The sequence below is a fragment of the Paracoccus sp. SSK6 genome (assembly GCF_039770665.1).
Taxonomy (GTDB): Bacteria; Pseudomonadota; Alphaproteobacteria; order Rhodobacterales; family Rhodobacteraceae; genus Paracoccus.
On the sequence record NZ_JBDPNJ010000018.1, the window covers coordinates 1 to 55,494 of the forward strand.

The 55,494-nt window shown below is 66.5% G+C and carries 49 protein-coding genes; 19 read left to right on the forward strand and 30 right to left on the reverse strand.

The window, feature by feature from the left end; translation table 11 throughout:
- A partial coding sequence (locus AAIL68_RS12190; RefSeq protein ID WP_347140051.1) for a hypothetical protein occupies positions 1–190 on the reverse strand: 190 nt, incomplete at its 3' end.
- A 35-nt stretch (positions 191–225) separates the two neighbouring features.
- Between AAIL68_RS12190 and AAIL68_RS12195 the strand changes: the two genes are divergently transcribed.
- Positions 226–813 (forward strand): porin family protein, encoded by a 588-nt coding sequence (locus tag AAIL68_RS12195; protein WP_347140052.1) that lies wholly within the window; start codon positions 226–228, stop codon positions 811–813.
- A gap of 51 nt (positions 814–864) precedes the next feature.
- Here AAIL68_RS12195 and AAIL68_RS12200 read toward each other — a convergent pair whose 3' ends face one another.
- A complete protein-coding gene (locus tag AAIL68_RS12200) occupies positions 865–1,323 on the reverse strand; it encodes an Rrf2 family transcriptional regulator (protein ID WP_347140053.1) in 459 nt (152 codons plus the stop codon).
- A gap of 162 nt (positions 1,324–1,485) precedes the next feature.
- Between AAIL68_RS12200 and AAIL68_RS12205 the strand changes: the two genes are divergently transcribed.
- Both AAIL68_RS12205 and AAIL68_RS12210 read left to right on the forward strand, forming a co-directional pair.
- On the forward strand, positions 1,486–2,148 hold the full coding sequence (locus AAIL68_RS12205; RefSeq protein ID WP_347140054.1) for an alpha/beta hydrolase: 663 nt from the start codon (positions 1,486–1,488) through the stop codon (positions 2,146–2,148).
- A 6-nt stretch (positions 2,149–2,154) separates the two neighbouring features.
- Positions 2,155–3,282, forward strand: a complete 1,128-nt coding sequence (locus AAIL68_RS12210; protein WP_347140055.1) for an HD domain-containing protein — start codon at positions 2,155–2,157, stop codon at positions 3,280–3,282.
- Here AAIL68_RS12210 and AAIL68_RS12215 read toward each other — a convergent pair whose 3' ends face one another.
- Positions 3,283–4,431 carry a Hint domain-containing protein gene (locus AAIL68_RS12215; RefSeq protein WP_347140056.1) on the reverse strand — a complete coding sequence of 383 codons (1,149 nt, stop codon included), beginning with the start codon at positions 4,429–4,431 and terminating at the stop codon, positions 3,283–3,285.
- A 216-nt stretch (positions 4,432–4,647) separates the two neighbouring features.
- Here AAIL68_RS12215 and AAIL68_RS12220 point away from each other — a divergent pair, with 216 nt between their 5' ends.
- From AAIL68_RS12220 to folE2, 7 genes are all read left to right on the forward strand, one after another.
- Positions 4,648–5,859, forward strand: a complete 1,212-nt coding sequence (locus tag AAIL68_RS12220; RefSeq protein ID WP_347140057.1) for an NADP-dependent isocitrate dehydrogenase — start codon at positions 4,648–4,650, stop codon at positions 5,857–5,859.
- Between the two features lie 48 nt (positions 5,860–5,907).
- Entirely contained in the window at positions 5,908–6,333 is a 426-nt protein-coding gene (locus AAIL68_RS12225; RefSeq protein WP_347140058.1) for an EamA family transporter, read from the forward strand.
- 68 nt (positions 6,334–6,401) lie between these two features.
- Positions 6,402–7,070, forward strand: a complete 669-nt coding sequence (purQ, locus tag AAIL68_RS12230; protein WP_347140059.1) for a phosphoribosylformylglycinamidine synthase subunit PurQ — start codon at positions 6,402–6,404, stop codon at positions 7,068–7,070.
- Positions 7,071–7,133: 63 nt separating this feature from the next.
- Positions 7,134–8,915: an ATP-binding protein gene (locus AAIL68_RS12235; protein ID WP_347140060.1), complete on the forward strand. Its 1,782-nt coding sequence runs from the start codon at positions 7,134–7,136 to the stop codon at positions 8,913–8,915.
- Positions 8,916–8,931: 16 nt separating this feature from the next.
- Complete coding sequence (locus tag AAIL68_RS12240) at positions 8,932–10,257, forward strand: sigma-54 dependent transcriptional regulator (protein WP_347140061.1); 1,326 nt, start codon at positions 8,932–8,934, stop codon at positions 10,255–10,257.
- Positions 10,258–10,893: 636 nt separating this feature from the next.
- Positions 10,894–12,081: an O-succinylhomoserine sulfhydrylase gene (gene metZ, locus AAIL68_RS12245; protein WP_347140062.1), complete on the forward strand. Its 1,188-nt coding sequence runs from the start codon at positions 10,894–10,896 to the stop codon at positions 12,079–12,081.
- A 101-nt stretch (positions 12,082–12,182) separates the two neighbouring features.
- Entirely contained in the window at positions 12,183–13,145 is a 963-nt protein-coding gene (folE2, locus tag AAIL68_RS12250) for a GTP cyclohydrolase FolE2 (protein ID WP_347140063.1), read from the forward strand.
- Here folE2 and AAIL68_RS12255 read toward each other — a convergent pair.
- The 9 genes from AAIL68_RS12255 to AAIL68_RS12295 form a co-directional block, all read right to left on the reverse strand.
- Positions 13,142–15,469: an aldehyde dehydrogenase family protein gene (locus AAIL68_RS12255; RefSeq protein ID WP_347140064.1), complete on the reverse strand. Its 2,328-nt coding sequence runs from the start codon at positions 15,467–15,469 to the stop codon at positions 13,142–13,144. The two genes, folE2 and AAIL68_RS12255, sit on opposite strands and share 4 nt — an antisense overlap.
- Positions 15,470–15,477: 8 nt before the next feature.
- Positions 15,478–16,419, reverse strand: a complete 942-nt coding sequence (gene deoC / locus AAIL68_RS12260; protein WP_347140065.1) for a deoxyribose-phosphate aldolase — start codon at positions 16,417–16,419, stop codon at positions 15,478–15,480.
- Complete coding sequence (locus tag AAIL68_RS12265; RefSeq protein ID WP_347140066.1) at positions 16,416–16,979, reverse strand: DUF1523 family protein; 564 nt, start codon at positions 16,977–16,979, stop codon at positions 16,416–16,418. Before AAIL68_RS12265 ends, deoC begins: the two co-directional genes overlap by 4 nt.
- A 12-nt stretch (positions 16,980–16,991) precedes the next feature.
- Complete coding sequence (locus tag AAIL68_RS12270; protein WP_347140067.1) at positions 16,992–17,264, reverse strand: hypothetical protein; 273 nt, start codon at positions 17,262–17,264, stop codon at positions 16,992–16,994.
- A 70-nt stretch (positions 17,265–17,334) separates the two neighbouring features.
- The gene (locus AAIL68_RS12275; protein WP_347140098.1) at positions 17,335–19,710 is read right to left on the reverse strand and encodes a UvrD-helicase domain-containing protein; all 2,376 of its coding nucleotides are present in this window, start codon (positions 19,708–19,710) and stop codon (positions 17,335–17,337) included.
- Positions 19,711–19,780: 70 nt separating this feature from the next.
- Positions 19,781–20,776 (reverse strand): ABC transporter permease, encoded by a 996-nt coding sequence (locus AAIL68_RS12280; RefSeq protein ID WP_347140068.1) that lies wholly within the window; start codon positions 20,774–20,776, stop codon positions 19,781–19,783.
- The gene (locus AAIL68_RS12285) at positions 20,769–21,776 is read right to left on the reverse strand and encodes an ABC transporter permease (RefSeq protein ID WP_347140069.1); all 1,008 of its coding nucleotides are present in this window, start codon (positions 21,774–21,776) and stop codon (positions 20,769–20,771) included. Before AAIL68_RS12285 ends, AAIL68_RS12280 begins: the two co-directional genes overlap by 8 nt.
- 22 nt (positions 21,777–21,798) lie before the next feature.
- Positions 21,799–23,487, reverse strand: a complete 1,689-nt coding sequence (locus AAIL68_RS12290; RefSeq protein ID WP_347140070.1) for a peptide ABC transporter substrate-binding protein — start codon at positions 23,485–23,487, stop codon at positions 21,799–21,801.
- Positions 23,488–23,542: 55 nt separating this feature from the next.
- On the reverse strand, positions 23,543–25,246 hold the full coding sequence (locus tag AAIL68_RS12295; RefSeq protein WP_347140071.1) for a peptide ABC transporter substrate-binding protein: 1,704 nt from the start codon (positions 25,244–25,246) through the stop codon (positions 23,543–23,545).
- 260 nt (positions 25,247–25,506) lie between these two features.
- Between AAIL68_RS12295 and AAIL68_RS12300 the strand changes: the two genes are divergently transcribed.
- The 4 genes from AAIL68_RS12300 to purU all read left to right on the forward strand — a co-directional run bounded on the left by AAIL68_RS12300 (position 25,507) and on the right by purU (position 30,904).
- Positions 25,507–27,339 (forward strand): ABC transporter ATP-binding protein, encoded by a 1,833-nt coding sequence (locus AAIL68_RS12300; RefSeq protein WP_347140072.1) that lies wholly within the window; start codon positions 25,507–25,509, stop codon positions 27,337–27,339.
- Complete coding sequence (locus tag AAIL68_RS12305) at positions 27,339–28,679, forward strand: FAD-binding oxidoreductase (RefSeq protein ID WP_347140073.1); 1,341 nt, start codon at positions 27,339–27,341, stop codon at positions 28,677–28,679. Before AAIL68_RS12300 ends, AAIL68_RS12305 begins: the two co-directional genes overlap by 1 nt.
- 58 nt (positions 28,680–28,737) lie before the next feature.
- Positions 28,738–29,904 carry a M20 aminoacylase family protein gene (locus tag AAIL68_RS12310; protein ID WP_347140074.1) on the forward strand — a complete coding sequence of 389 codons (1,167 nt, stop codon included), beginning with the start codon at positions 28,738–28,740 and terminating at the stop codon, positions 29,902–29,904.
- Between the two features lie 115 nt (positions 29,905–30,019).
- Positions 30,020–30,904 carry a formyltetrahydrofolate deformylase gene (gene purU, locus AAIL68_RS12315; RefSeq protein ID WP_347140075.1) on the forward strand — a complete coding sequence of 295 codons (885 nt, stop codon included), beginning with the start codon at positions 30,020–30,022 and terminating at the stop codon, positions 30,902–30,904.
- A gap of 33 nt (positions 30,905–30,937) precedes the next feature.
- Here the strand turns inward: purU and AAIL68_RS12320 are convergent, their stop codons facing one another.
- From AAIL68_RS12320 to AAIL68_RS12345, 6 genes are all read right to left on the reverse strand, one after another.
- The gene (locus AAIL68_RS12320) at positions 30,938–31,570 is read right to left on the reverse strand and encodes a glycosyltransferase (RefSeq protein WP_347140076.1); all 633 of its coding nucleotides are present in this window, start codon (positions 31,568–31,570) and stop codon (positions 30,938–30,940) included.
- Between the two features lie 116 nt (positions 31,571–31,686).
- Positions 31,687–31,959, reverse strand: a complete 273-nt coding sequence (locus AAIL68_RS12325; protein ID WP_347140077.1) for a hypothetical protein — start codon at positions 31,957–31,959, stop codon at positions 31,687–31,689.
- Positions 31,960–32,103: 144 nt separating this feature from the next.
- Complete coding sequence (locus AAIL68_RS12330) at positions 32,104–33,183, reverse strand: BMP family ABC transporter substrate-binding protein (RefSeq protein WP_347140078.1); 1,080 nt, start codon at positions 33,181–33,183, stop codon at positions 32,104–32,106.
- Between the two features lie 30 nt (positions 33,184–33,213).
- Entirely contained in the window at positions 33,214–34,101 is an 888-nt protein-coding gene (locus AAIL68_RS12335) for an ABC transporter permease (protein ID WP_347140079.1), read from the reverse strand.
- Positions 34,098–35,174, reverse strand: a complete 1,077-nt coding sequence (locus tag AAIL68_RS12340; RefSeq protein WP_347140080.1) for an ABC transporter permease — start codon at positions 35,172–35,174, stop codon at positions 34,098–34,100. Before AAIL68_RS12340 ends, AAIL68_RS12335 begins: the two co-directional genes overlap by 4 nt.
- Complete coding sequence (locus AAIL68_RS12345) at positions 35,171–36,691, reverse strand: ABC transporter ATP-binding protein (protein WP_347140081.1); 1,521 nt, start codon at positions 36,689–36,691, stop codon at positions 35,171–35,173. The genes AAIL68_RS12340 and AAIL68_RS12345 overlap by 4 nt, the downstream gene beginning before the upstream one ends.
- A 96-nt stretch (positions 36,692–36,787) precedes the next feature.
- Between AAIL68_RS12345 and dnaE the strand changes: the two genes are divergently transcribed.
- The 5 genes from dnaE to ruvB all read left to right on the forward strand — a co-directional run bounded on the left by dnaE (position 36,788) and on the right by ruvB (position 43,471).
- On the forward strand, positions 36,788–40,273 hold the full coding sequence (gene dnaE / locus AAIL68_RS12350; protein ID WP_347140082.1) for a DNA polymerase III subunit alpha: 3,486 nt from the start codon (positions 36,788–36,790) through the stop codon (positions 40,271–40,273).
- Positions 40,274–40,337: 64 nt separating this feature from the next.
- Positions 40,338–40,835, forward strand: coding sequence for a crossover junction endodeoxyribonuclease RuvC (gene ruvC / locus AAIL68_RS12355; RefSeq protein ID WP_347140083.1), 498 nt, complete (start codon positions 40,338–40,340; stop codon positions 40,833–40,835).
- Complete coding sequence (gene ruvA / locus AAIL68_RS12360) at positions 40,832–41,521, forward strand: Holliday junction branch migration protein RuvA (protein ID WP_347140084.1); 690 nt, start codon at positions 40,832–40,834, stop codon at positions 41,519–41,521. Before ruvC ends, ruvA begins: the two co-directional genes overlap by 4 nt.
- Positions 41,522–41,531: 10 nt before the next feature.
- Positions 41,532–42,443: a zinc metalloprotease HtpX gene (gene htpX, locus AAIL68_RS12365; RefSeq protein ID WP_347140085.1), complete on the forward strand. Its 912-nt coding sequence runs from the start codon at positions 41,532–41,534 to the stop codon at positions 42,441–42,443.
- Positions 42,440–43,471 carry a Holliday junction branch migration DNA helicase RuvB gene (gene ruvB / locus AAIL68_RS12370; RefSeq protein ID WP_347140086.1) on the forward strand — a complete coding sequence of 344 codons (1,032 nt, stop codon included), beginning with the start codon at positions 42,440–42,442 and terminating at the stop codon, positions 43,469–43,471. The genes htpX and ruvB overlap by 4 nt, the downstream gene beginning before the upstream one ends.
- A gap of 355 nt (positions 43,472–43,826) precedes the next feature.
- Here the strand turns inward: ruvB and folD are convergent, their stop codons facing one another.
- From folD to AAIL68_RS12430, 12 genes are all read right to left on the reverse strand, one after another.
- Positions 43,827–44,702, reverse strand: coding sequence for a bifunctional methylenetetrahydrofolate dehydrogenase/methenyltetrahydrofolate cyclohydrolase FolD (gene folD / locus AAIL68_RS12375; protein ID WP_347140087.1), 876 nt, complete (start codon positions 44,700–44,702; stop codon positions 43,827–43,829).
- A gap of 14 nt (positions 44,703–44,716) precedes the next feature.
- Complete coding sequence (locus tag AAIL68_RS12380; protein WP_347140088.1) at positions 44,717–45,016, reverse strand: chorismate mutase; 300 nt, start codon at positions 45,014–45,016, stop codon at positions 44,717–44,719.
- Positions 45,017–45,112: 96 nt separating this feature from the next.
- Positions 45,113–47,002 carry an ATP-dependent zinc metalloprotease FtsH gene (ftsH, locus tag AAIL68_RS12385; RefSeq protein WP_347140089.1) on the reverse strand — a complete coding sequence of 630 codons (1,890 nt, stop codon included), beginning with the start codon at positions 47,000–47,002 and terminating at the stop codon, positions 45,113–45,115.
- Between the two features lie 57 nt (positions 47,003–47,059).
- Positions 47,060–48,295, reverse strand: a complete 1,236-nt coding sequence (tilS, locus tag AAIL68_RS12390) for a tRNA lysidine(34) synthetase TilS (RefSeq protein ID WP_347140090.1) — start codon at positions 48,293–48,295, stop codon at positions 47,060–47,062.
- 4 nt (positions 48,296–48,299) lie between these two features.
- Positions 48,300–49,190 carry a tetratricopeptide repeat protein gene (locus AAIL68_RS12395; protein ID WP_347140091.1) on the reverse strand — a complete coding sequence of 297 codons (891 nt, stop codon included), beginning with the start codon at positions 49,188–49,190 and terminating at the stop codon, positions 48,300–48,302.
- Positions 49,187–49,726 carry a peptidoglycan-associated lipoprotein Pal gene (gene pal, locus AAIL68_RS12400; RefSeq protein ID WP_347140092.1) on the reverse strand — a complete coding sequence of 180 codons (540 nt, stop codon included), beginning with the start codon at positions 49,724–49,726 and terminating at the stop codon, positions 49,187–49,189. The genes AAIL68_RS12395 and pal overlap by 4 nt, the downstream gene beginning before the upstream one ends.
- A gap of 26 nt (positions 49,727–49,752) precedes the next feature.
- Positions 49,753–51,069 carry a Tol-Pal system beta propeller repeat protein TolB gene (tolB, locus tag AAIL68_RS12405; RefSeq protein ID WP_347140099.1) on the reverse strand — a complete coding sequence of 439 codons (1,317 nt, stop codon included), beginning with the start codon at positions 51,067–51,069 and terminating at the stop codon, positions 49,753–49,755.
- Between the two features lie 44 nt (positions 51,070–51,113).
- Positions 51,114–53,087, reverse strand: coding sequence for a hypothetical protein (locus AAIL68_RS12410; RefSeq protein WP_347140093.1), 1,974 nt, complete (start codon positions 53,085–53,087; stop codon positions 51,114–51,116).
- Between the two features lie 4 nt (positions 53,088–53,091).
- Positions 53,092–53,547, reverse strand: coding sequence for an ExbD/TolR family protein (locus AAIL68_RS12415; RefSeq protein ID WP_347140094.1), 456 nt, complete (start codon positions 53,545–53,547; stop codon positions 53,092–53,094).
- Between the two features lie 3 nt (positions 53,548–53,550).
- Complete coding sequence (gene tolQ, locus AAIL68_RS12420; protein ID WP_347140095.1) at positions 53,551–54,243, reverse strand: protein TolQ; 693 nt, start codon at positions 54,241–54,243, stop codon at positions 53,551–53,553.
- A 144-nt stretch (positions 54,244–54,387) separates the two neighbouring features.
- Positions 54,388–54,783 (reverse strand): tol-pal system-associated acyl-CoA thioesterase, encoded by a 396-nt coding sequence (gene ybgC, locus AAIL68_RS12425; protein WP_347140096.1) that lies wholly within the window; start codon positions 54,781–54,783, stop codon positions 54,388–54,390.
- Complete coding sequence (locus AAIL68_RS12430) at positions 54,780–55,355, reverse strand: hypothetical protein (RefSeq protein WP_347140097.1); 576 nt, start codon at positions 55,353–55,355, stop codon at positions 54,780–54,782. Before AAIL68_RS12430 ends, ybgC begins: the two co-directional genes overlap by 4 nt.
- Positions 55,356–55,494 lie beyond the last annotated feature (139 nt).

Below are 55,494 nucleotides of genomic sequence, written 5' to 3' on the forward strand. Positions count from 1 at the left end.
AATGCCCCACAGAATGGGGGGGATCGCCGAAGAACGCTCCTCCGCTACCACTTTCCTTGGAAAGAATCACAAGCGCCCTTTCGGGGCGCTTTTGTTTTTCGCACCCATCACATTCGCGGCAGGGTCGCATTTTTGCAACAGTTATTGCAGTCTGTGCAAGGTTTCTATGGAATTGCCCGTCTTCGGCCATATCTAAGCCTCACAAGACGAAGAAGGAGACTACCCATGAAATTCGTTGCCCTTACGGTTGCTGCCTCGCTGGCCGCTTCGGCTTCTTTCGCAGGCGGCTATGTCGCCCCCGTGGTCGAGACCGCCCCCGTCGTGGCCCCCGTTGTCCCGGTCGAGGCTGGCACCGACTGGACCGGGTTCTATGCCGGTCTTCAGTACGGCCAGGGCAATGCCGAACTGTCCGACGACTCGTTTGACAGGGATTATGACGCCTATGGTCTCCACGCGGGTTACCTGTTCGACTTCGGCAAGATGATTGCCGGCGCCGAACTGGACTACAACAAGGTTGACCTGGACGAGAACGACGGCGACGGCGATCTGTGGCGCCTGCGGGGCCGTGTCGGTTATGACATGGGCAAGTTCCAGCCCTATGCGACCCTGGGCGCTGCCCGCATCTCGACCAATGATGCCGCTGACGACATTTCGGAAACCGGGATCACCTATGGCCTGGGCGCCGAATACCTTGTCACCGACAAGTTCTCGGTCGGCGCGGAATACAGCCGCAACGATTTCTCGGATGTCGTGGTTGACGGGCTGGATCTGGACACCGACCTGGTGCAGGTCCGCGCGTCCTATCGCTTCTAAGACACCGATCCAGAACCGAAACGCGGCCCCGATGGGCCGCGTTTTTCGTTGTCAGTCGTCCACCACGCTGAGGATCTGCGGCAGCGCGGGGCAGGGCAGCAGCTGGTTCCGGGCCACGTCGGCCAGCGAATGGTTGTGCAGGAAGACATAGACATGCGCCGACAGGCTTTCCCACAGCCGGTTCGACAGGGTCTGCGCCCGCGACCCCGACACGCCCCCCGATGCGCCGGCGCCCACATGCATGGCGCTGACGGTTTCGTCCACGGCCTCCAGGATCTCGGCGATGCGGATCGTTTCGGGGGCGCGGGCCAGCCTGTAGCCGCCGCCGGGGCCGCGCACGGAGGCGACAAGGCTCGCGCGGCGCAGCCGGACGAACAACTGTTCCAGATAGGGCAGCGAGATGTCCTGGCGCGCCGAAATCTCGGCCAGCGAGGTCAGGTCGTTGCCCTTGGCGGTGGCCAGATCGACAAGGGCGATGATCGCGTAGCGACCCTTGGTGGACAGTTTCATCGGCTGGCTCCTTCCATTCAGGCCGCGTCGGTTGACGACGCGCGCACTGCCGCGCTATGCCGCCAGGGTTCGTTTCTTGCGCAACCCGCACCGGCATCCCAGATAGCGGTCTAAAAGCGCCGCGCAGGTGCGTCAAGAAACCCGTAGCTTCGAAGGAAGACGATGCCAGAGTTGATTTTCCCCGGCCCCGAAGGGCGGCTCGAGGGCCGCTATCACCCGCAACCGGGCAAGCCCGACGCCCCCCTTGCCATCGTCCTGCACCCGCATCCCCAATACGGCGGGACGATGAACAACCGCGTCGTCTATAACCTGCACTATGCCTTCCACAAGCTGGGCTTCACCGTGATGCGGTTCAACTTCCGGGGCGTGGGGCGCAGCCAGGGCGAATTCGACCAGGGCATCGGAGAGCTGTCGGACGCGGCCTCTGCGCTGGACTACCTGCAGGCGATGAACCCCAACAGCAAGCATTGCTGGGTCGCGGGCTTCAGCTTCGGTGCCTGGATCGGGATGCAACTGTTGATGCGCCGCCCGGAGATCACCGGCTTCGTCAGCGTGGCCCCGCCCGCCAACATGTACGACTTCAGCTTCCTGGCGCCTTGCCCGTCGTCTGGTCTGATCGTGAACGGCACGGCCGACCGCGTGGCCCCGCCCAAGGACACCAACGCCCTTGTCGGCAAGCTGCGCGAGCAGAAGGGCATCACCATCACCCACAAGGAAATTGAGGGCGCCGACCACTTCTTCCGCGATGATGAGTTGCACATGAAGCCGATGATCGACCTGGTCCAGGGCTATGTGCGTCAGCGGTTGACCGAAACCACTCGATAAGCCCGGATGTCGGACCGCATCGCCCGCCAGTTCGCCTTTCTGGCCGAGGCCGACCGGCTGAAATCGGTGGACCGGGCGAATGTGCTGCTGGATCTGTCCCGGCCGGAAAACAGCGCCGAACACAGCTGGCACGTCGCACTGCAGGCGATGGTCTTCGGCGCCTCGGACTGGGCGATCCGCATGCTGCTGGTCCATGACCTGGTGGAAATCGACACGGGCGACCAGCCGATCCACCTGGATCATGACGCGGATGCCTTGGCGCGTTCCGAACTGCAGGCCGCCGACCGCATCTTCGGCCTGTCCCCCGACCGCGATGCCCTGATGGATCTGTGGCTGGAGTTCGAGGCGGGCGCATCCCCTGATGCGGTCATGGCCCGGCGGATGGACCACAGCCAGCCCTTGTTCCAGGTGCTGCTGGCCCCGCAGCCCTTGGCCGATCACGTTGCCATCGTCCGGGACAACATGACCGGCGGGCGGGCCGCGCGGCTTGACGCCGAATGGCCCGAGGCGATGGCATGGGCGCGGGCCGTGCTGGCGGGCGATGTGCCCCCCGACAGCGACCTTGCCCGCCGCCTGCGCTTCCTGGCCGAGGCCGACGCGCTGAAATCGGTCTTTCGCGCCAACCTGCTGATCGACGGATCGCGGCGGGAAAACAGCGCCGAGCATAGCTGGCATCTGGCCCTTTACGCCCTGGCCTTCGCCGGTCTGGCAGGACCGGGGGTGGATCCCGACCGCGTCATCAGGATGCTGCTGATCCACGATCTGGTGGAAATCGACGTGGGCGACGTGCCGCTGCATTCCGCCGCAGGCCAGGCGCATGGCTCGGCCGAGATCCAGGCGGCCGAGGCCGCCGCCGCCGCGCGCATCTTCGGCCTGCTGCCCCCGGATCAGGGTGCCGACCTTCTGTCGCTGTGGCAGGAGTTCGAGGCCGCTGCCACCCCTGATGCCGTCTTTGCCAAGTCGCTGGACCGCTGCCAGCCGGTGATCCAGAACCTGCGGTCGGGCGGGGCGGGCTGGGTCGATTACGGGGTGACCTTTGACGACATCGAGGCCCGCGTGGGCCGCAAGATCACCCTGGGCGCGCCTGCCCTGTGGCACTGGCTGCGCGCCGAGGTGCAGGCCTTCTTCGCCTGATCAGCTTGCCAGGGCCTTGCCGTTGGCCGCGTGCCGCGAGGCCAGTTGCCGCGCCTTCTTGCCCGCGACAAAGGGGCGCGCACCGGGAAAGACCCCGCCCGCGTCGCGCAGCTGCGGGAACAGTGTGAAGATCTCCTCGGCGGCATCGCCAAGCGCCAGCAGAGCCTGGGGTCCGGGATAGAGCGATTCGCTTTCCGCCCCGTTCGACAGGACGACCTCGTGCGCGTCGAACATCAGGTGGACATAGGTGACGCCATCGGCACCGGCCAGGATGTCGATTCCCTCGACCTCGGTCAGGTGCTTGGCGGCGATCAGCAGTTCCCGCGCCCCGAACATCCGGGCGGCGATGGCCGACCTGACCAGGACGCGATGCTGCTGGGATACCAGCAGATCCTGGGCGGGCACGCCCCGGCCAAGCGCCCCCGCCGCGATGCGCACCGGGGCAAGGGCGGGATTGGCCGCGATCTCGGCCCCGGTGACATGGCGGCTGCCCACCCAGCGGACGGGCTGCAATCCGTTGTCGCGGGTCATCACCAGATCGCCGGGCCGGATCTCCTGAACCGGCCTTTCCCCGGAGGCGGTGGCGATCAGCGTGCCGCTGCCAAAGCAGGTGATCGGCAGGTCGTGGATCGTCGGCTTGAACGAGACGACCGCGACATAGGTGTTCTGGGGCATCGGATCCGCCGACAGGATCTTGACCGCCCGCAGTTCCTTGATCCCGTCCCATTGCGGCAAGGCGTCCTTGGAGGGGCGGAAGAACATGTCGCCGTTCTTCATCTGGATCAACACGCCCGTCTGTTCCGCGGTGCCGCCATTTGGGAAGGTCAGTTGATAGCGGACCGACAGAAAGCCGGTGATCGTGGTGCTGACCGTCTGCCCCGTCTGCGGCGAGGCATAGGTCATCCGCGAATCTGCGACATCGCGCCCATAGGGATCGGTGTTGTAGCTTGTCGCGAAAACCTCGGCCCGATGCCCATCCACGGTGATCATGCGCGTGTCTCCGCGAAGCGTCACGGCTTTCATCTGCGCGGTGCCGGAGGCATTGTATCCGGCTATCCGATCAGCCTCGGCAGCGGTGGACGGCGATCCACTGGTTGCATTGACCTGCGCCGCGTTGCCAAGCCACATCCAATCGACCGAAGCCGTCATTTTAGCACCACAATAATCGTTACATCACGGGATCACCCTTAGCGGATCGGCATGAAAAATAAACGTTCTGATTACATAGACTTTTCGCAAAACTTGCGGATGTTGCCGGCAAGACCCGCCTCTGCACAGACTGCATACCGCTGCATACAATCTTTCCTTTGCCGTGCTTCCCGGCTATAGCGGCACGCGACCCATCAACGCCGAAAGGGACTGCCCATGTCTAAGATCAAGGTCGCCAACCCCGTCGTGGAGCTTGACGGCGATGAAATGACCCGGATCATCTGGGACTTCATCAAGCAGAAGCTGATCCTGCCCTATCTGGACGTGGATCTGAAATACTATGACCTGGGCATCGAGGAGCGCGACCGCACCAACGACCAGATCACCATCGACGCGGCCAACGCCATCAAGCAATACGGCGTCGGCGTCAAATGCGCGACCATCACCCCCGACGAACAGCGGGTCGAGGAATTCGGCCTGAAGAAGATGTGGAAATCGCCCAACGGCACCATCCGCAACATCCTGGGCGGCGTGATCTTCCGCGAGCCGATCATCTGCCAGAACGTGCCGCGCCTGGTGCCGCACTGGACCAAGCCCGTGATCGTCGGCCGCCACGCCTTCGGGGACCAGTACAAGGCCACCGATTTCCGCTTCCCCGGCAAGGGCAAGCTGACCATCCGCTTCGTCGGCGAGGATGGCGAGACCATCGAGCACGAGGTCTTCCAGGCCCCGTCGTCCGGCGTGGCGATGGCCATGTACAACCTGGACGAATCGATCCGCGATTTTGCCCGCGCGTCCTTCAATTATGGTCTGCAGCGCGGCTATCCGGTTTATCTTTCCACCAAGAACACCATCCTGAAAGCCTATGACGGCCGCTTCAAGGATCTGTTCCAGGAGGTCTTCGACGCCGAGTTCGAAGGCGAGTTCAAGAAGGCGGGCATCACCTATGAGCACCGCCTGATCGACGACATGGTGGCATCGAACCTGAAATGGTCGGGCGGTTATGTCTGGGCCTGCAAGAACTATGACGGCGACGTGCAGTCCGACACCGTGGCCCAAGGCTTCGGCAGCCTGGGCCTGATGACCAGCGTGCTGATGACGCCCGATGGAAAGACGGTCGAGGCCGAGGCCGCCCACGGCACCGTGACGCGCCATTACCGTGAACACCAGAAGGGCAACCAGACCTCGACCAACTCGATCGCGTCGATCTTTGCCTGGACGGGCGGGCTGAAGCACCGCGCGAAACTGGACGACAACGCGGCGCTGCTGAACTTTGCGCAGACGCTGGAAAAGGTCACGGTGCAGGCGGTCGAGGACGGGTACATGACCAAGGATCTGGCGCTGCTGGTCGGGCCGGACCAGAAATGGCTGACCACCATGGGCTATCTGGAAAAGGTGGACGAATACCTGAACAAGGCGCTGAACTGACAAAAGGGGGCCGGGCAAATGCCCGGCCCTTTGCCTGAAGGGGAAGCAATGGCCGGGAACTGGATTTTCTGGGCGGTCCTGTCCGCCGTCTTCGCCGCGCTGACGGCGATCTTCGGCAAGGTGGGCGTGACGGGTGTGGGCGCCGATTTCGCCACCTTCATCCGAACGGTCGTCATCATCGCGGCACTGACCCTGATCCTGACCGCGCGCCGCGAATGGCAGGGACTGGACGGGATCTCCGGGCGGAGCTGGCTGTTTCTGGTGCTGTCGGGGCTGGCGACGGGCGCAAGCTGGATCTGCTATTATCGCGCCCTGAAGCTGGGCGATGCCGCGCGCGTCGCGCCCATCGACAAGCTGAGCGTGGTGCTGGTGGCGATCTTCGGCGTGGCCTTCCTGGGCGAACGGCTGAGCGCCGTGAACTGGGGCGGCGTGGCACTGATCGCCGCAGGTGCGGTCATGGTCGCCTGGCGCTGAGGCGTTTGCGGCTTAACAGGCAGGCGCATTTGCGCTATAGCCTGCCGGCATCTTGCCGGAGCCATGCCATGAAAGCCGCCGTCATCACCTTCCCCGGATCGAACTGCGACCGCGACCTGGCGGTGGCGCTGGAACAGGCGGGCGCGCAGGTGACGCGCGTCTGGCACAAGGACGACGCGCTGCCCGAAGGCACCGACCTGGTGGCGGTGCCGGGCGGCTTTTCCTTTGGCGACTACCTGCGCTGCGGGGCCATTGCCGCGCAGTCGCCGATCGCCGGCGCGCTGCGCCGCCATGCCAATCGGGGCGGCTATGTCCTGGGCATCTGCAACGGCTTCCAGGTCCTGACCGAACTGGGCCTGCTGCCCGGCGCCCTGATGCGCAACACGGGGCTGACCTTCCTGTGCAGGGCCGCCGTCCTGAACGTCGTGACGACGGACAGCGACTTCACCGCAGGCTATGCGCAGGACCAGCAGATCACCATTCCGGTCGCCCATCACGACGGCAACTACCAGATCACGCCCGAAGGTCTGGCCGCGCTGCGGGACGGGGACCGCATCGCCTTTACCTATGCGCCGGCGATCAACGGATCGGTGGGCGACATCGCGGGCGTCCTGTCCGAAAACCGCCGTGTGCTGGGCATGATGCCTCATCCCGAACGCGCGGCCGATCCGGCGCTTGGCGGCACCGACGGGGCGGCGCTGTTCCGCGCGCTTGTGAACGGAGTTGTCAACGCCTGACTTGAGCACCGGGGCGTCTGCGCCTAGAGTGCGGCAGTTGTGCAACATGGCCGGGCTTCATAGGTGATCGAGGAAAGCGAGTCAGAGCGTATCCGGCCCCGGCTGGCGCAGCCCGGCAATTCATGGTGGCTGCGCATCGCCGTGGCGCTGATCTTCGGCGTGGCCATTGCCTCGATCTGGACGACCAATGCCTGGCTGACGACGCGGTTTTCCGAAAACACCCGCGTCCGGTCGGAACTGCGGCTGGCGCTTTATACCGGCAACCTGCTGTCGGAACTGCAGCGCACGGCGGTGGTGCCGCTGCTGCTGGCGCGCGATCCGGCGCTGATCGGATCACTGAACAGCAACGATTTTTCCACCACTTCGGCCCGCCTGATCGCCGCGCAAAAGGAAATCGGCGCGGCCTCGATCCGGCTCCTGGATGCCTCGGGGCGGACGGTCGGATCGACGGATCGCTATCAACTGGGCACGAACAACGTCCTGTCGCCCTTCTATGTCGAGGCGCTGCGGTCCAGCGACACGGTCTTCACGGTGACCAACCATGGCAGCGGCGCCTATGAATTCACCTATTCCCGCGCGGTGATCGCCGATGGCAGGACGCTGGGCGTGATCGTCGTGGGCGCCGACCTGTCGCGGCTGGAACGGTCCTGGGCGGGCATTTCCGACGCCGTGGCCGTCACCGACAGCGGCGGCACCATCATCCTGGCGACGGAACCCCGCTGGCGCGGCCTGACCATGCCCGAGGCCCTGGCGGTCCGCGACGCTCCGTCTGCCATCCAGCGGGCCTTCCAGGTCACCGCCGACTGGACTGCGATGCCCATCGACGCCTATGTCCAGGGCCGCGCCGTCATGCAGGCCGAGGCGCGCATCCCCTTTCGCGGCTGGCGGATGACCAGCTTCACCACCTATGCGTCGGTGCGCGAACAGGTGAACGCGGTCCTGGCGCTGGAGATCATGGGATTCGCGATCCTGCTGGCCGGGGCCTTCTATGTCCTGTCGCGCCGGGCGCGCAGCCAGTCGGTCGCCTATATGCGCGAATCGGCCGACCTGCGGGCGCTGAACCTGCGCCTGACGCGAGAGATCGCCGAACGCGAGCGGATGCAGAAGGAGTTGCGCGTCGCCGAACAGACCGTGCAGCAAAGCTCCAAGCTGGCAGCTTTGGGCGAGATGTCCGCAGGCGTCAGCCACGAGTTGAACCAGCCGCTGGCCGCGATGAAGACCTATCTGGCGGGCGCGCGGCTGCTGTTGCAACGCGGCCGGGCCGAAGAGGCCTTGTCCAGCTTCCAGCGGATCGACGACCTGATCGAGCGCATGGGCGCGATCACCCGGCAACTGAAATCCTATGCCCGCAAGGGCGGCGAGGCGGTGGAACCCGTGGACCTGCGCGCCGCCGTCAGCAGCGCGCTCACCATGATGGAGCCGCAGTTGCGGTCCCGCACGATCCGCGTCATCCGCAACCTGCCGCGCGGCACGGTGATGGTGATGGCCGATCGCATCCGGCTGGAACAGGTCATCATCAACCTTCTGCGCAACGCCGTCGATGCCGTGCGCGACAAGCGTGATGCCCGGATCGAGATCACGGTGGAAACCGGCGCCCATGCCCATGTGCTGGTGCGCGACAACGGGCCGGGGATCTCGGATCTGGAAAACCTGTTCGAGCCCTTCTGGACAACCAAGAAACCGGGCGAGGGGACGGGGCTTGGCCTTGCCATATCCTCGTCCATCGTGGCCGATTTCGGCGGTCGCCTGACCGCCCATAACGAAGATCAGGGCGGCGCTGTCTTTGCCGTGGAACTGCCCCTGCACAAGCCGGGTCAGGCCCAGCAGACGCTGGCCGCCGAATGAAGAAAGGAAGACCCTCATGTCCCGCAAGCTGAAGATCGCCATTGTGGACGACGAACCCGACATGCGGGAATCGATCAGCCAGTGGCTGGTCCTGTCGGGCTTCGACACCGAAACCTATCCCAGCGCCGAGGACGCGCTGAAGGTCATCGGGCCTGACTGGCCCGGCATCGTGGTCAGCGACATCCGCATGCCTGGCATGGACGGGATCGCCTTCCTGAAACGCCTGATGGGGCTGGATTCGGGCCTGCCCGTGATCCTGATCACCGGCCATGGCGACGTGCCCATGGCGGTCGAGGCGATGCGGATCGGCGCCATGGACTTCATGGAAAAGCCCTTCAACCCCGACAAGATGACGGCGCTTGCCAAGAAGGCCACGCAGATGCGCCGCATGACGCTGGACAACCGCGCCCTGCGCCGGGATCTGTCCGAAGGCCAACAGGTGATGTCCAAGCTGATCGGGTCAAGCCCGGTGATGGAACGCCTGCGCGAGGATATCCTGGATCTGGGCCAGGCCGACGGCCATGTCCTGATCGACGGGGAAACGGGAACCGGCAAGACGCTGGTGGCCCATGCCCTGCACGCTGTCGGCCCGCGCGCGTCCAAGAAATTCGTGCCCGTGTCCTGCGCCGCCTATAACGACGAGGCCCTGTCGGCCCGCCTGTTCGGCCCGCTGGAGGACGGCATCCCCGCCGTCGAGGAAGCGCGCGGCGGCACCCTCTGCCTGGAAGACATTGAGGCGCTGTCCGAACCCTTGCAGGCGCGCCTTCTGGCCTTCATCAGCGACCAGGGCACGCCCGCCGAAACCCGCATCATCGCCATCTCCAACGCGCGCGGCGAGGGCCGCCGGGCCGAGGATTCGCTGCGTCCCGACCTGTTCTATCGCCTGACGGCGCTGAAGATCACCCTGCCGCCGCTGCGCGCGCGGGGCGAGGATATCCTGTCGCTGTTCACCCGCATGACCGAACAGTTCTCCGAGGAATACGGCTGCGAACCCCCGCAGGTCAGCGCCCAGGAAGCCGCGCAACTGCTGCAGGCGCCCTGGCCCGGCAATATCCGTCAGCTGATCAACGTGGCCGAACGCGCCGTGCTGCAGAACCGGCGCGGCTCGGGGTCCATCGCGTCCCTGCTGATGGCGGACGGCGAGGACAACCAGCAGGCCACCACGACCGAGGGCAAGCCGCTGAAGGAATATGTCGAAAGCTTCGAGAAGATGCTGATCGACAACACCATGCGCCGCCACAAGGGCAGCATCGCCAGCGTGATGGAGGAATTGTGCCTGCCGCGCCGGACGCTGAACGAAAAGATGGCCAAATACGGGTTGCAGCGCGGCGACTATCTTTGAACGAAACAGGGGGCGGATTTCTCCGCCCCCGATGCTTTCGGGCCAATACAAGAAACAAAACTGAAAACTGGGCCCATGCTTGCCGATCAAGAAAGCGATCGGTCAGACCAGCGGATCGTCAACACTCACACTCTGCCAGGCAATCCGTCCGCGGGTTTTCGACCCGAACCGCAGGGGATGCCAAGCCACACACACCTTCGGACCCGCCATTCTGGTCCATCCCCGCCTCCCGTTCTGGAAGGCGACCGGAAAGGCTTGCCCCACCGAATGGACGCAACAGAACGTCGGGATATTCGTTGACAAAATCCAGCGTCATGTCTGTCCCTTCGGCTGCGCGGGGCCGATCCTTTCCTGCGCAGCCCGATCTTCTTGACTGCCTGGTCAACTTACCTGCGGGTCAGCGGTTGCTCAACCTGTCCATTTGGACAATAAGACCAAATTTTTCTCTAATATTCTGATTTAATATGGTTTTTCTGAATGCTGCAGGCTCCCGCCGCAGCGCGCGTTGCATGTTTTTCAATTGCAACGGGAACCTGCCTGCCGCCGTTCCCCGCCGATCTGAACCGCGCCCGTCCTTGGCCCTTGCGCCAGCGATCCTGGGGCGCTAACCCCCTTGCGTCAAGCGGAGGCATCGACATGAGCGACAGTTCGGCCAAGGGGCTTCACCCGCGCACGCAAGCCGTCCATCACGGCATCCGCCGCAGCCAGTATGGCGAGATGGCCGAGGCGCTCTTCCTGACCCAGGGCTTCGTCTATGACAGCGCCGAACAGGCCGAGGCGCGGTTCAAGGGCACGGGCCCCGACGAATTCATCTATGCCCGTTACGGCAACCCCACCAGCCGCATGTTCGAGGACCGCATCGCCGCGCTGGAAGGGACCGAGGATGCCTTCGCCACGGCCAGCGGCATGGCCGCCGTGAACGGCGCGCTGTTTTCCATGTGCAAGCCGGGCGACCACATCGTCGCTGCCCGCGCGCTGTTCGGATCCTGCCTTTATGTGCTGGACCTGCTGAAGAAATTCGGGGTCGAGGTCAGCTATGTCGATGGCACCGACATCGACCAGTGGCGCGGGGCCCTGCGTCCCGGCACCAAGGCCGCCTTCTTCGAGACCATGTCGAACCCCATGCTTGAGGTGATCGACATCGCCGCCGTCGCCGATCTGGCCCACAAGGCGGGCGCCATGGTGGTGGCCGACAATGTCTTTGCCACGCCGGTCTTTTCCCGTGCCGTCGAACTGGGCGCCGATGTGGTGGTCTATTCCGCGACCAAGCATATCGACGGGGGCGGCCGGGCGCTTGCGGGCGTCATCTGCGGCACCCGCCAGTTCGTGCGAGAGGTCGCCGAACCCTATCTGAAGCACACCGGCGGCGCGATCAGCCCCTTCCACAGCTGGATCATGCTGAACGGGCTGACCACCATGGATCTGCGGGTTCGCGCCCAGGCCGACAGCGCGTTGAAGATCGCGCAATCGCTGCAGGGCCATCCCGCGCTGTCGCGCGTGATCTATCCGGGCCTTGCCGATCATCCCCAGCACGATCTGGCGATGCGCCAGATGGGATCGGGCGGCACGATGATCTCGCTGGAGGTCGCGGCCGGGAAAGAGGCTGCCTTTGTCGCGCTGGACCGGCTGGAAATCGTCAGGATCTCGAACAACCTGGGCGACGCGAAATCCATCGTCACCCATCCCGCCACGACCACCCATCAGCGCCTGTCGGAGGAGGATCGCGCCTATCTGGGCATCACGCCCGGCTTGCTGCGCCTGTCGGTGGGGCTGGAGGATGCGGGGGATCTGATCGGCGATCTGCACCAGGCCCTGGCCGCCTGAATCGTCCGGGGTCGCGAAAGCGGCCCGTCCCGCCCGATTTGTTCTTTGGATTCCGGTGCCCGGCCCCCATATTGGGCCGCGATCCCACAAAGGATGTCGCCATGACCGAAGCCCGCCCGATGATCCCCGCCTATCCGGCCCTTGTGCGCAGCTATGACGCAGGCTTCCGCGTGGACGAAGCCTACAGGGCGGGGCTGCCCGACCTGCAGAATGGCCCGGCCAGCCTGATCGTGGGCGCGCGCGCCCCGATCCAGCATGTCGGGATCTCGAACTTCCGCCTGCCGATCCGCTATCAAAGGCGGGACGGCGGGGAAATCACCCTGGAGACCAGCGTGACCGGCACCGTCAGCCTGGAGGCCGACCGCAAGGGCATCAACATGTCCCGGATCATGCGGTCCTTCTACGCCCATTCCGAACACGCCTTCAGCCTCAAGGTGCTGGAAGCCGCGCTTGATGATTACCAGGCCGACCTGGATGCCTATGACGCGCGGATCCAGATGAAGTTTTCCTATCCGATCCGCGTCGATTCGCTGCGGTCGGGCCTGTCGGGCTGGCAGTATTACGACATCGCGATGGAAATCCTGGATTTTCACGGCCAGCGGCTGCGGATCATGCATTTCGACTATGTCTATTCCTCGACCTGTCCCTGTTCGCTGGAACTGTCGGAACATGCGCGCGAAACCCGGTCGCGGCTGGCCACCCCCCATTCGCAGCGATCAATCGCGCGCATATCGGCAGTCATGGCAGGCCCGGACAAAATCTGGTTCGAGGACATGGTGGAACTCTGCCGCCGCGCCGTGCCGACCGAGACGCAGGTGATGGTCAAGCGCGAGGACGAGCAGGCCTTCGCCGAACTCAACGCCGCAAACCCGATCTTTGTCGAGGATGCGGTGCGGGCATTCGCCCAGGAACTGCTTGACGATCCGCGCTTTGGCGATTTCCGGGTTGTCGCCAGCCACCAGGAATCGCTGCATTCGCATGACGCGGTCAGCCTGATGACCAGCGGCCCGACCTTTGCGCAGGCCTCGCTGGACCCGATGACCTTCGCGGGCCTGCGGGCCTAATAGGCCGCGGACCCTGTGCCCTCGGGCAGGGCGCCATAAGGCAGCCAGATCGTCTTGACCTGCGTGGCATGGCGCAGGAAAACCTCGCCCTGCGCTTGCGGGCCACACCAATCCCGATGCGCCGGCGCCCAGACGGGCTTGAGGTTGCCGCCCGCCGCCTTTTCGGCCGCCGCCAGATTGCCGCCGACCATCCACATCGCCGCAACCTCGTCATGCGCGGCGAGGGTCTTTGCCAGATCGTCGCGCGGGCCGGTGACGATATTGACCACGCCGCCCGGCAGATCGGAGGTATCGAAGACCTGATACAGATCCGTCACCGCCAGCGGATCGTCCTGCGCAGCGATGGCGACGACCCGGTTGCCCATGGCGATGGCGGGCATGACCAGCGACATGAAGCCCGCCAAGGGCTGCGCGTTCGGACAGGCGATGCCCATGACGCCGTAAGGTTCGTTGACCACGTTCAGCAGGTGTCCCGGCTTGGCCTGGACATTGGCACCGTCGAACTTGTCGGCCCAGGCGGCATAATGGAAGGCGCGGGCGATGGCCGCCTCGACCTCGGCCGCACTGGTACGGGCGGCGAATTCCTCGGCGCGGGCCGACAGGTTCTCGGCGATGTAATACAGCACCTGCGCGCGGGCATGGCTACCCATCGCTGCCCATTTCCCGGCCTTGGCGGCGGCTTCGACCGCGTTTCGGATGTCCTTGCGGTTGCCCAGGGGCGCAAGGCCCCCCGGCACGGCATAGGACGCCCCGCCATCCGGCCGCTTCTGCGCCCCGCCGATATAGAGCTTGGCCGTGCGATCCAGTCCCGCCGCCTGTCCCACCCCAGTGGTCGCGGCGACCGGGGCTGCGGGGGCGGGTTCATCAGCCGCATCGACCGGTACTTCCTCCAGATAATCCAGCATCCCGACGCGCCCGCCTTCGCGGCCAAAGCCGCTTTCGCGATAGCCGCCAAAGGGCGCGGCCCCGTCGAACAGGTTGGCGCAGTTGATCCAGACCACGCCCGCCTTGATCTTCGCGGCAATATCCGTCGCCACCGCAGCGCTTTCCGACCAGACCGAGGCGGCAAGGCCATAGCGGGTGTTGTTCGCCAGTTCGACCGCCTCATCCGCCGTGCGGAAGGTGGACAGGGTGGCAATAGGCCCGAAGATTTCCTGCTCGAAGCCCGGATTGGCGGGGCTGATGTTGCGCAGGTAGCCGGGCGCGATGAAGCAGCCATCCTGCGCCGCGCCCCCAACCAGTTCCGCCCCTGCATCGACGGCTGCGGCACAGATCGACAGGATCCGGTCCTTCTGGATTGGATCGACGATAGCGCCGACATCGGTGGACTTGTCCAGGGGCGATCCGACCCGCAGCCGCTTCATGCGGGCCGACAGCAGCGTCTCGAACCGATCCGCCACCGCCTCGGCCACCAGGATGCGCGATCCGGCGCAGCAGACCTGGCCCTGGTTGAACCAGATCGAATCCACCACGCCCTCGACCGCCGCATCCAGGTCGGCATCGGGCATGACCAAGAAGGGAGACTTGCCGCCCAGTTCCAGCGTCAGCCGCTTGCCCGTCCCGGCAAGCTGGCCCGCAATCGCGCGTCCCACCTCGGTCGAGCCGGTAAAGGCGATCTTGTCCACCTCGGCTGCGACAAGTGCCGCGCCTGTCTCGCCGTCGCCGGTGACAATGTTGACGACCCCGGCCGGCAAGCCGATTTCCTGGCAGATCTCGGCGAATGCCAGGGCGGTCAGGGGCGTGTATTCGGCGGGCTTCAGCACGACCGTATTGCCAGCCGCAAGCGCTGGCGCGATCTTCCAAGCCAACATCAGCAGCGGAAAGTTCCAGGGGATGATCTGGCCGCAGGCGCCAATGGGGGCATGGCCGGGAAAGGCCGTATCGCGCAGTTCCGCCCAGCCAGCATGGTGGTAGAAATGCCGCGCAACCAGCGGCACGTCGATGTCGCGTGCTTCCCGGATCGGCTTGCCATTGTCCAGCGTCTCCAGCACCGACAGGAAGCGTTCGCGTTTCTGCACATGCCGGGCCAAGGCATAGAGATACCGCGCCCGCTGCGTGCCCGACAGCGCCGCCCATGCGGGCTGCGCCTGCCGCGCCGCTGCGACCGCAGCCGCCACGTCATCGGTCGTGCCTTGCGTGACCTGCGCCAGAATCTCGCCGGTCGCCGGGTCGCGCGTCTCGAACAGCGCACCGGGTTCGGTGAAGGCCCCGCCGATGAAATGCCCGAAGGCCCCCTGCCGCGCCAGCCAGTCGCGCACGGCAGCGCTGTCCTCGACCGAGGGGCCGTATTCCAGTGTTTCCATCAACTCGCTCACGCTGGTCATGCGGTTCCTCAGGCAATCGCTTGGCGATGGGCGGCCCCGTAGCGGCCCGTCACATGGTGGCTGATCTGGCGCTCGATATCGCCCAGCAGGGACGACGCGCCGATGCGGAACAGGTCGGGGCGCAGCCAGTCGCGGCCCAGTTCCTCGGCCATCAGCACCTGCCAGTTCAGCGCGTCCTTGGCGGTGCGCAACCCGCCCGCAGGCTTGAAGCCCACGACATGCCCCGTCTGGTCGCGATAATCGCGGATCGCCCGGCACATGACCAAGGACACGGGCAGGGTGGCGTTCACCCCCTCTTTCCCGGTCGAGGTCTTGATCCAGTCCGCCCCCGCCTGCATCGCCACATGGCTAGCCTTTGCCACATTCTCCAGCGATTTCAGATCGCCCGTTGCCAGGATCGCCTTCATTTTCGCATCGCCGCAAGCCTCGCGCATGGCGCGGAGTTCGTCATAAAGCGCGGTCCAGTCGCCGCGCAGGACATGGGCGCGGGTGATGACGATGTCGATCTCGTCCGCGCCATGCTCGACGGCATAAAGGATCTCGGCAAGCCGCAGGTTGAGGGGCATCAGGCCAGCCGGAAAACCCGTGGCGACGCTGGCGACCGGAATGCCGGAATTGCCAAGGGCGCGTTTCGCGGGCGCGACCATCGTCGGATAGACGCAGACCGCGCCGGTGGTCAGGCCGGTGACACCCATGGCTTCCAGCAACTCGGGCGCGATCGGCTGGCGCGCCTTGGCGCACAGCCGCGCCACGCGGTCGGGCGTGTCGTCGCCCGCAAGCGTCGTCAGATCGATGCAGCGCACCGCGTTCAGCAGCCAGGCCGCCTGGTTATCCTTCTTCAGGCTGCGCCGGGCGGGCAGGGTAGCTGCACGGCGTTCGACGGCGGGGGTGTTGATGCGGATATCCGCGAACCAGTCGGTACGCAGGTCGGTGCCGGGGTTGCGGCTCATGCCTTCCTCCGCCAACGAAGACCGCGCTCCTGGAACTGCGCCCACATCCGCCACAGCAAGGCCAGCAACGCCAGAAGCACGATGCAGACGATGGAGGCCGCCCAGTTGCGCGGCCGTTCGTCCGGCCCCGAAAGCGTATCGATGCTGACGGCATTGGGATAGGTGGAGAGCCACGCCATCCGCCAGCCATAGGCGGTCACGCTGACCCATTGCGGATTGTCGCGGCCCGATTGCAGGTTCGTCGCCTCGGCCTGCAGGTTGGCGCTGTCGTATTTGAAATAGGGCGGCCAGATCCAGCCGGTATCCTCGTTGCGGTAAACGAAGACCTTGCCGTTCGGCCGCACCGTCTCGATGAAGCGCACGTCGCGCTGGCCTGCCGCGTTTTCCACCGTGCCGGTGTTGTCCGAGGCATAGAAGATCGCGTTCGACGCCGTGACCGATGTCAGCCGGTTATAAGTATTGGTGATGCGAACCGTGTTCTTGGACGGCAGCGCATAGTCGAGGAACAAGAACACCACGATGCCGAACAGCACGCCGACCGCGACCTTGAAGTAATGCATGGAAAGCGGTCCTTACTGCCAGTTGATCCAATAGATGATGCCCATGACCGCCAGATTGGGCAGAACGAAGACCAGAAGCAACAGCCGCGATTTCAGCGTCTTGTCAAACCCGATCATGGACCTGCGGACGAACGCGCGCCGCGCGGGGGTGTTCCCCGGCATCAGAGGGTGGCGTTCGTCCCAGATCTCCTCCAGCCGCTCGGTCCGAAGGGATCGCAGGTAGGTCCGCAGCAGCAGATAGAACGCCATCTCGGCGATCAGCAGGAACAGGATCAGGCGGAACAAGGCGGCCAAGAGACGGTCCCAATGCGGTTCTGCGTCAGGCTAGCACCCTGCCGGGCAAGGGGCCAGCGGATCAGAAGGGCACGTCGTCCCCGCCCAGGGGCTGGACATAGGCCGCCTTGATGTTCTTGAAGCCTGCCGCGAACTGGACGGTCAGCGTGTCCTCGGCGATGCCCATGACCGTGCCCTCGCCGAACTTGGCATGGCTCACGCGCTCGCCCACGGTGAACTTGGCCGCAGGCTCCGCGTCGATGATGATGGGCGCGCGGTGGACCGGCGCCTTCCGTTCGCCCGCCCGCGCCTGCATCCGCTTCCATCCGGGCGAGTTGTAGACATCGGCCTTGGCCGCGCGTTCATGCAGCGCGTTGACCGGCCCGCCGGCGGCAAAGGCCATCGCCGCGCCATAGCCGCCGCCGTAGAGGCCGGGCGGGGTCAGCACCTCGACATGCTCGGGCGGCAGTTCGTCCACGAAGCGCGAGGGCATACTGCTTTGCCATTGCCCGTAAAGCCGCCGGTTGCCCGCGAAGCTGATCGTCGCCAGCCGTTCCGCGCGGGTGATGCCGACATAGGCCAGGCGGCGTTCCTCCTCCAAACCCTTGGTGCCGTTCTCGTCCATGGCCCGCTGGCTGGGGAACAGCCCGTCTTCCCATCCCGGCAGGAAGACGATGGGGAATTCCAGCCCCTTGGCGGCATGCAGGGTCATGATGCTGACCTGTTCGGCCGCGTCCCCATCGTCGCGGTCCATGACAAGGGCGACGTGCTCCAGAAATCCTTGGAGGTTGTCGAACTCCTCCAGCGCCTTGACCAGTTCCTTGAGGTTGTCGAGCCGCCCCGGCGCATCGGGCGACTTGTCGTTCTGCCACATGGCGGTATAGCCGGATTCGTCCAGGATCCGCTCCGCCAGTTCGACATGGTTCACGCGGTCGTCGAGCGCATCGGCATGCCAGCGGCCCACGGCCTCGGTGAACTGGCGCATGCTGGCGGCGGCCTTGCCGGACAGATCGCCCGCCGTCAGGGCTGCAACCGTGCCGTCCAGCAGCGACAAGCCACGCGCCCGTGCCATGTGTTGGATCGCCTGCAAGCCCTTTTCGCCCAAGCCGCGCTTGGGGGTGTTCGCGATGCGTTCGAAGGCCAGGTCGTCGGCGGGGCTGACCACCAGCCGGAAATAGGCCATGGCGTCGCGGATTTCGGCGCGTTCATAGAAGCGCGGGCCGCCGATCACGCGATAGGGCAGCCCGATCGACATGAAGCGGTCCTCGAAGGCGCGCATCTGGTGGGATGCGCGGACAAGAATGGCGATGTCGTTCAGGCTGGTGCGGCCTATGGCGTGGCGGTGGCCGCCGTGAAAGGCCTCGATCTCTTCGCCGATCCAGCGGGCCTCGGCCTCGCTGTCCCAATGGCCGATCAGGCGAACCTTCTCGCCCGCCTCGGCCTCGGTCCAGAGCGTCTTGCCCAACCGCCCCTGGTTGGCGGCGATCAGGCCCGACGCGGCGGCGAGGATCTGCGGGGTCGAGCGATAGTTCTGTTCCAGCCGGACCACCTGGGCGCCGGGAAAGTCATGCTCGAACCGCAGGATGTTGCCGACCTCGGCGCCCCGCCAGCCATAGATCGACTGGTCGTCGTCGCCCACGCAGCAGATGTTGCGATGCGCCTGCGCCAGCAGCCGCAGCCACATGTACTGCGCCACGTTGGTGTCCTGGTATTCGTCCACCAGGATATAGCGGAAGCGGTCCTGCCAGCCGCGCAGCACGTCCGGGTGCGCCTGGAACAGCGTCACGCAATGCATCAGCAGGTCGCCGAAATCGACCGCGTTCAGGGCCAGCAGGCGGTCCTGATAAGCCTTGTAGAGCTTGCCGCCCCAGCCGTCGAAGCTGGCGATCTCTCCCTTGGGCAGGCGAGCAGGCGTCAGGCAGCGGTTCTTCCAGCCGTCGATCAGATGGGCCAGCTGCCGGGCGGGCCAGCGTTTCTCATCCAGGTTCTCGGCCTGGATCAATTGCTTCAGCAGCCGGATCTGGTCGTCGGTATCCAGGATGGTGAAGCTGGGCTTCAGGTGCAGCTCGCCATTGCCGATCAGCTCGGCATGGCGGCGCAGGATCTTGACGCTGATCGAGTGGAAGGTGCCCAGCCAGGGCATCCCCTCGACCGTCTCGCCCAGCAGGCGGGCGACGCGGTCCTTCATCTCGCGCGCGGCCTTGTTGGTGAAGGTCACGGCCAGGATCTGGCCGGGCCGCGCCTTGCCCAGCATCAGCAGATGCGCGATCCGCGTGGTCAGCGCCCGCGTCTTGCCGGTGCCCGCGCCCGCCAGCATCAGGACCGGGCCGTCCAGCGTTTCCACAGCGGCACGCTGCGCGGCGTTCAACCCCTCCAGATAAGGGGCAGGGCGCGCGACCATCGCGCGGCGGGACAGGGGAATGCTGTCCCCGTTATCGGAATCGTCCAGAAGCTCCATCCCGCCAACATAGGCTGGAAGGCGGGCCATGGAAAGCCCGTGTTCCGCCTTTGTTCGGATGCCTTGCGAATTACCGCCCTCGGATCCGCGGATCCATCGCGTCGCGCAAGCCGTCGCCGATATAGTTCACGCAGAGCACCGTCAGCGAGATGAACAGCCCCGGCAGGATCACCCGCCACGGATACATGATCATCTGGTCCACCGCGTCATAGAGCAGCCGCCCCCAGGTCGGAAAATCGGGCGGGAAACCAAGCCCCAGGAAGGACAGCGCGCTTTCCGTGATGATCGCCGTGGCGATGCCCAGGGTCGCGGCCACCATGATGGGCGACAGCACGTTCGGCAGCACATGGCGCAGGATCATCCGGTGCGCGGGCGTCCCGATGGAGCGGGCGGCCAGGATGAACTCTCGCTCCTTCAGCCCCAGCACGTCGCCGCGCACGATCCGCGCCGCCTGCATCCAGCTTGTCGCCCCGATGGCCGAGACGATCAGGATGAAGATGCCAAGTGCGGGGCCGAAGCTCTGCGACAGGGGCTCGCGGAACAGCGTCACCATCAGCAGCAGCAGGGGCAGCAGGGGCAAGGCCAGGAACAGTTCGGTCAGGCGCATCAGGGGCGCGTCCAGCCTGCGGAAATAGCCCGACACGACGCCGATCAGGCTGCCCAGCGAGATCGCGATGATCATCGCCGTCAGCCCCACGGCGATGGACACGCGCCCCCCGGCCATCAGCCGCGCCAGCATGTCGCGGCCCAGCTGGTCCGTGCCCAGGGGATGGGCGGCGCTGAAACCGGAATTGCGGGCGCGGATGTCCACATAGGTCGGGTCCAGCGTCCAGATATAGGGGCCCACGACCACGAACAGGATGACCGACACGAACAGCACCAGGGCCACCATGGCGCCGCGATGGCTGCGGAACTGGCGCCACACGTCGCGCCATTGGCTGCGCGTCTCGCCGCCCGCGTGCAGGGGGTTGTCGGGCGGCAGGGCGGCGACCGCCCCGGCGGATGCGGCGCTGGCGTCCACGGTCTCGGTCACGGACAGGTCGTGCTGGCGTTCCGTCTCAGTCATAGCGGATCCTCGGGTCAAGGATGCCGTAGAGGATGTCGGCAACCAGGGTGAAAACCACGATCAGGATCGCGAAGATGAAGGTCAGCGTCAGCACCATGGGGATGTCGTTGCCGTGGATGGCGGTGATCAGCAACTGGCCCAGCCCGTTCACCTTGAACACCTGTTCGGTGATGATCGCGCCGCCGAAGACGGCGGGCAGGCCAAGCGCGATGACGGTGATGACCGGGATCAGGCTGTTCCTCAGCACATGCTTCAGCACCACGGTCCGTTCCGACAGGCCCTTGGCGCGCGCGGTGCGGACGTAGTCCTGTCCCAGGTTGTCCAGCATGGATGCGCGCATGAAGCGGCTGACCTGGGCTGCGTTGTACAGCGCCAGCACCGTCACCGGCATGACCATCTGCCGGACCTGCGCCCAGAAGCTGTCCCAGTCGCGCACCTGCAGGGTCGTGTCATAGACCGACGGGAACCACTGCAGCTTGACCCCGAAGATGATGATGAGGACGACCCCCGTGAAGAAGGTCGGCATCGAAAAGCCGATCATCGACACGAAGGTGCCAAGCTGGTCGAACCAGGAATACTGCTTGTAGGCCGAAAGGATGCCGATCGGGATCGCGATCAGGACGCCGACCAGATAGCTGAACCCCACCACCGTCAGGGTCTGCGGCAGGCGCTGCGCGATCACGTCGAAGACCGGGCTGCGCGACTGGAAGCTGATGATGCGCTGCATCCCCGCGCTGAACTGCGTGCCGAAGATCTGGTCGAACCAGTGCAGCGGCTCGACCCAGAAGAACTGCTTCAGCCAAAGAACATAGCGCACATACCAGGCCTGTCCCAGGCCAAGCGCCTCTCGCATCCGCTCCTTCACCTCGGGCGGGACGGTCAGGGGCACGTCCCCCAGGGGGTCGCCGGGCGATGCCTCCAGCAGCAGGAAGATCACCAGCGATATGAACAGCAGCGTCGGGATGGCCAGCAGCAGGCGCCGGATGGTGAATGTCAGCATGGGAAGCCTCGGTCAGGGCGCTTCATCGGGCGCGGCTCCAGTCGGCGATGTTCCACAGGCTGCCCTCCCACCCGTTCGGGGCGACGCCCGCCAGCGAATTGGCATGGGCGCCGATCATGCCGCGATGGATCAGCGGCAGCACGACATGGCCATCGGCGGTCAGCATGTCGGTCATTTCCTTGGCAATGGCCTGCCGGTCCTCGGGGGCGCCCGTCTGGTTCAGAAGCGCCGTCCTTTCGTCGAAGGCCGGGTCGCAGAAGCGCACGGAATTGTTGCCCTGCCATTGGTTTTCGTCATTGGGGATCCGGTCGCAGGCGAATTCATCCAGGAAGGATGCGGGGTCGGGCAGATAGAAGGCGTCGGTGAACATCTGCGCATCGGCCAGGAAACGCGCCCGCGAATCCGGGTTGCCGGCATCGCCGCCGAAGAACACCGTGCCGTCGATGGTCTTCAGGTCGGTCGCCACGCCGATTTCGGACCACCATTGCTTGACCAGCGATTGTACGTCCTGCCGGACCGCATTCACCGTTGTCTGGAAGACCAGGTGCAGGCGCACGCCGTCCTTTTCGCGGATGCCGTCAGTGCCCGGCAGCCAGCCCGCCTGATCCAGCACCGCCTTTGCGCCTTCGATATCGGGGGTCAGGCATTCGTCGCGGCCTGAGTTGAACGCGGGGGGCACGGGAACGATGGTGCAGGTCGGCTTGCCCGCCGGGCCATAGGCCAGTTCGGCCAGCAGCGGCCGGTCGATGGCCATGGACAGGGCGCGGCGCACCGCCGGATCGGTCAGGAAGGGATGGGGATGGGCCAGGGTCGAGCGTGCATCGCCAAGGCTGGCCGAAGGATCGGTCTGGTTCAGCTCGATCCGCTCGACCATGGAGCCGAAGGAGCCGATCAGCTTGCCCTTGCCCGCGGCCTCCAGCGGGGCGACCACATCGGGGGCCAGTTGCAGGTTCCAGGCATAATCGAACTCGCCCGTTTCCAGAACCGCGCGGGCCGCGGCCATGGCGTCGCCGCCGCCCTTGATCGTCACACTGGCGAAGGCGGGCTTGGCGGGGTCGCGGTATTCGGGGTTCGCCTCGAAGGTGGCGACATTGCCGGGCTCGAAGCTGGTCACGCGGAACGGGCCGGTGCCGATGGGGCCGAAGTTCTGGTCGGTGCAGCTTGCGCCCGCAGCCCCCAGGCAGGCTTCGAACTGGGCCTTTTGCAGGATGGGCGTGCGCCCGCCCACAAAGGCCTGCAAGGGCGGATACTTGGGCGCCCCATAGGTGATGCGGACAGTCAGGTCATCGACTGCCTCGACCGACCGGATGCCGTCGAATTCCGCCAGGACGGCGCAGCCGAAATCGGGCGCCATGCAGTATTGTGCCGTGAAGGCCACGTCGGCGGCGGTCACGGGCGTGCCGTCGGACCAGGTCAGGCCGGGCTTCAGCCGCCAGGTCACGGCAGTGTAATCCGCCGCGATGCCGCCGTTTTCCAGCGTGGGGATCTCGGTCGCAAGCACGGGGATCAGCGATCCGTCATCGGCCACCAGAGCCAGCGGTTCCAGGATCATCGAGGCCGGGTCGATATCCTTGGCGCCCGTGGACAGATAGGGGTTCAGGACGGATGCTGCCTGCCAGTACAGCACGCGCAATTCGCCGTCGCTGCCGCGCTCCGCCACAGCGGGCGTCGCCATCATCAGCGCCAAGGCCGGAACCAGAGCTTTCTTCATGGGCACCTTTGTCTTGAAGATCCGGCCCCACGGGATCGCGGGGCCGGAAGGGGCATCATTGCTGGACGCGGGTCCAGTCGGCCACGTTCCACAGTTCCGAATCCCAGGCGTTCAACTGGACGCCGCCCAGGGTGTTGGAATGGGCCGAGGCCGTGCCGCGATAGATCAGCGGAATGATCGCGTTGCTGTCCTTGGTCAACATGTCGTTCAGCTTCTGGCCGATCTTGCCGCGTTCCGCCGGATCGACGGTCTTGGACAGTTCCACCATCAGCGCGTCATAGGCCTCGTCGCAGAAGCGGCTGATATTCTCGCCCTGCCACTGGTTTTCCGGGCTCGGCGCCTTGTCGCAGGTCCATTTCGCCAGATAGGGCGCGGGGTTGCCGCCTTCGAAGTTGTCGGCATACATTTCCACGTCCGCATAGAACTTTTGCAGCGTGTCGGGCGAGCCGGGATCGGACCCGAAAAAGACCGAGGCATCGACGGTTTTCAGCTCCGTTTCAATCCCGATTTCCGACCACCACTGCTTGATGAGCGCCTGGAAGTCCTGCCGCACCGCGTTGACCGAGGTCTGGAAGACCATCTTCAGCGGCACGCCGTCCTTTTCGCGGATGCCGCTGCCGCCGACGGTCCAGCCGGCCTCGTCCAGCAGCTTCTTCGCGCCCTCGATGTCCTGGGTCAGGCATTCCTCGTTGGGCGAGGCCCAGGCCTCGGGCGCGGGGACATAGTTGCAGGTGGGCTTGCCCGCCGTGCCATAGCCGATTTCCGCCAGAAGCTGGCGGTCGATGGCCATGGACAGGGCCTTGCGCACCGCAGGATCCGACAGGAAGGGATGGGGATGGGCCTTGGTCGAACGCTCGCCTTCCGGCAGGGACGACGACGGGTCGGTCAGGTTGACATGGATCCGTTCCATCAGGCTGCCAAAGGCCGCGCTGACCTTGCCCTTGCCCATCTGCTCCATCCCGGCGATCACGTCAGGGGCAAGCTGGGTGTTCCAGGCGTAATCGTATTCGCCCGTTTCCAGCACCGCGCGGGCCGCCGCCGCCGCATCGCCGCCGCCCTTCATGGTCGCGGTCGCGAAGGCGGGCTTGTCGGCCTCGCGGTATTCGGGATTCGCCTCGAAGGTGATCACGTCGTTGGTCAGGAACTTCGTCACCCGGAAGGGGCCGGTGCCGATCGGGTTGAAGTTCTGGTCGGTGCAGGTCGGCGCATTGGCCCCCAGGCATTGCTCGAACTGCGCCTTTTGCAGGATCGGCGACTGCGCCCCCGTGAAGGCCGAGAAGGGATCGGGCATCGGTTCCGAGAAGTTGATCCGCACGGTCAGGTCATCGACCGCCTCGACGCTTTCCACGCCCTCGAACTTGGCAAGCTGCGAACAGCCGCCTTCGGGATGCATGCAGTATTCGGCCGAAAAGACCACATCGGCGGCGGTCAGCGGCGTGCCGTCCGACCACTTGACGCCTTCCTTCAGCTTCCAGGTGACCGATTTCAGATCCTCGGCGATGCCGCCATTCTCGATCGAGGGGATCTCGGTCGCCAGGCTCGGGACCAGCTTGCCGTCGGGCGCGGCCTTGGCCAGCGGTTCCAGCACCATGCTGGAGGCGATCACCTCCTTGGTGCCGCCGGTCAGATAGATGTTCATCGTGGACGGCGCCTGCCACATGATGATGTTCAGCGCCCCGTCGCTGCCGCGTTCGGCCATCGCGGCGGGTGCAAGGGCCAGGCTGGCTGCGGCGCCCATCAGCAGTGTCTTCAGCTTCATCGATCTCTCCTGTCGGAAGTTGCGGCCCGCGGGCGGTGGTTCAGAACGGCTTGGTGCCCTTTGCGGGCTTATGCTCTTGATTCATCCCGTCCATCCGGGCCTTGTCCTGGTCCCGCCCCTTTGCGGAATGGGATCAGTTTCAATCGAAGCCCTTTTGGAAAGCAAGTCTTATCGCGTAACGTCATACACGGTTCTTTCGACTTTGATTTTCATGCGGGCGCGGCTAGCCTCCAGCCAGGGCCATGCCGGGAGGCTGCAGGATGCTGGACGACAAGCCGCTTGTTTCCATTGAAGAACTCCGGGTCGAGTTCGAAACCGGCGATGGCGTCGTCGTCGGCGTCAAGGATGTCAGCTTTGCCATCAATCCCGGCGAATGCGTCTGCGTGGTGGGCGAGTCCGGGTCGGGCAAGTCGGTCAGTTCGCTGTCCCTGATGCGGCTGGTGGAATTCGGCGGCGGCACCATCGCGGGCGGTCGGCTGATGTTCGACGGGGGCGACGGCAAGGTCATCGACCTGGCGCAGCAATCCACGCCCGCCATGCGCGACATCCGCGGCAACCAGATCGGCATGATCTTCCAGGAACCGATGACCGCGCTGAACCCGGTCTTCACCGTGGGGGACCAGTTGACCGAAGGCCTGATGGTCCATCGCGGCATGACCAAGACCCAGGCCCGCGCCCGCGCGCTGGAGATCCTGCGCCAGGTCCGCATCCCCGAACCCGTACGCCGCATGGACCAGTATCCGCATGAACTGTCCGGCGGGATGCGCCAGCGGGTCGTGATCGCCATCGCCATGGCCTGCGAACCGCGCCTGCTGATCTGCGACGAACCCACGACCGCGCTTGACGTGACCATCCAGGCCGAGATCCTGGCGCTGATCGACCGGCTGAAGCGCGAAAAGCGGATCGCGGTGCTGTTCATCACCCATGACATGGCCGTGGTGGCACAAATGGCCGACCGCGTGGTTGTCATGTATCGCGGCCAGAAGGTCGAGGAAGGCCCGGTCGAGCAAATCTTCGAAAATCCGCAGCAGGATTACACCAAGATGCTGCTGGCCGCCGTGCCGCGCCTTGGGGAAATGACCGGCAAGGCGGCCCCCGAACGGATGCGGCTGATGCGCGACGGCACGGTCAGCGCGCCCGAGCCGATCATCGTGAAGGATCCGAAGCCCCTGCTGACGGTCCAGAACCTGACCACGCGCTTTGCCGTCAAGGGCGGGCTTCTGCGCCGCACCACGGCCCGCGTCCACGCGGTCGAGGATGTGAGCTTTACCATCAACGCGGGCGAAACCCTGTCGCTGGTGGGCGAATCCGGTTGCGGAAAATCAACCTGCGGCCGGTCGATCCTGCGGCTGGTGGAACCCGAATCCGGCAAGGTCGATCTGGGCGGCACCGACATCCTGGCGCTGTCGCCGGGCGAATTGCGCCGCGCGCGCCGCGACATGCAGATGATCTTCCAGGATCCCTTCGCCAGCCTCGACCCGCACATGAAGCTGTATGACCAGGTGGCCGAGCCGATGGAGAATTACGGCATCGGCAGCCGGTCCGAACGCCGCGACCGCATCGCCGCGCTGTTCGACCGGGTGGAACTGCCCCGCAGCTTCATGCGCCGCTATCCGCACGAGATGTCGGGCGGCCAGCGTCAGCGCATCGCCATCGCCCGCGCCTTGGCGCTGAACCCCAAGCTGATCATCGCGGACGAGGCCGTGTCGGCGCTTGACGTGTCGGTGCAGGCGCAGGTGCTGAACCTGCTGATGGAATTGCAGGGGGATCTGGGGATCTCGATGCTGTTCATCAGCCACGACATGGCGGTGGTCGAACGGGTCAGCCACCATGTCGGCGTGATGTATCTGGGCCGCATCGTGGAAATCGGCACCCGCCAGCAGGTCTTCGAAAACCCGCAGCACAACTATACCAAGCAGTTGATGGCCGCCGTGCCTGTGGCCGACCCGCGCCAGAAGAAGATCAGCGAGGATCTGAAGTTCAAGCCCATCCCCTCGCCGATCCACCCGGTCGATTACCAAGCCCCGTCCTCGGTCTATAAGGAGATCGCGCCGGGCCACAGGGTTCTGGTCGATCCGGCGACGCATCACTGATGCAAGGCCCGCCCATCGCGGCCGATGCCGCCCCGCAGTTCCGCGCGCCCTTGCCCGGTGCCGCCGATGTGGTGGTGATCGGCGGCGGCATCGCCGGGGTGACGACCGCGCTGTATCTGGCCCGCGACGGGCTGTCGGTCGTCCTGTGCGAAAAGGGGCTGATCGCCGCCGAACAATCCAGCCGCAACTGGGGTTGGGTCCGGGCGCAAGGCCGGGACGAAGCGGAGATTCCCGTGATGCTGACCGCCCGTCGGTTGTGGCAGGGGCTGGCGCAGGAACTGGGCGACGGGCTGGGCCTGACCACCTGCGGCGTCAGCTATCTGGCGCGGGACGAGGCGACGCTGGCGCGATACGAAAACTGGCTGACGGTTGCGCGGCGGCACGGGCTGGACAGCCGCATCCTGGGCCGCGCGGAACTGGCGCAGGCCATGCCGCACAAGGCAGGATGGGCAGGGGCCTTGCAGACGCCGTCCGACATGCGCGCGGAACCAGCGACGGCGGTCCCCGCCATCGCCCGGCTGGCCGCCCGCGAAGGCGTGGCGATCCGCGAACATTGCGCTGTCCGCGCCATTGAAACCCAGGCGGGCCGCATCAGCGGCGTCGTGACCGAAGATGGCCCGGTTCGCGCCGACCGCGTGCTGCTGGCGGGCGGCGCCTGGTCGGGGCTGTTTGCCGCCAATGCCGGGCTGCACCTGCCGCAGCTGTCCGTCCGCGCCACCGCCGCCGCGACCGAAGCCCTGCCCGACATCTGGCAGGGGGCCGCGGCCGATCCCGATTTCGCCTTCCGCCGTCGCGCCGACGGCGGCTATACCTTGGCGCCGGGCACGGGCCACGACTTCTGGATCGGGCCTGCCGCCTTCCGCCACCTGCGCGCCTATCTGCCGATGATCCGGCGCGACCTGTCGCAGACCCGCCTGCAGGCCTTCGCCCCCGCAGGTTATCCCGACAACTGGCGCACGCCCCGCCGCTGGCGGGCCGACAGGCCCACCCCGTTCGAGGCGATGCGCGTCCTGAACCCGCCCCCGAACCCGCGGCGCCTGAAAAAGCTGCAACAGGATTTCGCGGCCGCCTTTCCGCAGATCGGGGTGCCGAAATTGCGTGCGGTCTGGGCGGGGATGATCGACACGATGCCCGACCAGGTGCCGGTGCTGGATGAAAGCGCGATCCCCGGCCTGTTCATCGCCACCGGCCTGTCGGGCCACGGCTTCGGCATCGGGCCGGGCGTGGGCCATGTCATGTCGCGCCTGATCCAGAACCGCGACCCCGGCCATGACCTGTCGCGCTTCCGCTATGCCCGCTTTATCGACGGATCGCCCGTCACGCTTGGGCTCGAGATCTAGCAGACGCTTGCACAACCTGCACAAAGGGTTCAACCTGCTGCCGCGAAGGAGATGAACCATGCCCGTCAAGAACCGATTTGCCGAACTTCTGCCCGAGATCACCGCGTGGCGGCGCGATTTCCACGAGCATCCCGAACTGCTTTATGACGTGCATCGCACCGCGGGCCGCGTGGCCCAGCTGCTGCGCGACTTTGGCTGCGACGAGGTGGCCGAGGGGGTGGGCCGGACCGGCGTGGTCGGCGTGATCAAGGGCAAGACCGACAGCCAGGGCCGCGTGATCGGGTTGCGCGCCGACATGGACGCCCTGCCGGTGGTCGAGCAGACCGGGCTGGATTATGCGTCCAAGACGCCGGGCAAGATGCATGCCTGCGGCCATGACGGCCATACCGCCATGCTGCTGGGGGCCGCGAAATACCTGGCGGAGACGCGCAATTTCGACGGCACCGCCGTGGTGATCTTCCAGCCCGCCGAGGAGGGCGGGGCAGGGGGCGAGGCGATGGTCAAGGACGGCCTGGTGGACCGCTGGAACATCCAGGAATTCTACGGGATGCACAACATGCCGGGCATCCCCGTCGGCACCTTCGCGATCAAGCCCGGCGCCATGATGGCCGCCGCCGACCAGTTCGACATCACCGTCACCGGCAAGGGCGGCCATGCGGCCAAGCCGCATGAATGCATCGACACCACGCTGACCGCAGCTCAGATCATCGTGGCGCTGCAATCCATCGTGTCGCGCAATGTCGATCCGCTGAAGAACGCCGTGGTCTCGGTCTGCGTGGTGTCCACCGATTCGACGGCGCATAACGTGATCCCGCAGGTAGTGAAGCTGAAGGGCACCGCCCGCAGCCTGGATCCGGCCGTCCGCAAGCAGCTTGAGGAAGGGATCATCCGCATCGCCACCAACGTCGCCGCCGCCATGGGCGCCACCGCGCAGGTGGATTACCAGCCCGGCTATCCGGTCACGATGAACGACGACCAGGCGACCGTCTGGGCCGCCGATGTGGCGCGCGACATCGCGGGCGACGTGAACCTGTCCATGCAGCCGATGATGGGCGGCGAGGATTTCAGCTACATGCTGAACGAAAAGCCGGGCGCCTATATCTTCGTGGGCAATGGCGACACGGCGATGGTCCATCACCCGGCCTACAACTTCAACGACGACGCGATCCCCGCCGGATCCAGCTGGTATGCCGGCATGGTCGAGGCACGGATGCCCGCCGCCTGACCGCCATCCCGCCGCCGGAATGTCGCAAGGCCCTCCGGCGGTGTCGGAAACATGATTGTCATTGCCCGCCAATCGTCCGAAATGGCGTCACCAGACAGCCAAGGAAGCGGACCTTATGAAAAGCTATACGCTGCGCGTTACCTGCCCCTCGACCCGCGGGATCGTGGCCGCCATTTCGGGCTATCTTGCCGGACATGACTGCAACATCACCGACAGCGCGCAGTTCGACGATTCGGAAACCGGCCGCTTCTTTATGCGCGTCAGCTTCCGGTCCGAAGGGGCCGCGACGCTGGAGCAGTTGCAGCAGGGCATGACCCCCATCGCCGAACGCTTCGGCATGGAGGCCAGCTTCAGCGACGACGCGGTGAAGATGAAGGTCATCATCATGGTCAGCCGCTTCGGGCATTGCCTGAACGATCTGCTGTACCGCTGGCGGATCGGCGCGCTGCCCATCGACATCGTGGCGGTGATTTCCAACCACATGGACTATCAGAAGGTCGTGGTGAACCACGACCTGCCCTATTACTGCATCAAGGTCACGCCCGAGAACAAGGCCCAGGCCGAGGCCGAGCAGATGCGCATCGTCCGCGACACGGGCGCCGAACTGGTGGTCCTGGCGCGCTACATGCAGGTTCTGTCGGATCAGATGTGCCAGGCCATGTCGGGCCGGATCATCAACATCCACCACAGCTTCCTGCCGTCCTTCAAGGGCGCCAACCCCTACAAGCAGGCCTATGAGCGCGGGGTGAAGCTGATCGGCGCGACCAGCCATTACGTGACCGCCGACCTGGACGAAGGCCCGATCATCGAACAGGACACGGTGCGCGTCACCCATTCGCAATCGCCGGGCGACTATGTCTCGCTTGGCCGCGATGTCGAGGCGCAGGTGCTGGCCCGCGCCATCCACGCCCATATCCACGGCCGGGTGTTCCTGAACGGCGAAAAGACGGTGGTCTTCCCGCCCTCGCCGGGCAGCTATGTCAGTGAACGGATGGGGTAAGCTGCGGCGAGGACGGGAGGGGATGTCGGAGCGTCATCCTCCGATCTCCCGGATAAGCCGATGAAGGCTGTTTGCCGCGGCCCTATCGGAAAAGCGGTTCGACCATTCCGCCCGCGCGCGTTCGGACAGGTCATGCCGCTTGGCCCCGTTCTGCCACAGGGTCTGGATCGCCCCCTTCATCTGGGCGACATCGCCGGCCTCGACTAGAAGGCCGGTGCTGTCATGTTCGACATAGCCGATGGTACCGGGACAGGATGTGGCGATCACCGGAACGCCCATCTGCATCGCGGTCAGGAAGGTGATCTGACCCGAGGCGGTTTCCTGGTTCGCGACGGGGGTGACGCTGATCCGCGCTGCGGCCATCAGTTCGTTGCACTGCCTTTGCGTCAGGCCGGACAGGAAGGTGACCATCGGGCTTTTCGGCAAGGCTTCAATCGCCTCGGGGCGGGTGACGATGATCGTACGGATTCGTAACTCGTCCACGGCTGCGATCAGCGTCGCATAATCTCGGTTGGCCGAGCCGAGCGCGAGAAGATAAGGCTCGCGGACATCCTCCTGGCGGAGGATGTCGATCTTCCCGCGTTGCAGAGGCACAAAGCGGATTTTGTCCTGCGGCACGCCGAGATAGCGGGCGTATCTTGGGATTTCCAGCGGTGAATGCACCACGAAGCGGTCAATCTGCCGGGAAGCGAACCTTGCCAGCTTCTGGCGCCGGCCGGGCGGCAATGCGCCAAGGTTGAAATTATAGGCGATAATCCTGATCCTCTGACGAAGGATCAGCTTCAAAAGCGCCGCGCACATGGCCAGTTGCGGAAAGCAGACGATGATCCCGGCTTTCGTCTGAGGGCAGCGAAAGCATGGCGGAAATGGACCAGCCATTCAACAACCGGGGTCACGGTCTTCTTGCGGAAATGCCAGTCGCGCGACTGCTTTGGCGGAATGGCCTTTTCGAAACGAACATCCTGATCGTCTATGAAATCATCAAGCCATCTGTCGGCATGACCGGTGAAGAAATGCGCGGCTACGACCCATTTAGGGGCTTTGTCACCAACCATGGAACACCTTGGAACTGAGGCCATGGAACACCCCGCAACTGAAATGTCGCTGCGGTGCGCCATGGCGGATAGGAACTCGGAAACTTCACGGCAACCGCCCCGTCTTTATACAAAGGGGCGGTTACCAAAACGTTCACGCGGGGCTTATTTCGGCAGTTCCGCGGTGATGCCTTCGACGAAGAAGTTCATGGCGGACAGATCTTCGTCCTTGGCAACCTCTCCCTCGGCCAGCCAGACGCTGCCGTCGGCCTTGTTCAGCGGGCCCGTAAAGGGGTGGTATTCGCCCGCGCCGATCTTGTCGCGCAGGGCCTCGGCCTCGGCCTTGACTTCGTCGGGGACGGCCTCGGTGATCTCGCCGATGGCCACGATGCCGTCGCCGATGCCGCCCCAGACGGCCTCGGGCTTCCAGCTGCCGTCCAGGATGCGGCCCACGCTTTTCACGTAATGCGCCCCCCAGTTGTTGTAGACCGAGGACACGCGCGGCGAGGGCGCGAAGGACGACATGTCGCTGGCCTGGCCGAAGCCGATCTTGTCCTGCTGCTGCAACTGCGCCAGCGGCGCGGTCGAGTTGGTGTGCTGCAGGATCACGTCCACGCCTTCGGCCATCAGGGCGTTCGCCGCGTCGGCCTCTTTCGCGGGGTCGAACCAGGTATAGGCCCAGACGACCTTCATCTCGACATCCGGGTTGACCTTTTTCGCGTGGATATAGGCCGAGTTGATGCCCTGGATCACCTCGGGGATGGGGAAGGTCGCGATATAGCCGATCTTGTTGCTCTTGGTCATCCGGCCCGCGATGGTGCCCGTCACGGCGCGGCCTTCATAGAAACGCCCGTCATAGGTGCCGACGTTGTCGGCGCGCTTGTAGCCGGTGTTGTGTTCGAACTTGATGTCGGGAAACTTGGCCGCGACGTTCATCACGGCGTCCATGTAGCCAAAGCTGGTCGCATAGATCACGTCGTTGCCCGCAAGCGCCAGCTGGGTCAGCGCGCGTTCGGCATCCACCCCTTCGGGGACGCTTTCCAGATAGGTGGTTTCCACCCGGTCGCCGAACTCCTGTTCGACGGCCAGTCGGCCCTGGTCGTGCTGATAGGTCCAGCCGCCGTCGCTGACGGGGCCCACATAGATGAAGCCGACCTTCAGCGGGTCTTCCTGCGCCCAGACGGGCGCGGCAAGGCTGATCGTCGTCATGGCGGCGACGCTGGCGATAAGCTGTCTGCGGTTCATGTGTCCCTCTCTCCGATTGGCCCCTTGCTCTCAGCGCAGAGCGTGAAAATCCTGTCCCAGCGATCCGGGGGCGGCGCTGCCCGCGCGACGGCTGAATTTCTGCCGGGCCGAGATCGCCACCAGAACGATGATCGTCGCAAGATAAGGCGCCATCGACAGAAGCTGCACCGGCACCCGGACACCCGCCGCCTGCAGGCGCAGTTGCAGCACCGTGACGCCGCCGAAGAGCCAGGCCCCCGCCAGCACGCCCACGGCCGTCCAGTTGGAAAAGACCACGATGGCAAGGGCGATCCAGCCTGCGCCCGCCGTCATGCCCTCGGACCATTGCAGCACGGTGGCGATGGAAATGAAGGCCCCGCCGATCCCCGCCATGGCTCCGCCAAAGGCGATGGCCGCGATGCGGATGCGCCGCACGTCATAACCCAGCGCATGGGCCGCATCGTGGTTTTCGCCCACGCCGCGCAGGATCAGGCCCGCGCGCGAACGGTTCAGGAACCACCAGGTCGCGGGCACCATCGCCAGCCCCAGCCAGACGATCCAGTTCAGGCCCAGCGGGCCAGAGGCCATGGCGGGGGCCTTGACCCCTTCGACTGGGTCGCCGAACAGCGCGGCCAGGCCCAGCCCGAACAGCGTCAGCGCAAGGCCCGAGGCAACCTGGTTCGACATCAGGAACTGCGTCAGGATCGCGAAGGGCAGGGCGACGAGCGCCCCCGCCAGGGCGGCTGTGGCAAAGCCCAGGAAGGCGTTGCCGCTGTAATAGGCGGCGGCAAAGCCCGACAGGGCCCCCACGATCATCATCCCCTCGACCCCGAGGTTCAACACGCCCGCGCGTTCCACGACCAACTCGCCCAGGGCGGCGAAGAGGATCGGGGTGGAGGCCGACAACAGCAGCAGGAACAGGGCGATGGGGTCGATCATGCCGTGATCCTCCGGGCGATGCGGTATCTGGTCAGCAGGTCGAAGCCCAGCAGGAAGAACAGGAGCATCCCCTGGAAGACCTGCACGGTCGCGGCGGGCAGGTTCAGTGTCAACTGCGCCAGTTCGCCTCCGATATAGGTCAGCGCCAGCAACAGCCCCGCCAGCAGGATGCCCAAGGGATGCAACCGGCCCAGGAAGGCCACGATGATCGCGGTGAAGCCATAGCCCACGCCCACCTTGTCGGTGATCTGGCCTGCGGGGCCCGCGACCTCGAACAGGCCCGCCATCCCGGCAAGCGCGCCCGACAGGCCCAGGCAGAAGGCCACCAGGGTTTCCGGTTTCACCCCGGCGAAGCGGGCTGCGCGGGGGGCGATCCCGGCGGCGCGGATGTGAAAGCCGCGAATGTGGCGGGACATCAGGAACCAGGTGGCCAGCACGGCGATGGCGGCGGCGACCACGCCCCAATGTGCGCCGGTGCCGGGGATCAGTTCGGGGTTTGCGGCGGCAGGATATTGCTGCAGGTTGCGCGAACCCGGCATCCCGAAGCCTTCCGGGTTCTTCATCGGCCCGAAGGCCATCCAGGCGGCGATGCGCTGCGCGACATAGACCAGCATCAGCGAGACAAGGATTTCCGACGCGCCGAACCAGTTGCGCAGCAGGGCCGGGATCATGCCCCAAGCCCAACCCCCTGCCGCGCCCGCGATCACCATGGCGGGGAAGATCCACATTTCCTGCGCCGGATAGGCGGCAAGCGCGACCGCCGCGCCGGTGATGGCGCCGATGATGTATTGCCCCTCGGCCCCGATGTTCCAGATGCCGGCGCGGAAGCCCACGGCAAGGCCGGATGCGATCAGGATCAAGGGCGCGGCCTTCACCAGCAGTTGCGGGCGGGAATAGCCCGCGGCGGGGCCGAACAGCGGATCCCAGAAGATCGTCCTGATGGCGGCGACGGGGTCATGGCCCATGATGGCGAACAGGACGCCGCCTGCAATCATCGTCGCCAGCACCGCCAGGACGGGCGTGACGATCTGCAGCAGGGGGGCGCTGTCGGTGCGGGGGATCAGGCGGATCATAGGTGGGCCACCTCCATCCCGTGCGCCCCGCCCAGCATCAGGCCGATCTGGTCAAGCGTCAGGCCCTCGGTCGGGCGGGGGTCGGACAGGCGGCCTTCGTTCAGCGCGCAGAAGCGGTCGGAGAGTTCCAAGAGTTCGTCCAGGTCTTGAGAAATCACGATGACGCCCGCGCCGCTGCGGGCCAGATCCAGCAGCGACTGGCGCACGGCGGCGGCGGCGCCCGCATCGACGCCCCAGGTGGGCTGGTTCACCACCAGCACGCGGGGAGCCTGCATCACTTCCCTGCCGATCACGAATTTCTGCAGGTTGCCGCCGGACAGCGCCTTCGCGGCGGTCCCAGGGCCGGGGGTGCGCACGTCGAAGGCGCGGATGACCGCTTCGGCAAAGGCGCGGGCGGCGGGGCGGTCGATCAAGCCGCTGCGCACCAACTGCTTGCGCGCGCCTGCGGTCAGCAGGGTGTTGTCGGTCAGGCTGAAATCCGGGACGGCGGCATGGCCCAGCCGATCCTCGGGCGCGGTCAGAAGCCCGGCGCTGCGGCGTGCCTCGGGGCCAAGCCGGGACAGGTCGGCGCCTTCCAGCAGGATTGTGCCGGGGATGCTGCGGATCTCGCCCGAAAGCGCCGTCAGCAATTCGTCCTGCCCGTTGCCCGCGACGCCGCCGATGCCCAGGATCTCGCCCGCGCGCAGGGTCAGGCTGACGGATTTCAGCGCCGTGCCTTCCGCTGTGGGGGCGGGCTGGGACAGGTCGCGGACCTGCAGCAGAACCTCGCCTGCCTGTCGCCCGCTGCGGTCCACGGGGCGCATTTCCCCGCCGACCATCATCGCGGCCAACTGGCGCGCGGAATGGGCGCGGGGGTCGCAACTGTCCACCACGCGGCCGCCGCGCAGGATCGTCGCCCGGTCGCAATGGGTGCGGATCTCCTCGAGCTTGTGGCTGATATAGAGGATCGCGGTCCCCCCATCCGCCAGCTTGCGCAGGGTGGCGAACAGCAGGTCCGCTTCCTGAGGGGTCAGCACGCTGGTCGGTTCGTCCATGATCAGCAGGCGCGGGTTCTGCAAAAGGCAGCGGATGATCTCGACCCGCTGGCGTTCGCCCGCCGACAGGGTAACGACGCGGCGAGCCGGGTTCAGCGGCAGGCCGAAGTCCTGGCTGACCTGCGCGATCCGGGTGGAAAGCGCGCGCCGGGGCGGCGGGTTCTCCATCCCAAGCGCGATGTTCTCGGCCACCGTCAGCGCGTCGAACAGGCTGAAATGCTGGAACACCATCGCCACGCCAGCGGCCCGCGCGGCACGGGGATCGGCGGGCTGGTGCGGCTGGCCGTTCAGCATCATCTGTCCTTGATCCGGGCGGACCAGACCATAGATCATCTTGACCAGCGTCGATTTGCCCGCGCCGTTCTCGCCCAGCAGCGCATGGATCTCGCCCTGCTGCACCGCAAAGGACACATCGTCATTGGCGCGGACGCCGGGATAGGATTTGCCGATCCCCAAGGCCCGGAAAACTGCCGCGTCGTTCAAACTTTGTCCCCTTGGTCAAATCTTTATCCGTGATAGCGCGTCTTGTGGCCCTTGGGCAATTGCGCTGTTTAGACAGGCTGCGATACACAGTTGATCATGCCCGCGAAAAATCCCCGATTCATCCACCTGCGCACCCATTCCGAACATTCGTTGCTGGAAGGCGCCATTCCCGTGGGCAAGCTGCCGGGCCTGGCAGCGGATGCCGGGATGCCCGCCGTCGCGCTGACCGACACCAACGCGATGTTCGCGGCGCTGGAATTCAGCGTGAAGGCGACGGACAAGGGCGTCCAGCCGATCATCGGCTGCCAGATGACCCTGCAACTGCCCGATGCCCTGGGCGGGCTGACGGGGCCGGTGGTCCTGCTGGCGCAGAATCAGGCGGGCTGGCTGAACCTGATGGGGCTGTCCACCTGCCTTTACCTGCGCGACGGCGGCGCGCTGCCGCATGTGACCGTCGATGAGCTGTGCGAGAGGGCCGAGGGGCTGATCTGCCTGACCGGCGGTCCGACCGGGCCGCTGGGCTGCCTGATCGCACAAGGCGCGCGCGACAAGGCGGCGACCCTGGCCGACCGGCTGGCCGCCGCCTTTCCGACGCGGCTTTATGTCGAATTGCAGCGCCATCCCGGCGAGAACGGGCAATTGATGCCTGCCGAGGCCGCGTCCGAGGAAGGGCTGATCGATCTGGCCTATGCTAAGGGCCTGCCCCTGGTTGCCACGAATGATGTCTATTTCCCGAAAGCCGACATGTTCGAGGCGCATGACGCGCTGATCTGCATCGCGGAAAAGGCCTATGTGGACCAGTCCCAGCCCCGCCGCCGCCTGACGCCGCAGCATTACTTCAAGTCGGCCGAGGAAATGGCCGTGCTGTTCGCCGACCTGCCCGAGGCGCTGGAAAACACCGTCGAGATCGCCCGCCGCTGCGCCTTTGCGGTCAGCAAGCACAAGCCGATCCTGCCGCGCTTTGCCGATGATGAGGTCAGCGAATTGCGCCGCCAGGCCCGCGAGGGGCTGGAGCGGCGGCTGGCTGTCATCCCGCACGCCGTCAGCGTCGAGGAATACCACGCCCGCCTGGAGTTCGAGCTTGGCATCATCGAGCAGATGGGCTTTCCCGGCTATTTCCTGATCGTGGCCGACTTCATCGGCTGGGCCAAGCAGCACGACATTCCGGTGGGGCCGGGCCGGGGGTCGGGGGCGGGGTCGCTGGTGGCCTATGCGCTGACCATCACCGACCTCGATCCGCTGCGCTACAGCCTGCTGTTCGAACGCTTCCTGAACCCGGAACGCGTCTCGATGCCGGATTTCGACATCGACTTCTGCATGGACCGGCGCGAGGAAGTAATCCGCTATGTCCAGGGGAAATACGGGGCCGAGAAGGTGGGCCAGATCATCACCTTCGGCGCGCTTCTGTCCAAGGCCGCCGTGCGCGACGTGGGCCGCGTCTTGCAGATGCCCTTCGGCCAGGTGGACCGCCTGTCCAAGATGATCCCGGTCGAGGGCGTCAAGCCCGTCAGCATCGCCAAGGCCCGCGCCGACGAGCCCCGCCTGCGCGAAGCCGCCAAGGAGGAGGTCGTCAAGCGCCTGCTGGACTATGCCGAGCAGTTGGAGGGACTGTATCGCAACGCATCGACCCATGCCGCAGGCGTGGTGATCGGCGACCGGCCATTGGACCGGCTGGTGCCGCTGTATCGCGATCCGGCGTCCGACATGCCGGCCACGCAGTTCAACATGAAATGGGTCGAGCAGGCCGGACTGGTGAAGTTCGACTTCCTGGGCCTCAAGACGCTGACGGTGATCCAGAACGCCGTGGACCTGATCAACGGCGGCGGGCGCCCGCTGCATGTCGCGGCCGACGGGCGCAAGCTTTACGATCCAGCGCCGGGCACGGAAAACCAGATCAACCTGATCCCGCTGGACGACAAGGCGACATACGACCTGTTCGCCAGCGCCAAGACGGTGGCGGTGTTCCAGGTGGAATCCAGCGGCATGATGGACGCCCTGCGCCGCATGCGTCCCACCTGCATCGAGGATATCGTGGCGCTTGTCGCGCTGTACCGTCCCGGCCCGATGGAGAACATTCCGACCTATTGCGAGGTCAAGAACGGGCTGCGCGATCTGGAGTCGATCCATCCCTCCATCGACCATATCCTGGCCGAGACGCAGGGCATCATCGTCTATCAGGAACAGGTGATGCAGATCGCGCAGGTCATGGCGGGATACAGCCTGGGCGGCGCGGACCTGCTGCGCCGTGCGATGGGCAAGAAGATCGCCAGCGAGATGGCCAAGGAACGCCCGAAATTCGTCGATGGCGCGGTGGCGAACGGCGTCGATGCCAAGAAGGCGGGCGAGGTCTTCGACCTGCTGGAGAAATTCGCCAACTACGGCTTCAACAAGTCGCACGCGGCGGCCTATGCGGTCGTCAGCTATCAGACGGCATGGCTGAAGGCGAACCACCCGGTCGAGTTCATGGCCGCGGTGATGAACTGCGACATCCACCTGACCGACAAGCTGGCCATCTACAAGCGCGAATGCGACCGCATGGGCATCGCCATCGTGCCGCCCTGCGTCAACCGCTCCGCCCCCACCTTCAGCGTGCGCGAAGGCCGCATCCATTACGCCCTGGGCGCGCTGAAGGGCGTGGGCGTGGAGGCGATGAAGCTGATCCAGGACGCGCGGGGCGACACGCCCTTCCGCGACATCCACGATTTCGCCCGCCGCGTGGACATGAAGCGCGTGGGCAAGCGCCCGCTGGAAATGCTGGCCCGCGCCGGGGCCTTCGACGTGCTGGACGACAACCGCGCCCGCGTGGTCAAGGGCCTGGACGCGCTTTGCGCCTGGTCGGCGGCGGTGCAGGAACAGGCGGCCTCCAGCCAGACATCGCTGTTCGGCGGGGGCGAGGATCTGCCGCCGCCCCGCGCGCCCATCGCGGGCGTCTGGCTGCCCACCGAGAAGCTGGCCGAGGAACACAAGGCCGTCGGCTTCTATCTCTCCGGCCACCCGCTGGACGACTACCTGCCTGCGCTCAAGCGCAAGAAGGTGCAGACCCTGGCCGAGATCAGCCAGGAGGCCCTAGGCGGCCCGCTGGTCGCCAGCATCGCAGGCACGGTCGCCGCGCGGATGGAGCGCAAGTCCGCCAAGGGCACGCCCTATGCCTTTGTCAGCCTGTCCGACCCGACCGGGCTTTACGAGGTCACGGTCTTCTCCGACCTGCTGACCGCCTCCCGCGATCGGCTGGAACCGGGGCAGAACGTGGTGTTGCAGGTCAAGGTGGAGCCCTCGGGCGACGGGGTGAAGATGCTGGCGAACTCCGTCTCGGGGATGGAGGATGTGGTGGCCGATGCGGGCGCGGGCTGCCTTGCGGTGGAGATGCAGGGCACCGACACCATCCCGCGCCTGGCCGAGACGCTGGCCCGCATCCGCACCGAAATCACCGTCCCCGCGCGCAGCCGCGGCCCCGTCCTGCTGCGGATCCGCGAAGGAGACGAGGTGATCGAGATCGAGGTTGCGAACGACGCCCCCCTGACCACCCCCGCTCGGCAGGCCCTGCGCGCGGTGCCCGGCGTCCTGGACGTGCTTGAGGAATAGGTTTTCCCCTGTTCAAATGTTCGCCTTTCGTGCTAGTCCTTCGAAAAAGCGAAAGGGGCAGGCAATGCGCGTCCTGGGCATTGATCCGGGTCTGAGGAACATGGGCTGGGGCGTGATCTCGGTTGACGGATCGCGCCTGCGCCATGTGGCGAACGGGGTGATCCAGACGACCGAGGGCGATCTGGGCGCGCGGCTGTCGCAGCTTTATCGCGGCCTGTGTGCGGTGATCGCGGCCCATGCGCCCGATGCGGCGGCGGTGGAACAGACCTTCGTGAACAAGGACGCGGTCGGCACGCTGAAGCTGGGACAGGCGCGCGGCATCGCCCTGCTGGCCCCGGCGGAAGCCGGGCTGACGGTCGGCGAATACGCCCCGAATGCGGTCAAGAAGACCGTGGTGGGCGTGGGCCATGCGGGCAAGGAGCAGGTGCAGCACATGGTCAAGGTCCAGCTTCCCGGCGTCACCTTTGATAGCGCCGACGCGGCCGATGCGCTTGCCATTGCCATCTGCCATGCCCGGCACCTGCAAGGCCGGACGCTCCGCATCGTGGAGCGGTCGGCATGATCGGCCGCATCGCCGGGATCATCCTGCACCGGGCCCGCGACCATGTCCTGATCGATGTGCGGGGCGTGGGCTATATCGTCCATGTCAGCGAACGCACCGCCGCAAGTCTGCCGCCCGTGGGGCAGGCGGTCGCGCTTTATACCGACCTGATGGTGCGCGAGGATCTGCTGCAACTGTTCGGCTTCCCGTCCATGTTGGAAAAGGAATGGCACCGGCTGCTGACGGGGGTGCAGGGCGTGGGGGCCAAGGTGTCGCTGGCGATCCTGGGCACACTGGGGCCCGAGGGATTGGCGCGGTCCATTGCGCTTGGCGACTGGGCCTCGGTCCGCAAGGCGCAGGGCGTGGGGCCGAAGCTGGCGCAGCGGGTGGTGCTGGAACTCAAGGACAAGGCCCCTTCGGTCATGGCGCTCGGCGCGACGCTGAGCGTGGACATGGGCGTCCCCCTGGTCGAAGCCGATACGGCTGTCATCGAAGCTGCCCCGGTTCCCGCATCCGCGCCCGCCACGCCCTCCAATGCGGCGCTTGCCGCCCAGGCAACGGCGGATGCCCTGTCCGCGCTGACCAATCTGGGCTACGCTGCCAGCGAAGCCGCGCAAGCCGTGGCCGAGGCGCAGGCGCGGGAACCCACGGCCCAAACCTCCGCGTTGATCCGCGCGGCGCTGCGTCTTCTGGCGCCGAAGGAGTAAGGGGGCGCTGATGCACGGGAACGCCAAGGTCTTCATCCTGATGGCCGGCATGACCGGTCTGGTCATGGCGCTTGGCTGGATGCTGGGCGGGCAGGGCGGCGCGCTGATCGCGCTGCTGCTGGCCGGGGGCATGAACTTCTTTTCCTGGTGGAACAGCGACAAGATGGTGCTGCGCCAGCAGGGTGCGATTGAACTGACTCCTCAGGAGGGCGGCGATCTTTACGCGCTGACGGCCGAACTGGCGCGGCGCGCGGATCTGCCGGTGCCCCGGTTATATCTGCTGCCGACCGAACAGCCCAATGCCTTTGCCACCGGCCGCAATCCCGAAAACGCCGCCGTGGCGGTGACGCAGGGCCTTGTCCGCAGCCTGTCGCGGGACGAGATCGCAGGCGTGATCGCCCATGAACTGGCCCATATCAAGCATCGCGACACGCTGACCATGACCGTCACGGCGACCATGGCGGGGGCCATTGCGATGATGGGCAACATGATGATGTTCACCGGCGGGCGCGACGAACGGGGCGGCGGCCTAGGCGCGATCCTGGCGATGATCTTCGCCCCCTTGGCCGCGATGATGGTGCAGATGGCGATTTCCCGCGCGCGGGAGTTCGAGGCCGATGCGACCGGCGCGCAGATCTGCGGCCAGCCGCAGGCGCTGGCTTCGGCCCTTGCGAAGATCTCGCAGATGGCGGGGCGCACGCTGAACATCCCGGCGGAACGCAATCCGGCGGCGGCGTCGATGTTCATCATCAACCCGCTGAACGGGCTGCGCATGGATCGCCTGTTCGCCACCCACCCCGCGACCGAGGATCGCATCGCCCGTCTGATGGCGATGACCGGCAATCGTGGCTTTGCGCCTGAACGCCCCTCGCCCATCCCACGCAGCGGCGGGCGCAGCGACGGACCTTGGAGGCGGGGATGATCCAGCCAGACCCCACCCTGCGCGCCGCACCCATGGACAGCGACTCCGAGGACCGCGCCCTGCGCCCGCAGATGCTGTCCGAATTCGTGGGCCAGGCCGAGGCGCGCGCCAACCTCCGCGTTTTCATCGAAAGCGCCAAGATGCGCGGCAAGGCGATGGACCACACGCTGTTCTTCGGCCCGCCGGGCCTGGGCAAGACCACGCTGGCTCAGATCATGGCGCGCGAACTGGGCGTGAACTTCCGCATGACCTCTGGCCCCGTGCTGGCACGGGCGGGGGATCTGGCGGCGATCCTCACGAACCTCGAAGCCCGCGACGTGCTGTTCATCGACGAGATCCACCGCATGAACCCGGCCGTCGAGGAGATCCTCTATCCCGCGATGGAGGATTTCGAGTTGGATTTGGTGATCGGCGAGGGGCCCGCCGCGCGGACCGTGCGAATCGAGTTACAGCCCTTCACGCTGGTGGGGGCGACAACCCGGCTTGGCCTGCTGACCACACCCCTGCGGGACCGCTTCGGCATCCCGACGCGGCTAGAATTCTATACCATTGCCGAACTGGACCTGATCGTGCAGCGCGGCGCCCGGCTGATGGGCATCGACGCCGATCCCGAGGGCACGCGAGAAATCGCCCGCCGCGCCCGCGGCACCCCTCGCATCGCGGGGCGCCTGCTGCGCCGGGTGGTGGACTTCGCCCTGGTCGAAGGCGACGGTCGCCTGACGCGCCAGATTGCCGATGCTGCGCTGACGCGCCTTGGCGTGGACGACATGGGCCTGGACGGCGCCGACCGGCGTTACCTGATGCAGATGGCGGAGCATTACGGGGGTGGTCCGGTGGGGGTGGAAACGCTCTCCGCCGCTCTCTCCGAAAGCCGCGATGCCATCGAGGAAGTGATCGAGCCTTACCTGCTGCAACAGGGCCTGATCGCCCGCACCCCACGCGGGCGGCAATTGACGGCGGGCGCCTGGCGGCATCTGGGCCTTGCGGCGCCGTCTGCGCCTTCGCAAGGCACTCTGTTCGACGGCTGATGCCGCAGGGGGCGCTGCCCCCGTCGCGCGTGCCGCGCGCCTCCCCCGTTTGTGGTCCAATGCAGGAATGAAGAACGCTCCATCCCGCGAAGGATGGAGCGCCTGTTTCGGCCACGGTCATCGGCGTCCCCACCTGTACCGTGCGTTCAGATTGCCATCGGATGATTAAGAAACAATGAAGGCGCCTGCTTCGGACAAAAATATCCCACGGGGTGAGACGCACCCGGATAGGAGGCGGATCAGAAAAAGGTCCAGTGGACCTTTTTCCCGCCGGATGGGTCCGGTGGACCTTTTTCAGCGGCGAACGCCTGCCGCCATGCGGCAAGCAGGGGTGTGAAACCCCCGGCGCTCGCCCTTAAGGGGTCAAGCCTTCGGGGTCGGGCAGGCCATTCGCGCGGGCGGTCGCGGTCAGCGTATTGGCCAGCAGGCAGGCGATGGTCATGGGGCCGACGCCGCCCGGCACCGGAGTGATCACGCCCGCGATCTGGCTGGCAGTGTCGAAATCGACATCGCCCACCAGACCGTCATCGGTGCGGTTGATGCCCACGTCGATTACCGTCGCGCCCGGCTTGATCCAGTCGCCCTTCACGAATTGCGCGCGACCCACGGCGGCGACGATGATGTCGGCCTGACGGCACAGATCGGCCAGGTTGGCGGTCCGTGAATGGGCCACCGTCACCGTTGCGCTGTCGCGCAGCAGAAGCTGGGCCATCGGTTTGCCGACGATATTGCTGCGCCCGATCACAAGGGCGTTCTTGCCCGCCAGATCGCCCAGGTGATCGCGCAGCAGCATCAGGCAGCCCAGCGGCGTGCAGGGGACCATGGCTTTTTGCCCCGTCGCCAGCCGCCCGGCGTTCAGGATGTGAAAGCCGTCCACGTCCTTGGCCGGGGCGATGGCGTTGATGACGGCAGCCTCGTCCATGTGCTTGGGCAAAGGCAGCTGCACCAGGATGCCGTTGACCGCCGCGTCGGCATTCAGGCGGTCGATCAGCGCCAGCAGGTCGGCCTGTGGCGTCTCGACGGGCAACCGATGCTCATAGGAATTCATGCCGACCTCGCGGGTCATCCGGCCCTTGGAGCGGACATAAACCTGGCTCGCCGGATCCTCGCCCACCAGCACCACGGCCAGGCCGGGCGTGATGCCTTGGGCCTTCATCGCCGCAACTTCGGTCGCGATGCGGGCGCGCAGGCTGGCGGCAAAAGCCTTGCCGTCGATCAAGGTTGCGGTCATGGGCGTTGTTACTGTCACGGGCGGTCTCCGTTCAGATAGCGGTCTTCCTGCGCAATGGCGGCTTCGACCAGTTGCCGCCAGATATCCATGATCAGCGCGGGATCCAGCCCGCGCGATGCGGCGTGGCGGCCCACATTTGCGACCACCTCCTCGACCCGGTCGTCGATACGGGCAGGCAGGCCGACCTGTTCCTTGATCCGGGCGGCGCGCGCGATCAGCGCGTGGCGCTGTGCCAGAAGGGCGACCAGCTGTTCGTCAACCGCGTCGATATGGGCGCGCAGCGTCGCCATGTCCGGGATGTCGTCGATCTGCATCGGACCCTCCATTCGCTGGCAGGGGGATGCACCGGACGGCCCGAAGGCGCAAGGCCAAAGAAAAACCCCGGCGCGGGTGGCCGGGGTTCGTGGGCGTCATGCCGGGGCGGGGTCGCCGCCGGGGGCGGGCTTGCCCGCCTTGGGGATCGCCGTGACCGCCGGGATCAGGCTGCCCGGCGTGTCGTCGTCGCCGCCCAACGGTTCGCCCCGCAGCACCTTGCCGATCTCCTCGCCTGTCAGGGTCTCGTATTCCAGCAGGCCTTGGGCCAGCCGCTCGAACTCGGCTTCCTTTTCGATCAGGATGCGGCGGGCCTCCTGATAGCCTTCCTCGATCAGGTCGCGGACTTCCTGCTCGATCAGTTCCTTCGTCGCGGCCGAGATCGAGAAGCCCCCGGTCGAGCCGTTATAGCCCTCATGCGCCTCGGCATAGTCGATATTGCCGACCTTGTCGGACATGCCCCACCGCATCACCATGGCGCGGGCCAGCTGGCTGGCCTGCTGGATGTCGCCTGCGGGGCCGTTCGACACGCCTTCCTCGCCATACTTGATGATCTCGGCGGCCTTGCCCGCCATGGTCATCGCCAGCTTCTGCTTGGCCTCGTCCTTGTGGAAGTTCAGGCGGTCCATTTCGGGCAGGGAGACCACCATCCCCAACGCGCCGCCGCGCGGGATGATCGTGGCCTTGTAGACCGGATCACACTTGGGCAGCGACAGGCCGACCACGGCGTGACCGGCTTCGTGATAGGCGGTCTTTTCCTTCTGCTCGGGCGTCAGGACCATGCTGCGGCGTTCCACGCCCAGCATGACCTTGTCCTTGGCATTCTCGAAATCTTCCATGCTGACGAAGCGGCGGCCGATGCGGGCGGCCATCAGGGCGGCCTCGTTCACCAGGTTCATCAGGTCCGCGCCCGAAAAGCCCGGTGTGCCGCGCGCGATGATTCGCAGGTCCACGTCGGGGCCGACCGGAACCTTGCGGGCATGGACGGACAGGATCTTCTCGCGCCCCTTGATGTCGGGGTTCGGCACATGGATCTGGCGGTCGAAGCGGCCGGGGCGCAGCAGGGCGGGGTCAAGGACATCGCGGCGGTTGGTCGCGGCGACGATGATGATGCCCTCATTGGCCTCGAACCCGTCCATTTCGACCAGAAGCTGGTTCAGCGTCTGTTCGCGTTCGTCATTGCCGCCGCCGATGCCCACGCCGCGCGCGCGGCCCACGGCGTCGATCTCGTCGATGAAGACGATGCAGGGGGCGGATTTCTTGGCCTGCTCGAACATGTCGCGGACGCGGGATGCGCCGACGCCCACGAACATTTCAACAAAGTCCGAACCCGAGATGGTGAAGAAGGGCACGCCAGCCTCACCCGCGATGGCGCGGGCCAGCAAGGTTTTACCCGTGCCCGGAGGGCCGACGAGCAGCGCGCCCTTCGGGATCTTGCCGCCCAGGCGGCTGAACTTCTGCGGGTTGCGCAGGAACTCGACAATCTCCTCAAGCTCTTCCTTGGCCTCGTCGATGCCCGCCACGTCGTCAAAGGTGACGCGGCCGTGCTTTTCGGTCAGCAGCTTGGCGCGCGACTTGCCAAAGCCCATGGCGCCGCCCTTGCCGCCCCCCTGCATCCGGTTCATGAAGAAGATCCAGACGCCGATCAGCAGGATGAAGGGCAGCCAGACGCCCAAGAGCGACATGAAGCCCGACTGCTGCTGGCGGACGACCTTCACATCGACGTTCTTGGCGATCAGGCGGTCGGCAATATCCTCGCCCTGCGGGCGGACGGTGGCATACTGGTTGCCGTCCGTGCCGGTGATCCCCAACTCCTCGCCATCGATGGTGACGGCGGAAACCTGGCCGTTGTCCACGCGTTGGATGAAGTCGGAATAGCTGATCTGCCGGCTGTTCATGGTCGTGGCGCCGTCGCTGAACAGGTTGAACAGCGCCAGGATCATCAGAAACAGGACGACCCAGAAGGCGAGGTTTCGTGCGTTGCCCAAAGCGGGACCTCCGGCGAATATCGGTTTGTCCTGAAAATAGGGATTATCGGCGCGTGTTCAATGCGCCATTACCAGCCTGTGAAAATCCGCCGCCCCGCGCAGGGGTCGCAGATCATAGGGGACCGTCGCGCGGATCAACGGCGCGGCGACCAGTTGGTCCCCTTCCCACACAGCGGGGGTGGCGGCGGCTTCGTCCCGACCAAGGCCCGACAGACGCCATCTGACATGCGCAAGTTCCGTCATGCCAAGCGCCGCGACATGCTGTCCGGGCTTCAACCCGCTGATTTTCCAGCGATTGTCCCAAGTGCCGTTCTGGCTGTCGGGCGCGCGCAGGGCCGCCGCAGCCTCGCGGAACAGGCGGATATGGTCGCCCGCGGGCTCGATCAGGGCGCCGTCCAGGGTGACGCGGTGGCCTGTCGCGATCGCGTTCAGCGCGTGCAGCACCGTGTTGCGGCGCGGCGGATAGTCCGCCCCGGTGATCCAGCGGCAGGCCGCGACGATCAGGCGGCGGCGAATTTCGGGCGGGGCGTCGCCATAGGCGCGGCGGGGCAGGGTCAGGCTGCCGTTCTGGACCGTCGCGTCGCGGGCGACATGGGCGGCATAATGCGACAATGCGTCGCGCGCCTCGCCGATGTGGCTGGCCGCGCGGGCGAGGGCAGGGACATCCAGTCCCATGGCGCCGATCGCCTTGCGGATGCGGATGCGGTCGAAATCCTCGTTCTCGTTGCTGGGGTCGTCGGTCCAGGCAATGCCGCGCGCCGCCAGCCATTCGCGCAATTCCTGTCGCCCCGCGCCCAGCATCGGGCGCAGCCAGCGGATGCCAAAGGCGTCGCGCCATTCCGCCATGGCTGCCAACCCGTCGATCCCCGACCCACGCGCCAGCCGCATCAGCAGCGTTTCCGCCTGGTCGTCGGCGGTATGGCCCAGCAGGACGACGGAGAGTTCATTGCGCTGCGCCCAGCCGGACAGCAGCCGCAGCCGGGCATCGCGCGCGCTGGCCATCAGGTTCCCGGCCTCGGTCCCACGCTGCCACAGCAGGGTGGCATGGGGCAGGCCAAGCGCGCGAGCGGCGCGGGACACCTGCCGCGCCTCGGCCGCGCTTTCAGGGCGCAAGCCGTGATCGACCGTCGCCACCATGATCCTGCGCCCGCGCGCCCAGTCCGCCGCCATGTGCATCAAGGCCATCGAATCGCCCCCGCCGGACACGGCAATGCCAAGCGCGGGCATGTCGGCGGCCAGCCGATCCAGCGCGGCATGGATGCGGAAAGCCAGATCGCTGGGGGAAGGCGCCATCGGCTTACTGGTGTTCGGCCAGATCGGCCTCGGCTTCCACCGCGCTGTCGGCCGCAAGGCCAAGGTCGTTGCTGCTGCAGGCAAGGCGGCTCAGGCGCGTCTCGGCCTTGGCGGCGGCGGGCGTGCCGGGAAAGCGGGCCGGGATTTCGGCCAGATACAGGCAGGCGGCGGTCGGATCGCCGTTCTCCGCAATGACGCGGGCAATGCCCAGCAGGCTTTCGGCGGCGCGCGGCCCGTCGGGATCGGCGGCAAAGCCTTCCAGCCAGGCCGCCGCCGCGCCCTTGCCATCGCCCGCGCTGTCCAGCGCGGCACCGCGCAGGAACAGCGCCTCGGCGGTCAGGGCGCCGCCCGCATGGGCTTCGGCCACGGCGCCGAACATGTCGGCCGCGCGGCGGAAATCGCCGCTGGCCATGACCTGCTGGGCCGCGTCGAAATCGGCCTGTTCACCGGCGGCCACGGGCTTCGCGCCCCCGCCCGCCTGCGGCGTGGCGGGGCCAAGGTTCGGGACGGGGCTGCCGCTGCGGCCCAGATCCAGCATCGTCAGGGCGGCCAGGTCGCAGCCCTCGTCCATCTCGCACAGGCGGAATTCGATATCGGCGATGCGGCGGCTGCCATCGGCCACGATCCGGTCGATGCGATTCTGCATCTGCTCGGTCCGGTCGGTCAGCCGGGCCAGCCGCTGTTCCATCGCGTTCATGCGGTCGATGGCCGCATCCCCGCCCGCCGCCTGGAACCCCGCCGCGCCCGAGGCGACCAGTTCCGACCGCAGCACCTGCAACTGGCCGCGCAGCGCCGTCAGCTCAGTGCGCAGATCGGCCAGCGTCGGTTCCTGCGCGGCGACAGGCATTGCCACCGTCACCGCCAGAACGGCTGCGGCAATGGCGCGCCGGATCACGATCCTGCCCCGGCGGGACTGACCACCGTCACGGCACGGCGGTTCTTGGCATAGCAGGCCTCGTCCGAGCAGACCTCGCGTGGGCGTTCCTTGCCGAAGCTCAGCGTGCGGACCCGGTCCGACGCGACGCCCTGGGCGATCAGGTATTCCTGGACGGCACTGGCGCGGCGCGCGCCAAGGGCAAGGTTGTATTCGCGGGTGCCGGTTTCCTCGGCATGGCCCTGGACCACGGCGTTGAAATTGCTATGCGTGTTCAGCCACTGGGCCTGGCGGGCCAGGATGCCGCGCGCCTCGGCCGTCAGCGCCGTCTGGTTGGCGGCGAACAGCACGGTGTTGCCGACCGTATCGTTGAAATACTGCGCCGTCGCCTCGGCCCCCAGGGTGCCGCCCGCCAGGTTGCCCTGGTACAGCGCCCCGCCCGCCGCATTGGCATAGGGATCGACTACGGCAGACTGCGTGACCGGCGGCGCGGGCTGCGCGCAGGCGGCAAGGGTCAGCAGCAGGGCGGCGGCAGCGGGTTTCTTCCAGACGATCATCGGCTTATCCTTCCGGCGCGCGTGTCTCAGGGCATCAACGGTCCCCAAGAGGGATCCGAGGCGGCAAAGTCAAGGCTCAGCGGTCGCATATTCCGCCCGGTGATGTCCACCGAATGCAGGCGCGGCTGGCCATTCCCGCCCGGCGTGACCCGCGTGAACATCACCACGCGGCCATTGGGGGCCCAGGTCGGGGACTCGTCAAGGAAAGATTCGGTCAGGGTCTTTTCCGCAGATCCGTCGGTACGCATGGTGGCGATGTGGAAGCGGTCGCCCACCTGCTTGGTGAAGGCGATCAGGTCGCCCTTGGGGGACCAGGCGGGTGATCCATAGCGCCCGTCACCAAAGCTGATCCGCGTCGGCTCTCCCCCGCCCAAGCCCACGATATACAGCTGCGGATTGCCGGAGCGGTCGGATTCGAACACGATCCGCTGCCCGTCCGGGCTGAACGATGGCGCCGTATCGATGGCGGGCGACTGCACCAGCGGCCGCTGCGCGCCCGACGCCGCGTCCATCAGCCAGATGTCGGTATTGCCGCCCTGTTCGCGGGAATAGACGATCCAGCGCCCGTCGGGGCTGAAGCGCGGCGAAAAGGCCATGCTGTTCGCATCCTGCGTCATCGCGCGGGAGGTGACGGTCGCCACCTCCATCACCCGGATCTGCGGGAAGCCGCTGTCGAAGCTGGTATAAACCAGCCGCCGCCCGTCGCGCGAGAACTGCGGGGCCAGCACCAGGGACGAACTGTCGGTCATCCACAGGATGTTCTGACCGTCATAATCCATCACGCCGATGCGCTTGATCCGCGCATCCTTCGGCCCCGTTTCCTGCACGAAGGCCACGCGGCTGTCGAAATAGGGCTGTTCCCCGGTCAGGCGGGCATAGATCTGGTCGGCTATCTTGTGGGCCGCGCGGCGCCAGTCGCTGGCGCGGGCGTCGAACTGCATCCCGTCGCCCTGCGCCTGGCCCGCGTAGACGTCGAACAGCCGGAACTTGACGCTGATGGCATCGCCCGCCTGCGTCACCTCGGCCGAGACGAGCGCTTGCGCGCTGACCGCCCGCCAGTCCTCATAGGCGATGGCCTCGCCAAAGCTGCCCGGCGCTGCGGCCGCGTTTGCGGCGATTTCGCGGAACAGCCCGGTGCCCGTCAGGTCGGCGGCCACCACGTCGCGGATTTTCTGGGCCACCGCCGCGTCGCCGTGAAAGGCCGGGATGGCAATGGCCATCGGTTCGGTCACGCCGTCGGTGATCTCGATCTTCAGGGGGCCGTCCTGCGCCAGGGCGGGCAGGGCAGGGGCTGCTGCGGCGGCAAGCGCCATCGACAGGGTCCAGGTCAGCGTCCGAAGCATCATATCCTCATCACCTTTTCGACAGGGCCGGATCGGCCCCGGCCTCAGTCAAATCCGATCCCGTCGGGGCGAAATTCCACCACGACATCGCGCCAACGGCTGTATTTGTCCATGGGCAGGGGAAAGCCCGCGCCCCCGCACATCATGATCGCGCGCCGCGCGACCTCGAAGGCGTGCTGCGCGCCGCCTTCCGATCCGCCCCGGTAATCGGCGATCCGCAGGCTGGCCTCGATCGGCCTGCCATCGGCGGTCATGCTGAAGCCGACTGACACCGACATCCGCTGCGCCTCGACCGACAGTGCGCCTTCGTTCCAGCATCGGCGCAGGGCAGCGCGGAAGGCATCCTTTTCGGCCAGCGACAGCGGTTCGGCCTGGGACAGACTGGACATGTCGATGCCGCCATCCAGCGGCAGCGGACGCATGGGCGAAGGCGCAAGCTGCATCGGTTCCACGAAGCCGCCTTGCGCGGCATCCGTGCCGTCCGCCGCCCCGGAACCCGACATGGCGCCTGCCAAGGCCGCCGCCAGCGGATCCTGCGCGGCCGAGGCGCCCGCTCCACCCTCGATCATCTGGCTGTTGCCGCCCTGTGCATCCCCGGTCGAGGCCGTGTCCGTTCCCTCCGCCCCGGCACTGCCGTTCTGCGCATCGCGCAGCGCGTCTTCCAAGGCCTGCTGGCGGGCAGCCTCGGCCTCGCGCTCGGCAGCCTCGGCTGCGGCGGCTTCGCGTTCGGCGGCCTCCCGCTCGGCGGCGGCGCGGCGTTCCTCGGCTTCACGCTCGGCGGCCTCTGCGGCGGCGCGGCGTTCCTCCTCGGCCTTGCGTTCGGCCTCTGCTGCCCTGCGTTCTTTCTCCGCACGACGTTCTTCTTCGGCCTGCCGTTCAGCCTTGGCGCGACGCTCTTCCTCGGCCTTGCGCTCGGCTTCCCGCGCTTCGGCCTCGCGGCGTTCGGCCTCGGCCCGCTCGCGTTCCGCCGCTTCTTCGGCTTCACGCTCGGCAGCGGCGCGGCGTTCCTCCTCGGCCCGGCGCTCGGCCTCTGCCTCGCGGCGCTCTTTCTCGGCACGCGCCTCGGCCTGCCGACGTTCCTCGGCCTCGCGCTCGGCGCGTTCGGCGGCTTCGCGACGTTCCTGCGCCTCGCGCCGCTCCTCGGCGGCCTGACGTTCTTCCGCTTCGGCTTCCCGCTCCGCCTCAGCTTTGCGTTCTGCTTCGGCCCGGCGCTCCGCCTCGGCCTGACGCTCTGCTTCCGCCTGCCGCTCGGCCCGTTCCGCCGCAGCCCGATCCGCCCGGCGGGCTTCCTCGGCTGCCTCCCGCTCGGCAGTCAAGCGGCGTTCCTCGGCTTCGGCTGCTGCTGCCGCTGCTTCCTTGGCTGCGCGCGCGGCCTCTGCTGCTGCCTGGCGCTCGGCCTCCTGCCGGGCCAGGCGGGCATTGCGGCGCTCGACCAGGCCTTCGGGCCGAAGCCGGGGCAAGGCCGAGCGGTCCAGCGCCAGTTCAGACCGCGGCGCGACCGGCTGCGCGTCCTGATCGGCGGCTGGCGCCGCAGGCCGGGCAGGCTGCGCGTCGGTCCGGGCCGGTCCCCCGCCGGCAGGCGCCAACGGGGCCGCATCCTCCGCCGTCTGGTTTCCGGCCGGGGCGCCAAGATCGGTTGCGACCGCGACCTGATCGGGACGGGCGAAATCGGAGAGGTCCGGCCGTGCCTCGGCCGCGTCCGGCTGCGCCAGATCCTGTGCCGCATCCTCGGCATCGGGACGGCTGGCGGCTGCGGGCGCCTGTGCGGCATCCTTGTCGGCCGAAGGCGCGGGCATGGTCGCCACCGCCGTCGCGTCCCGCCCGACCGGACCGGCCCCGCGCGATGCGGCGGCAAGCGCCTCGAACTCGGCCCCGCTGATCGTGGCAACCTGCGTCGTGCGCAGGGGCGTCGAAGGCTGCGGGCGGAAGAACACGCCCCCCAGGATCGCCCAGAGGATCAGCGCCCCATGCGCCGATCCCGAAACCCACCAACCGATGCGGCCCTCGCGGTCCTCCATCGCCTTATCCGTCCATCCTCGGGCCGCCGGTATCCGTCACCAGCACGATGTCGGAGAGCCCCGCCGCGTTCAGCGCCCCCATCACCTGCACCACGCGGGCATAGGGGATCGCGCCGTCCGCGCGCAGGAAGACCCGCTGACTTTCGCGGCTGGCCAGGATCTCGCGCAGGCGGGTGACGATCTGGTCCTGCGCCACCGGCGCGTCCATCAGCGTCACATCGCCATTGGCGGGGATCGAGATGACCAGCGGCTCCTCGGGTTCCGTGGGCACGGCGGTCGCGGCGGTCTGGGGCAGGTTCAGCGGCACGCCCGCCGTCATCAGCGGCGCGGCCACCATGAAGATGATCAGAAGCACCAGCATCACGTCCACGAAGGGCGTGACGTTGATTTCGGACATCGGCGCGTTGCGGCGGCGACCCCGGCCCTTGCGGCTGACCCGTTTGACGACGGCGGCGGACATCGCTTACGCCTCGTCCATCTGGCGCGACAGCAGGGTCGAGAACTCGTCGGCAAACGCCTCCCAGTTTCCCGTCACGCGCTCGGCGTCGCCCGACAGCTTGTTGTAGAAGACGACCGCCGGGATGGCGGCCAGCAGGCCCAGGGCGGTCGCCAGCAGCGCCTCGGCAATGCCCGGCGCCACGACGGCCAGGCTGGTGTCCTGGGACATCGCGATGCCTTCGAAGGCGGTCTTGATGCCCCAGACGGTGCCGAACAGCCCGATGAAGGGCGCGGTGGATCCCACCGTCGCCAGGAAGGACAACCCGCGGAACAGCCGCGATTCTTCCCGCTGGATCGCGACGTTCATGGCGCGGTCGATGCGGGCGGGGCCGCCGGGGATCAGCGCCCCGTCGTCGCGGTGGCTGCGGCGCCATTCGGTCATGCCTGCCGCGAAGATGCGCTCGGACGCGCCCGAGGGGCGTTCGCCCAGCCGGTCATACAGGTCGTCCAGCGGCTCCCCGGACCAGAAGCTGCGGTCGAAGCGCGCGGCCTCGCGCCGGGCCTGCGCAAAGACCAGGAACTTCTGGACGATGATCGCCCAGGCCCAGACTGAGGCGACGATCAGCAGCACCATCACCACCTGCACCGTCAGCGAGGCGCGCGCGAACAGCGCCATCAGCGAGAAATCAATGGCCTGGGCGGCCTGGATCGGTTCCATCGTCACTGCCTTTTCGTCGTGATCCATTGCGGACCTGACCGGCTTGCGGTCGGTTTGCGGGCCTTCTAGCGCCTTCCTAGCAAAGGTTGCAGCCCCCTGCCGCAACACAATGCCGTCACTTTCAGACAGTGCGGCCCTTGTGCCTCACCCGGCAGCCAAGGCTTCCGCCAGACCCTTGGGCAGCCGCACGGGACGCCCGCTGCCGTCCAGGCAGGCCAGCGTCACGCGCGCCGCGAACAGCGCCGCATCATCGCGCCGGACGGTTTGGTCCAGCACGATCCGCGCGGCTGTCGCCTGCACCAGGGCCGTTTCGACGGACAGCAGGTCATCAAAGCGGGCGGGGCGCAGGTAATCGGCCTCGATCCGGCGGACGGCGAAGACATGGCCGCTGTTCTCTTTCATCGCGGCCTGGTCGATGCCCAGGTCGCGCAGCCATTCCGACCGCCCGCGTTCGATGAACTTCAAATAGTTCGCGTAATAGACGATCCCGGCAAGGTCGGTGTCTTCGTAGTAAACACGGACGGCAAGGCTGTGCATCACAGACCCCCCATCCGCGCGGCCAGCCGCAGGGCATGGGCCGGATCTCTGGCCGCGACGGGCAGGACCGGGTCATAGGCCGCCCGGATCAGCGCCGCCATGGGGGCAGATGGCGTGATGTCCTGCGTGAAGGTCAGGGCGCAGCGCATGAACAGCGCCTCGGCCAGTTGCGCGGGATGGCTGTCGGCAAGCGCGCCGCCCATGCGCAGGAACCCCAGGCAGGCGCGGATGCCGCCATCCGCGTCAAAGCGGAACATGCGGTACTGGTCGGCCCCCGCGCGGGCCAGCCGGTCGCCCAGGCCGGGCGCATCGGTCAGCCGGTCCAGATCGGGAATGTCCGCCAGATCCGGCCAATCGCGGACGAAGAACAGCATCAGGTTCGCGCCCATGTCCGGGTCGGTTTCGGCCAAGGGATGGCCCGCATGGGCAAAGCCCGCCCGGATCGCGCCGCGAAAGATGTCCAGGCTTTCGTCGGCCAGGCCGAAGATGACCGGCGCCACCGGGCGTCCCCAGCGGGCGCACAGGAACGTCCCGTCGGACCGCGTGAACAATGCGGCGATGTCATCGGCGTTCATGCCCCGTCCCTTCACCTTTGCCCAAATATCCTGGGGGGAGTCGCCGAAACGGCGGCGGGGGGCAAAGCCCCCCCCCGGCAATTCCCCCCCGCGCAGCATTTTACGAAACGATTGTCGCCCCCGTTTCCCTTCGCCGTTC

Coding starts and splice junctions, on each gene's coding strand:
- AAIL68_RS12280 (WP_347140068.1), bottom strand. CDS start 20,776: ATGACTGAGACGGAACGCCAGCACGACCTGTCCGTGACCGAGACCGTG.
- ruvB (WP_347140086.1), top strand. CDS start 42,440: ATGATCCAGCCAGACCCCACCCTGCGCGCCGCACCCATGGACAGCGAC.
- AAIL68_RS12205 (WP_347140054.1), top strand. CDS start 1,486: ATGCCAGAGTTGATTTTCCCCGGCCCCGAAGGGCGGCTCGAGGGCCGC.
- AAIL68_RS12275 (WP_347140098.1), bottom strand. CDS start 19,710: ATGGAGCTTCTGGACGATTCCGATAACGGGGACAGCATTCCCCTGTCC.
- ruvC (WP_347140083.1), top strand. CDS start 40,338: ATGCGCGTCCTGGGCATTGATCCGGGTCTGAGGAACATGGGCTGGGGC.
- AAIL68_RS12415 (WP_347140094.1), bottom strand. CDS start 53,547: ATGTCCGCCGCCGTCGTCAAACGGGTCAGCCGCAAGGGCCGGGGTCGC.
- AAIL68_RS12380 (WP_347140088.1), bottom strand. CDS start 45,016: ATGCAGATCGACGACATCCCGGACATGGCGACGCTGCGCGCCCATATC.
- AAIL68_RS12265 (WP_347140066.1), bottom strand. CDS start 16,979: ATGCATTACTTCAAGGTCGCGGTCGGCGTGCTGTTCGGCATCGTGGTG.
- AAIL68_RS12220 (WP_347140057.1), top strand. CDS start 4,648: ATGTCTAAGATCAAGGTCGCCAACCCCGTCGTGGAGCTTGACGGCGAT.
- AAIL68_RS12255 (WP_347140064.1), bottom strand. CDS start 15,469: ATGACCAGCGTGAGCGAGTTGATGGAAACACTGGAATACGGCCCCTCG.
- tolB (WP_347140099.1), bottom strand. CDS start 51,069: ATGCTTCGGACGCTGACCTGGACCCTGTCGATGGCGCTTGCCGCCGCA.
- purQ (WP_347140059.1), top strand. CDS start 6,402: ATGAAAGCCGCCGTCATCACCTTCCCCGGATCGAACTGCGACCGCGAC.
- folE2 (WP_347140063.1), top strand. CDS start 12,183: ATGACCGAAGCCCGCCCGATGATCCCCGCCTATCCGGCCCTTGTGCGC.
- folD (WP_347140087.1), bottom strand. CDS start 44,702: ATGACCGCAACCTTGATCGACGGCAAGGCTTTTGCCGCCAGCCTGCGC.
- AAIL68_RS12300 (WP_347140072.1), top strand. CDS start 25,507: ATGCTGGACGACAAGCCGCTTGTTTCCATTGAAGAACTCCGGGTCGAG.
- AAIL68_RS12310 (WP_347140074.1), top strand. CDS start 28,738: ATGCCCGTCAAGAACCGATTTGCCGAACTTCTGCCCGAGATCACCGCG.
- AAIL68_RS12285 (WP_347140069.1), bottom strand. CDS start 21,776: ATGCTGACATTCACCATCCGGCGCCTGCTGCTGGCCATCCCGACGCTG.
- AAIL68_RS12430 (WP_347140097.1), bottom strand. CDS start 55,355: ATGAACGCCGATGACATCGCCGCATTGTTCACGCGGTCCGACGGGACG.
- tolQ (WP_347140095.1), bottom strand. CDS start 54,243: ATGGAACCGATCCAGGCCGCCCAGGCCATTGATTTCTCGCTGATGGCG.
- AAIL68_RS12195 (WP_347140052.1), top strand. CDS start 226: ATGAAATTCGTTGCCCTTACGGTTGCTGCCTCGCTGGCCGCTTCGGCT.
- deoC (WP_347140065.1), bottom strand. CDS start 16,419: ATGAGCCGCAACCCCGGCACCGACCTGCGTACCGACTGGTTCGCGGAT.
- metZ (WP_347140062.1), top strand. CDS start 10,894: ATGAGCGACAGTTCGGCCAAGGGGCTTCACCCGCGCACGCAAGCCGTC.
- dnaE (WP_347140082.1), top strand. CDS start 36,788: ATGCCCGCGAAAAATCCCCGATTCATCCACCTGCGCACCCATTCCGAA.
- AAIL68_RS12330 (WP_347140078.1), bottom strand. CDS start 33,183: ATGAACCGCAGACAGCTTATCGCCAGCGTCGCCGCCATGACGACGATC.
- pal (WP_347140092.1), bottom strand. CDS start 49,726: ATGATCGTCTGGAAGAAACCCGCTGCCGCCGCCCTGCTGCTGACCCTT.
- AAIL68_RS12295 (WP_347140071.1), bottom strand. CDS start 25,246: ATGAAGCTGAAGACACTGCTGATGGGCGCCGCAGCCAGCCTGGCCCTT.
- AAIL68_RS12305 (WP_347140073.1), top strand. CDS start 27,339: ATGCAAGGCCCGCCCATCGCGGCCGATGCCGCCCCGCAGTTCCGCGCG.
- ruvA (WP_347140084.1), top strand. CDS start 40,832: ATGATCGGCCGCATCGCCGGGATCATCCTGCACCGGGCCCGCGACCAT.
- AAIL68_RS12210 (WP_347140055.1), top strand. CDS start 2,155: ATGTCGGACCGCATCGCCCGCCAGTTCGCCTTTCTGGCCGAGGCCGAC.
- AAIL68_RS12200 (WP_347140053.1), bottom strand. CDS start 1,323: ATGAAACTGTCCACCAAGGGTCGCTACGCGATCATCGCCCTTGTCGAT.
- purU (WP_347140075.1), top strand. CDS start 30,020: ATGAAAAGCTATACGCTGCGCGTTACCTGCCCCTCGACCCGCGGGATC.
- tilS (WP_347140090.1), bottom strand. CDS start 48,295: ATGGCGCCTTCCCCCAGCGATCTGGCTTTCCGCATCCATGCCGCGCTG.
- AAIL68_RS12410 (WP_347140093.1), bottom strand. CDS start 53,087: ATGGAGGACCGCGAGGGCCGCATCGGTTGGTGGGTTTCGGGATCGGCG.
- AAIL68_RS12335 (WP_347140079.1), bottom strand. CDS start 34,101: ATGATCGACCCCATCGCCCTGTTCCTGCTGCTGTTGTCGGCCTCCACC.
- AAIL68_RS12225 (WP_347140058.1), top strand. CDS start 5,908: ATGGCCGGGAACTGGATTTTCTGGGCGGTCCTGTCCGCCGTCTTCGCC.
- AAIL68_RS12290 (WP_347140070.1), bottom strand. CDS start 23,487: ATGAAGAAAGCTCTGGTTCCGGCCTTGGCGCTGATGATGGCGACGCCC.
- AAIL68_RS12215 (WP_347140056.1), bottom strand. CDS start 4,431: ATGACGGCTTCGGTCGATTGGATGTGGCTTGGCAACGCGGCGCAGGTC.
- AAIL68_RS12240 (WP_347140061.1), top strand. CDS start 8,932: ATGTCCCGCAAGCTGAAGATCGCCATTGTGGACGACGAACCCGACATG.
- AAIL68_RS12325 (WP_347140077.1), bottom strand. CDS start 31,959: ATGGTTGGTGACAAAGCCCCTAAATGGGTCGTAGCCGCGCATTTCTTC.
- AAIL68_RS12340 (WP_347140080.1), bottom strand. CDS start 35,174: ATGATCCGCCTGATCCCCCGCACCGACAGCGCCCCCCTGCTGCAGATC.
- htpX (WP_347140085.1), top strand. CDS start 41,532: ATGCACGGGAACGCCAAGGTCTTCATCCTGATGGCCGGCATGACCGGT.